General features: G+C 60.9%; 48 protein-coding genes and 1 pseudogene (2 of these 49 running past the window's edge). 17 read left to right on the top strand and 32 right to left on the bottom strand.

Annotated features, from left to right (window positions below; genetic code table 11):
• Window positions 1-59 carry the 3' end of a hypothetical protein gene (locus tag OH720_RS11475; RefSeq protein WP_272605695.1) on the top strand. 178 nt of this gene lie to the left of the window's left edge, so only the last 59 of its 237 coding nucleotides appear in the window; its start codon lies beyond the left edge, outside the window; it ends in the stop codon at window positions 57-59.
• 39 nt (window positions 60-98) lie between these two features.
• On the opposite strand, the gene OH720_RS11470 is transcribed toward OH720_RS11475, so the two are convergent.
• Genes OH720_RS11470 through OH720_RS11455 form a run of 4 tightly spaced genes read right to left on the bottom strand, consistent with a single transcriptional unit; the run spans window position 99 to window position 3,681 of the window.
• Window positions 99-950, bottom strand: a complete 852-nt coding sequence (locus OH720_RS11470; RefSeq protein WP_272605694.1) for a sugar phosphate isomerase/epimerase — start codon at window positions 948-950, stop codon at window positions 99-101.
• Window position 951: 1 nt separating this feature from the next.
• Window positions 952-2,193, bottom strand: a complete 1,242-nt coding sequence (locus OH720_RS11465; protein WP_272605693.1) for an NAD(P)/FAD-dependent oxidoreductase — start codon at window positions 2,191-2,193, stop codon at window positions 952-954.
• 18 nt (window positions 2,194-2,211) lie between these two features.
• Window positions 2,212-2,532, bottom strand: a complete 321-nt coding sequence (locus OH720_RS11460; protein ID WP_272605692.1) for a MocE family 2Fe-2S type ferredoxin — start codon at window positions 2,530-2,532, stop codon at window positions 2,212-2,214.
• Window positions 2,533-2,568: 36 nt separating this feature from the next.
• Window positions 2,569-3,681 (bottom strand): fatty acid desaturase family protein, encoded by a 1,113-nt coding sequence (locus OH720_RS11455; protein ID WP_272605691.1) that lies wholly within the window; start codon window positions 3,679-3,681, stop codon window positions 2,569-2,571.
• Window positions 3,682-3,863: 182 nt separating this feature from the next.
• On the opposite strand from OH720_RS11455, the gene OH720_RS11450 reads away from it, so the two are divergent.
• A complete protein-coding gene (locus tag OH720_RS11450) occupies window positions 3,864-4,913 on the top strand; it encodes a substrate-binding domain-containing protein (protein ID WP_272605690.1) in 1,050 nt (349 codons plus the stop codon).
• A gap of 605 nt (window positions 4,914-5,518) precedes the next feature.
• On the opposite strand, the gene OH720_RS11445 is transcribed toward OH720_RS11450, so the two are convergent.
• A complete protein-coding gene (locus OH720_RS11445; protein ID WP_272605689.1) occupies window positions 5,519-7,540 on the bottom strand; it encodes a sigma-54 interaction domain-containing protein in 2,022 nt (673 codons plus the stop codon).
• A gap of 194 nt (window positions 7,541-7,734) precedes the next feature.
• On the opposite strand from OH720_RS11445, the gene OH720_RS11440 reads away from it, so the two are divergent.
• From OH720_RS11440 to OH720_RS11425, 4 genes are all read left to right on the top strand, one after another.
• Complete coding sequence (locus OH720_RS11440; RefSeq protein WP_272605688.1) at window positions 7,735-8,757, top strand: Gfo/Idh/MocA family oxidoreductase; 1,023 nt, start codon at window positions 7,735-7,737, stop codon at window positions 8,755-8,757.
• On the top strand, window positions 8,754-9,542 hold the full coding sequence (locus OH720_RS11435; RefSeq protein WP_272605687.1) for a TIM barrel protein: 789 nt from the start codon (window positions 8,754-8,756) through the stop codon (window positions 9,540-9,542). Before OH720_RS11440 ends, OH720_RS11435 begins: the two co-directional genes overlap by 4 nt.
• 92 nt (window positions 9,543-9,634) lie before the next feature.
• A complete protein-coding gene (locus tag OH720_RS11430) occupies window positions 9,635-10,561 on the top strand; it encodes a sugar ABC transporter substrate-binding protein (protein ID WP_272605686.1) in 927 nt (308 codons plus the stop codon).
• 605 nt (window positions 10,562-11,166) lie between these two features.
• Window positions 11,167-11,316: a hypothetical protein gene (locus tag OH720_RS11425; RefSeq protein WP_272605685.1), complete on the top strand. Its 150-nt coding sequence runs from the start codon at window positions 11,167-11,169 to the stop codon at window positions 11,314-11,316.
• A gap of 79 nt (window positions 11,317-11,395) precedes the next feature.
• On the opposite strand, the gene OH720_RS11420 is transcribed toward OH720_RS11425, so the two are convergent.
• From OH720_RS11420 to OH720_RS11370, 11 genes are all read right to left on the bottom strand, one after another.
• Window positions 11,396-12,418 (bottom strand): ABC transporter permease, encoded by a 1,023-nt coding sequence (locus OH720_RS11420; RefSeq protein WP_008063531.1) that lies wholly within the window; start codon window positions 12,416-12,418, stop codon window positions 11,396-11,398.
• A gap of 56 nt (window positions 12,419-12,474) precedes the next feature.
• Window positions 12,475-14,040 carry a sugar ABC transporter ATP-binding protein gene (locus tag OH720_RS11415; RefSeq protein WP_272605684.1) on the bottom strand — a complete coding sequence of 522 codons (1,566 nt, stop codon included), beginning with the start codon at window positions 14,038-14,040 and terminating at the stop codon, window positions 12,475-12,477.
• A 69-nt stretch (window positions 14,041-14,109) separates the two neighbouring features.
• A complete protein-coding gene (locus OH720_RS11410) occupies window positions 14,110-15,036 on the bottom strand; it encodes a sugar ABC transporter substrate-binding protein (protein ID WP_272605683.1) in 927 nt (308 codons plus the stop codon).
• Window positions 15,037-15,195: 159 nt separating this feature from the next.
• Window positions 15,196-16,245 (bottom strand): Gfo/Idh/MocA family protein, encoded by a 1,050-nt coding sequence (locus tag OH720_RS11405; protein WP_272605682.1) that lies wholly within the window; start codon window positions 16,243-16,245, stop codon window positions 15,196-15,198.
• Between the two features lie 145 nt (window positions 16,246-16,390).
• On the bottom strand, window positions 16,391-17,416 hold the full coding sequence (locus tag OH720_RS11400) for a Gfo/Idh/MocA family protein (RefSeq protein WP_272605681.1): 1,026 nt from the start codon (window positions 17,414-17,416) through the stop codon (window positions 16,391-16,393).
• A gap of 42 nt (window positions 17,417-17,458) precedes the next feature.
• Window positions 17,459-19,390, bottom strand: a complete 1,932-nt coding sequence (gene iolD, locus OH720_RS11395; protein ID WP_272605680.1) for a 3D-(3,5/4)-trihydroxycyclohexane-1,2-dione acylhydrolase (decyclizing) — start codon at window positions 19,388-19,390, stop codon at window positions 17,459-17,461.
• 47 nt (window positions 19,391-19,437) lie between these two features.
• Window positions 19,438-20,259, bottom strand: a complete 822-nt coding sequence (locus OH720_RS11390) for a TIM barrel protein (RefSeq protein ID WP_272605679.1) — start codon at window positions 20,257-20,259, stop codon at window positions 19,438-19,440.
• A 26-nt stretch (window positions 20,260-20,285) separates the two neighbouring features.
• The gene (locus tag OH720_RS11385) at window positions 20,286-21,788 is read right to left on the bottom strand and encodes a CoA-acylating methylmalonate-semialdehyde dehydrogenase (protein ID WP_272605678.1); all 1,503 of its coding nucleotides are present in this window, start codon (window positions 21,786-21,788) and stop codon (window positions 20,286-20,288) included.
• 44 nt (window positions 21,789-21,832) lie between these two features.
• Complete coding sequence (iolB, locus tag OH720_RS11380) at window positions 21,833-22,642, bottom strand: 5-deoxy-glucuronate isomerase (RefSeq protein ID WP_272605677.1); 810 nt, start codon at window positions 22,640-22,642, stop codon at window positions 21,833-21,835.
• Window positions 22,639-23,532: a myo-inosose-2 dehydratase gene (iolE, locus tag OH720_RS11375; RefSeq protein ID WP_272605676.1), complete on the bottom strand. Its 894-nt coding sequence runs from the start codon at window positions 23,530-23,532 to the stop codon at window positions 22,639-22,641. The genes iolB and iolE overlap by 4 nt, the downstream gene beginning before the upstream one ends.
• A gap of 159 nt (window positions 23,533-23,691) precedes the next feature.
• Window positions 23,692-25,629 (bottom strand): bifunctional 5-dehydro-2-deoxygluconokinase/5-dehydro-2-deoxyphosphogluconate aldolase, encoded by a 1,938-nt coding sequence (locus OH720_RS11370; protein WP_272605675.1) that lies wholly within the window; start codon window positions 25,627-25,629, stop codon window positions 23,692-23,694.
• A 311-nt stretch (window positions 25,630-25,940) separates the two neighbouring features.
• Here OH720_RS11370 and OH720_RS11365 point away from each other — a divergent pair, with 311 nt between their 5' ends.
• Both OH720_RS11365 and OH720_RS11360 read left to right on the top strand, forming a co-directional pair.
• Window positions 25,941-26,861, top strand: a complete 921-nt coding sequence (locus OH720_RS11365) for a MurR/RpiR family transcriptional regulator (RefSeq protein ID WP_008065817.1) — start codon at window positions 25,941-25,943, stop codon at window positions 26,859-26,861.
• A gap of 90 nt (window positions 26,862-26,951) precedes the next feature.
• Entirely contained in the window at window positions 26,952-28,079 is a 1,128-nt protein-coding gene (locus OH720_RS11360) for a Gfo/Idh/MocA family protein (RefSeq protein WP_272605674.1), read from the top strand.
• Here OH720_RS11360 and OH720_RS11355 read toward each other — a convergent pair.
• Window positions 28,063-29,088 carry a LacI family DNA-binding transcriptional regulator gene (locus OH720_RS11355; RefSeq protein WP_272605673.1) on the bottom strand — a complete coding sequence of 342 codons (1,026 nt, stop codon included), beginning with the start codon at window positions 29,086-29,088 and terminating at the stop codon, window positions 28,063-28,065. The two genes, OH720_RS11360 and OH720_RS11355, sit on opposite strands and share 17 nt — an antisense overlap.
• Window positions 29,089-29,206: 118 nt before the next feature.
• Between OH720_RS11355 and OH720_RS11350 the strand changes: the two genes are divergently transcribed.
• The 3 genes from OH720_RS11350 to OH720_RS11340 are packed head-to-tail and all read left to right on the top strand — an operon-like array spanning window position 29,207 to window position 32,178.
• Window positions 29,207-30,055: an SDR family oxidoreductase gene (locus OH720_RS11350; protein ID WP_272605672.1), complete on the top strand. Its 849-nt coding sequence runs from the start codon at window positions 29,207-29,209 to the stop codon at window positions 30,053-30,055.
• Window positions 30,052-31,206, top strand: coding sequence for a phytanoyl-CoA dioxygenase family protein (locus OH720_RS11345; protein ID WP_272605671.1), 1,155 nt, complete (start codon window positions 30,052-30,054; stop codon window positions 31,204-31,206). The genes OH720_RS11350 and OH720_RS11345 overlap by 4 nt, the downstream gene beginning before the upstream one ends.
• Window positions 31,207-31,254: 48 nt before the next feature.
• On the top strand, window positions 31,255-32,178 hold the full coding sequence (locus OH720_RS11340; protein ID WP_272605670.1) for a sugar ABC transporter substrate-binding protein: 924 nt from the start codon (window positions 31,255-31,257) through the stop codon (window positions 32,176-32,178).
• Window positions 32,179-32,257: 79 nt separating this feature from the next.
• On the opposite strand, the gene pobA is transcribed toward OH720_RS11340, so the two are convergent.
• The gene (gene pobA, locus OH720_RS11335; protein ID WP_272605669.1) at window positions 32,258-33,445 is read right to left on the bottom strand and encodes a 4-hydroxybenzoate 3-monooxygenase; all 1,188 of its coding nucleotides are present in this window, start codon (window positions 33,443-33,445) and stop codon (window positions 32,258-32,260) included.
• 202 nt (window positions 33,446-33,647) lie between these two features.
• On the opposite strand from pobA, the gene OH720_RS11330 reads away from it, so the two are divergent.
• The gene (locus OH720_RS11330; protein ID WP_272605668.1) at window positions 33,648-34,532 is read left to right on the top strand and encodes a helix-turn-helix domain-containing protein; all 885 of its coding nucleotides are present in this window, start codon (window positions 33,648-33,650) and stop codon (window positions 34,530-34,532) included.
• A 487-nt stretch (window positions 34,533-35,019) separates the two neighbouring features.
• Here the strand turns inward: OH720_RS11330 and OH720_RS11320 are convergent, their stop codons facing one another.
• The 5 genes from OH720_RS11320 to OH720_RS11300 all read right to left on the bottom strand — a co-directional run bounded on the left by OH720_RS11320 (window position 35,020) and on the right by OH720_RS11300 (window position 39,601).
• Window positions 35,020-35,259, bottom strand: a complete 240-nt coding sequence (locus OH720_RS11320) for a hypothetical protein (RefSeq protein ID WP_272605667.1) — start codon at window positions 35,257-35,259, stop codon at window positions 35,020-35,022.
• 119 nt (window positions 35,260-35,378) lie between these two features.
• Window positions 35,379-36,188 carry a helix-turn-helix domain-containing protein gene (locus OH720_RS11315; RefSeq protein WP_272605666.1) on the bottom strand — a complete coding sequence of 270 codons (810 nt, stop codon included), beginning with the start codon at window positions 36,186-36,188 and terminating at the stop codon, window positions 35,379-35,381.
• Window positions 36,189-36,264: 76 nt separating this feature from the next.
• Window positions 36,265-37,614, bottom strand: coding sequence for an MFS transporter (locus OH720_RS11310; RefSeq protein WP_272605665.1), 1,350 nt, complete (start codon window positions 37,612-37,614; stop codon window positions 36,265-36,267).
• Window positions 37,615-37,701: 87 nt separating this feature from the next.
• Window positions 37,702-37,890, bottom strand: coding sequence for a DUF2783 domain-containing protein (locus OH720_RS11305; RefSeq protein ID WP_272605664.1), 189 nt, complete (start codon window positions 37,888-37,890; stop codon window positions 37,702-37,704).
• Window positions 37,891-37,900: 10 nt separating this feature from the next.
• On the bottom strand, window positions 37,901-39,601 hold the full coding sequence (locus OH720_RS11300; RefSeq protein WP_272605663.1) for an FAD-dependent monooxygenase: 1,701 nt from the start codon (window positions 39,599-39,601) through the stop codon (window positions 37,901-37,903).
• Window positions 39,602-39,856: 255 nt separating this feature from the next.
• On the opposite strand from OH720_RS11300, the gene hisN reads away from it, so the two are divergent.
• The gene (gene hisN / locus OH720_RS11295) at window positions 39,857-40,648 is read left to right on the top strand and encodes a histidinol-phosphatase (RefSeq protein WP_272605662.1); all 792 of its coding nucleotides are present in this window, start codon (window positions 39,857-39,859) and stop codon (window positions 40,646-40,648) included.
• Window positions 40,649-40,745: 97 nt separating this feature from the next.
• Here hisN and OH720_RS11290 read toward each other — a convergent pair whose 3' ends face one another.
• From OH720_RS11290 to OH720_RS11280, 3 genes are read right to left on the bottom strand one after another with little or no spacing between them, the layout of a single operon-like run.
• Window positions 40,746-42,140 carry an efflux transporter outer membrane subunit gene (locus tag OH720_RS11290; RefSeq protein WP_272605661.1) on the bottom strand — a complete coding sequence of 465 codons (1,395 nt, stop codon included), beginning with the start codon at window positions 42,138-42,140 and terminating at the stop codon, window positions 40,746-40,748.
• On the bottom strand, window positions 42,137-45,283 hold the full coding sequence (locus tag OH720_RS11285) for an efflux RND transporter permease subunit (protein WP_272605660.1): 3,147 nt from the start codon (window positions 45,281-45,283) through the stop codon (window positions 42,137-42,139). Before OH720_RS11285 ends, OH720_RS11290 begins: the two co-directional genes overlap by 4 nt.
• A 2-nt stretch (window positions 45,284-45,285) precedes the next feature.
• Entirely contained in the window at window positions 45,286-46,482 is a 1,197-nt protein-coding gene (locus tag OH720_RS11280; RefSeq protein WP_272605659.1) for an efflux RND transporter periplasmic adaptor subunit, read from the bottom strand.
• Window positions 46,483-46,595: 113 nt separating this feature from the next.
• On the opposite strand from OH720_RS11280, the gene baeS reads away from it, so the two are divergent.
• Window positions 46,596-48,014 carry a sensor histidine kinase efflux regulator BaeS gene (gene baeS / locus OH720_RS11275; protein WP_272605658.1) on the top strand — a complete coding sequence of 473 codons (1,419 nt, stop codon included), beginning with the start codon at window positions 46,596-46,598 and terminating at the stop codon, window positions 48,012-48,014.
• Window positions 48,015-48,017: 3 nt separating this feature from the next.
• Window positions 48,018-48,713 (top strand): response regulator, encoded by a 696-nt coding sequence (locus tag OH720_RS11270; protein WP_180205934.1) that lies wholly within the window; start codon window positions 48,018-48,020, stop codon window positions 48,711-48,713.
• On the opposite strand, the gene OH720_RS11265 is transcribed toward OH720_RS11270, so the two are convergent.
• From OH720_RS11265 to OH720_RS11255, 3 genes and pseudogenes are all read right to left on the bottom strand, one after another.
• Window positions 48,691-49,140 (bottom strand): hypothetical protein, encoded by a 450-nt coding sequence (locus OH720_RS11265; protein WP_272605657.1) that lies wholly within the window; start codon window positions 49,138-49,140, stop codon window positions 48,691-48,693. The genes OH720_RS11270 and OH720_RS11265 overlap by 23 nt on opposite strands.
• Before the next feature lie 91 nt (window positions 49,141-49,231).
• Window positions 49,232-50,521, bottom strand: a pseudogene (locus tag OH720_RS11260) (HAMP domain-containing sensor histidine kinase).
• Window positions 50,518-51,201 carry a response regulator transcription factor gene (locus OH720_RS11255; protein ID WP_272605656.1) on the bottom strand — a complete coding sequence of 228 codons (684 nt, stop codon included), beginning with the start codon at window positions 51,199-51,201 and terminating at the stop codon, window positions 50,518-50,520. Before OH720_RS11255 ends, OH720_RS11260 begins: the two are co-directional and overlap by 4 nt.
• Before the next feature lie 225 nt (window positions 51,202-51,426).
• Between OH720_RS11255 and bamA the strand changes: the two genes are divergently transcribed.
• Together bamA and OH720_RS11245 are read left to right on the top strand one after the other, a co-directional pair.
• Window positions 51,427-53,793, top strand: a complete 2,367-nt coding sequence (gene bamA / locus OH720_RS11250) for an outer membrane protein assembly factor BamA (protein WP_272605655.1) — start codon at window positions 51,427-51,429, stop codon at window positions 53,791-53,793.
• A 292-nt stretch (window positions 53,794-54,085) separates the two neighbouring features.
• Window positions 54,086-55,579 (top strand): aldehyde dehydrogenase family protein, encoded by a 1,494-nt coding sequence (locus OH720_RS11245; RefSeq protein ID WP_272605654.1) that lies wholly within the window; start codon window positions 54,086-54,088, stop codon window positions 55,577-55,579.
• Window positions 55,580-55,771: 192 nt separating this feature from the next.
• On the opposite strand, the gene OH720_RS11240 is transcribed toward OH720_RS11245, so the two are convergent.
• The 3 genes from OH720_RS11240 to gabT all read right to left on the bottom strand — a co-directional run.
• Window positions 55,772-56,260, bottom strand: a complete 489-nt coding sequence (locus OH720_RS11240; protein WP_008055821.1) for an Lrp/AsnC family transcriptional regulator — start codon at window positions 56,258-56,260, stop codon at window positions 55,772-55,774.
• Window positions 56,261-56,305: 45 nt separating this feature from the next.
• Entirely contained in the window at window positions 56,306-56,962 is a 657-nt protein-coding gene (locus OH720_RS11235; protein WP_272605653.1) for an HAD family hydrolase, read from the bottom strand.
• 95 nt (window positions 56,963-57,057) lie between these two features.
• Window positions 57,058-57,270, bottom strand: partial view of a 4-aminobutyrate--2-oxoglutarate transaminase gene (gene gabT / locus OH720_RS11230; protein WP_272605652.1) — the 3' portion only. Its footprint extends 1,080 nt past the window's final position; the window shows 213 of its 1,293 coding nt (coding positions 1,081-1,293); the start codon falls outside the window, past its right edge; it ends in the stop codon at window positions 57,058-57,060.

The following is a 57,270-nucleotide window of genomic DNA, read 5'->3' as shown; positions in this document are numbered from 1 at the left end:
CCCTCGCAGAGCTGATTGCCCGGTGTAAACCTGAAGAAGAGACTGACCCTGAAGACTGAAGTCCATGCTCGCGGCAATCATTGATCGGATCAGTGAAATCAGACTTTCAATGTAGCCGATCTCACTTGGCAATCGTTCCAGATCCCACGCATCAGCTCCTTCAACATCAATGCCTCCGCCCAGCGATCCGTGATGTCATGCCCATCTGCACCCGTGATCGCATAAGGCGGCGGGCCGAGCTCGCAGGTGAAAGACAGGCTGGCGGGCGTGTCTGGTCGGGCCAGCCAATCCTCGATTCCGTAGCGCCACCAGCCCAGGAACCGTTCCAGCCAGGGTCGATGCTGGGCGAAGCTCAAGGGCACCTGGACCTGCTCGCCGTTGGCGACCCGGCCGTGAAAACCCCAACTGTGGCGCAGGATGGCATGGATCTGTTCCTCGTCTTCAGCGGTAGCCGACTCAGGCAATTCCCGGCCCACGACATAGTGGGACAAGTCGGCCAACAGCTTGAGGTCGGGCATTTGCGCGAGAATGTCGAGGGTGAACAACAGGTCGCTGGTGAGGCGATATCGGTGAGTCTCCAGCAGGATTGGAAAGTCCACCTGCTCGGCCAGGCGCTGCCAGCCTTCGATCAGCTCGATGGCTTGCGCCAGCGTGCGCGGCCGGACGTCTGCCTGTAGCGTGAGGTGGTGGCAGCCGTAGCGGGAGACGACATCGAGCGCGGCCGCCAGATCATCCACGGTCCGGGGGAACAGTTGACCTTCGATTTGCAGGCCTTGCGCCTTGGCCGCGGCGCTCAGGCGTGCCGCCTGTGGTGCCACCCAGAAATGATCGGTGATCCCGTCGAAACCGGCGGCGGCGATTTTATCCAGTTGCGCTTCAAGGGAAAGGTCGCATTGGCCACGGTGATCTTGCATGGCCCACAAGGACTGAAACACCAGGAATTCGCGCATGTCAGTTCCTCAACAATTGCTTGAGCGATACATCGGCATCGGCTAAAGCGACCACCGAGAGCACGTTTTGGCTGGCGATCAGCCGTTCGCACAATTTGATGTCCTTGGCCACGCTATTGCCCTGGCCCCAGCCGCAAGCCCCTAGCAGGTGTTGTTCGGCATCGAGGTAGAACAACAGGAAACCACCGCCCGGGGATGCCCGGCTTACCGTTGGTTCAGTGTTGGCGATGGTGCCTACGGTTTGCAGCCCCCAGTCGTACTGATCGGACCAAAAGCCGGGAATGACCTCGAAGGGCAGCTCGCCCCCCAACAGGTTCAACGCGGCGTAACGGCCCTGGGTTTCGGCGTTGCGCCAGGTTTCCTGACGCTGGAAACCCCCTTGCGGGTGCAGAGGAAATTCACAGACATCACCTGCTGCAAAAATGTCCGGCGCACTGGTGCGCAGCTGCGCATCGACGCGAATGCCCTGACCCACTTGCAACCCGGCGGCCACGGCCAACCCGGTGTTGGGTTGCATGCCGATGCCCACCACGACCAGGTCGCAGGGCAACAACTGGCCGTCGGCCAGCTGCACCGCTTCAGCGCGGATTGCGCCCTGCACCGTTTCAATCGCCACGTTCAGCCGGACATCCACGCCCTGACGGCGATGCAGTTCCAGCAGGACATTGGACAATCGCTCCGGCAGGACGCGACCTGCCAGGCGCGGCCCGGCTTCGAGCAAGGTCACCGTGCAACCCAGGGCACGGGCCGTCGCGGCGACCTCGAGGCCGATAAAGCCACCGCCGATGACCACCAATCGGGCGCCAGGTTGCAGCGAATCGCGCAGTGCGACCGCCTCGTCATGGGTTCGCAGATAAAGTACGTTGGGCAGATGCCCGGGCACGGAGGGCAGCAGCCGCGCCCTGCCCCCGGTCGCGAGCAACAGGCGGGCGTAATGCAACCAACTGCCGTCGGCCAACTGCAATCGATGCTGCGGCGGGTCGAGGTTTTTCACCGGGTTGCCGGACAGGTGCTCGATGTCCAGTTCGGCGAGTTGGGCGCTATCGCACAAAGTGCAAGTCGCCAGTTCAACCGTGCCCTGCAACAACCCTTTGGACAGCGGCGGACGTTCATAGGGAGGGTGGGATTCGTCGCCGATCAGGATCAGGCGACCGCGATAACCTTCCGCCCGCAGGGTCAGCGCCGCGCGGCCACCCGCGTGCCCGGCGCCGACGATAACCAGTGGAGCATTGATGGAACTCATGGCACAGACTCCCTGCAATTAAACGGTGATTGCGAGCAGGACACGCCCCGCCTCGACCCGCACCGGATAGGTCTTGAGGTTGACGCACACCGGCGCGCCCAGGGCTTTGCCAGTGCGGTAGTCGAAGCGTCCGTTGTGCTTGGGGCACTCGATGACATGCTCCATCACCAGGCCGTCTGCGAGGTGGATGGACTCGTGGGTGCAAAGGCCTGCGGTGGCGAAAAACTCGTCGTCTGCAGAGCGGTAGACGGCATAGGTGTGCGGGCCATGGTCGAAACGAATGACGTCCTCTTCATTTATTTCGCCCACGGCACAGACATCGATCCATTGATCGGTCATGGCGTTTTCTCTTGTAGTGGTACAGCCAGGAAGGTGTCAGGCCGGCGTTGTTTCAGCGGGTGCCTGGACGGTTGCGGCAGGTTCTGCACGCGGTGGTAAAGGCCGGCGGATGTGATAGTTCGGGTCTTTTCGCTGCTTCAAGATCGTCGGGATGATCTCCCGGAAGGCCTCGTACAGGTTGGCGTAAGGTGGCGGGCAATCGTGGCGAATTTCTTCGTGAAGCTGCGCCAGTGCATGAAAAGGCACCATCGGATACATGTGGTGTTCCAGGTGATAGTTCATGTCGAGGTACATGAAACGCAGTACCGGGTTCATATAGATCGTTCGGCAGTTGCTGCGGTGATCGAGCACGTCTTCGGCCAGTCCGACATGCTGCGTAAGACCGAACAGGTAGGAGAGCCAGCCGCCATACAAGGTTGGAAGGCCGATGAACATCAGCGGCAACCAGCTCTGCAAGTACAGCGCCGCGCCCACGACAAGCCCATAGATCACCAGCCAGACGCGCGCGTCCCTTTGCACCTTGGGCCACTCGGACTCAGGGATGAAGGTCTGCTCTTCCCCAGCCATTCGCCCGGTCGCATGCCGGCACACCGACCACATCGTCTTGATTGCATAAGGCATCCTGAAGAGGCTCAGCACCATCATGACCAGGCTCGGCGGACGCGGCTCGACAATCTCGGGGTCGCGACCGACGATGATGGTGTCGGTGTGGTGACGAGCGTGGCTCCAGCGCCAGACCTGGGGTTCGAACATGAACATGAAGCTCGACAGCTGGTAGACCGCATCATTCATCCAGCGGGTTTTGAACGCCGTCCCGTGACCGGCTTCGTGCCAACGGGCATTGGACGCGGTGCCGTAGAGCAGGCCATAGACGAAGAAGAACGGAACACAGGCCCATGAACCCCAGAACCAATAACCGCCGAACCCGGTCGCGACCATCGCCAGCAACCAGATCGCGGTATCGCGCAAAGCCGGGCCGTCGCGGCGCTGCATTAACTCCTTCATGCGTTTACGGGGAATGGGGGATTGATACCAGTTGGCCGAGACCAGGCCTTTTTGCGCGGCTTTGGCCGCTTCGGGCCCCGTCAACCGATAATCCCGAGGCGCGGGTTTAGCGGATTTTCCAGATGCTGCGTGTTGTTCAGGCATTTTATTGTTCTCCGCAAGCTTGATGGTTTAAGGCACTTGCCTGGATGCGCTATCACATCGCTTGGGAAACGATAGAGAGCCCAAAGATTGCCCTCAAGCCCTTGAATACATTCCCTATCAAGCTATCATCCAGGCCCATTGAAGCTTGATAGTTTTCTATCAAGGCGCTTGCGGGGGCCGCCATGAACAACACTAAACGCCCAACCATCGCCACGGTCGCCGAGCGTGCCGGCTTGAGTGTCGCCACCGTAGACCGGGTGCTCAATGCCAGGGCTGCGGTGAACCCGGCTACCGCCGAGCAGGTGTTCCAGGCCGCCGAGGCGGTCGGCTATTTCGCGGCCAGGCTGATCGGCCAGCGGATCCGCGAACGGCGCCCCAGCTATCGTTTCGGCATCCTGTTGCTTGGCACCGCCCAGGCGTTCTATGCCAACGTTGCCGCTGCCATCACCGAAGAGGCGCAGCGCCAGGCCGGCGCCAACTTAAGCTGTCAATTCGAGTACGTTTTCGATCGCACACCCGGCGCCATCATTGCCCAGATCGAACAACTGGCGGTGCAGTGCGATGGCTTGGCGGTGGTCAGCTTCGCGCACCCGTTGATCAATGCCGCCATCGCGCAGATCAGGGCCGCGGGCGTGCCAGTGATCGCGCTGCTGTCCGACATCCACGAGGCGGCAAATGAGCCATACGTCGGTCAGGATAATCATGTCGTCGGACGCACCATGGGATGGCTGCTGGCTCATACTTGCGGTGGCCAGAAAGGCAGCGTCGGGGTCCTGCTGGGCGGCCACCGTTTTCTCGGCCATCAGGCTCGGGTGGAGGGACTGCACAGTTATCTGAAGGAGCACGCACCCGGGTTGAAGCCACTCGAAGCGGTGATCAACCTGGACAACTGTGACGTCACCGAAGAAGCCACGCTGGAACTGTTGGCGCGCCATGACGACTTGCGGGGTTTGTGCGTGGTCGGCGGGGGCGGCGATGGCATCATCAGTGCCCTGTCGCAGTTACCGAAGCGGCCGAACCTCTGTTGCATCCTGCAGGAATCCACCGAGTTGTCGCGCCAGGCTCTGGCCCAGGGCTTGATCAGCGTGGTGATCGACTCCCAGCCGCGATTGCTGGCGGCAGCGCTGGTCGACTTGCTGGTGGAACTGCAGACCACGCCGGACTTCGATCCGGTTCGGCATCGGGTCCATATTCCGTTGCAGATCATGACCTCGGAAAACGCTCGAGGCTGAAGGTGGAGCGGCTCTGTCGCGCCCTGAGCCTGTGACTATCACCATCGGCGCCTCTACCAGCGTTGATCCATGCCGCGTCAAAGCTGTGGGAGATTGTTGTCTGAGTACCTATCCATTGCTGCGGTAACGGCCACTTATGGTTCCGCTTTTACAGCGGGTGACTTTGAAAAGCGCAAAGTAACCAAACGCTCTTGCCCCACCACTCGGTGCCTCGCCTAGGCTCGGCATGCCCTCACTCCGGCATTGCTCCGTGGGTCGCCGCGATGGGCCATCCTTGGCCCAGCGCGGCTAAACCGGCGTCCTGCCGGTTTACCCACTGCGCAATGCCTACGTTCGGCCATCGTGGTTAACGGGGCGCCCAAGTCAAAAACCAAAGCAAGGCGGCCTGACAGCCGACCTGACTTTTGCAGATACCGCAAATCCCTTGTAGGAGCCAGCGGTGCGGCGATCCGACTTGCCGGCGAACCAGGCGCTGCGGTGTGCCTGTTGTACCGCGTTATCGTTCTTCGCCGGCAAGCCTGGCTCCTACAGGGGGTCGGGTACACCCGCAAAAGTCAGGTCGGCTGTCAGGCCCCCTCGCTTTGGCTTTTGATTTTCTTGCCCCGTCACAGGCTGGGGCCCGAACGAAAAACCTCGGCATTCAGGCCGAACCGATTCATCTTGTTGTACAAACCGCCACGGGACACATTCAGCTGCCTGGCGGCCAGCCGAATGTTGCCGTGGGTATCCTTCAGGGCCGCGATGATCGCATTCATTTCATGGGCACCAAGGTCCAGTGCGGCCCGGGGTTCGGGCAGACTTCCCGGCGCAGACGGCCGCGGCCTTTGCTTGATTTCAAGCGGTAAATCACCCGGCTGGATCAGTTCGGTCACGGCCAGGTTGGTCGCCCGTTCAAGGGTGTTTTCCAGCTCACGGACATTGCCTGGCCAGTGGTAGGCGCAAAGTATATCCAGCGCCTCTGGCGAGATGCCCTGCACCGATTTGCGCAGTGAGCGTGCGCAACGAGCAAGAAAATGTTGCGCCAGCAAGGGCACGTCCTCGCGGCGCATCCTCAGTGGTGGAACTGTCAGATTCAACACATTCAGCCGGTAATACAGATCCTCACGGAAAGCCCCCTCGGCCACCGCCTGACTCAAGTTGCGGTGAGTGGCGGCGATGATGCGCACGTTCACCTGCTGGGACTTTTTCGCGCCCACCCGCGTCACCTCGCCTTCCTGCAAGACGCGCAGCAAACTGACCTGGGCATCGAACGACATGTCACCGATTTCATCGAGGAAGATCGTACCGCCATCGGCCAATTCGAACTTGCCGGCCGAACCGCCACGGGCCGATCCGGTGAAGGCGCCCTCGACATGCCCGAACAATTCGCTCTGCACCAGATCTCGCGGAATGGCCCCGCAATTGACCGCCACGAACGGACCACCGCAGCGGTCACTGCCGTTATGAATCGCCTGGGCGAACAGCTCCTTGCCAGTGCCGCTTTCGCCCAGGATCAGTGTGGTCGAGTCACTGCGACTGGCGATCCTTCCCAAGTGCAACGCATCCTGAATGGCTCGCGAACTGCCCTGAATGGTTTCGAAGGTGTAGCTGGCCTGAGTGCCGATGATCCGCCGGGTAATTTCCCGGATGCGTCGGTTCTCGCGCAGCGAAACGATGCGCCCGCCCTGCTCCAGCGGGCACACGGAGACCAGGCAGGCCAGGAGGCTGCGATCATGCAGCTCGAAGGTGCAATCGAGGTCTCTTATCCCTTCATGCTGCTGCCCTTTGCCGCCGCGCAGCAGAATCTCGCTGGTCAGCTCGCTGCGACCCAGGCGCTGGAACGGACTGCCGAGCAACTCCAGGCCCACGTGAAACAATTGCCGCGCATAGCGATTGAGCGCCTTGATGCAGCCGCGCTCATCCAGCACCACCAGCCCCTCGTTCAGCACTTCAAGCACGGTTTGTTGTTCTTCCAGCAGGGCCTGCAGCGCCATCTGCCGCGACACCGCTTCGGCGGCGGCCTGGACGGTGCCCAGGGTATGGAAATGGAACCAGCCGGGCTCTGCGGTGAGGGTCAGCATGGCCAGTGTCCGGCCCTGGGCATCGCGGATCGGCGCGGCGGCACAATGCATGCGCCGCCGACGCAGGCCGACGCCGAAGTTCTCTTCGGCCAGCACATACATCAAGCGGTCTTCGGCAAGCGCCAGCCCTGTGCAGTTGGTGCCCTGTACCGACTCCAGCAGCCGGCTGCCCACCGGGGTGAGGTCCAGGCCGCAGAAATACAGCGTCGTCCCTTCGGCATCGGTCAGATTGATATGGCCCCGGGGGTTGTAGGCGAGCAACCCTCGCATGACCTCCGCCGCCGCAGTGATCAACACACGATTGGCCGCCAGCGTTGCGGCCAGTACGTCGGGGAAGACAAACCGGTATTGGCCATCATCGGGATCGAGGCCGGCACGGACGCTGCGCAACCAGGAATCCCAAATAATCTGTCTGACCCCGGCAGGTCTGTCGGTGCGACCCTCCAGACACGCCAGCCAGGCTTGCTCCAGCGCAGCGATGGGGCCTTCGCTTAACGACGCCGGACCGAGCGCCGTTATGTAATCGAGGTCTTGCTCGCTGAAGGCCATCGGCTGTGGGATCACCATTCGCTCCTATGTTCACGTTTTTGACATGTCAGTATAGACATGTCATCAGATTGAACATGTATTTCCAACGCACCTTATTAACTCCTTAAATATCAAACACTTAAATATTGGCACAACGCTTGCTCCCCGGCTTTGTACCAGCACGGACATTCCTGCTGTCGAGTCATTGCACAACAATAAAAGGGAGTCATTTCATGAGTACATCCAAGATCATCCGCCTGGGCCTCATCGGCGCCGGCCGCATGGGCAGCTTTCACGGCGTGACCGCCGCGCGGCACATTCCCGGTGCCTGCCTGGCCGCCATCGCCGACCCGACACCTGGCCAGGCCGCTCGCCTCGCCGCAGAGCTGGGTGTGGAGCGGGTCTACACCGACCCTCAGCAATTGCTCGATGACCCGCAGATCGACGGCGTATTGATCGCCGCCCCGGCCCGCAGCCATGCCGAACTGGTGATCAGTGCGGCCCGCGCCGGCAAAGGCGTGTTTTGCGAAAAACCCATGGCCATTACCCTGGACGAAGCCGACCGCGCCATCGCCGCCGCTGCCGATGCGCGAGTGACGCTGCAGGTCGGCTTCAACCGCCGCTTTGCCAAAAGCTTCCGCACCGCCCACCTCGATGTGGTCGCCGGCCGGATCGGTACGCCGCAGTTGCTGCGCTCGCTGACCCGCGATCCGGCCCTGAACAACCCCGCCGCCTCACCACAGTGGGTGATCTTCCTCGAAACCCTGATCCATGACTTCGATACCCTGCGCTACCTCAATCCTGGTGCCGAAGCGGTCGAAGTGTTTGTCATGGCCGATGCCCTGATCGCTCCAGACTTTAAGGACAAGGGTTTGCTCGACACCGCGGTGGTCACGATCCGTTTCGACAACGGCGCCATCGCCACCGCCGAGGCGAATTTCCAGGCGGTGTATGGCTACGACGTTCGGGGCGAAGTGTTCGGTAGCGCCGGCATGCTGAGCATGGGCAGCGTCAATGACTCTGACCTGGTTCGTTACCTGGCGACTGGCATCCAGGCCGACACCCTGCGCCTGGACACCGACCTGCTGCGTGATGCCTACGTGGCCGAGCTCAACCATTTCGTCGACTGCCTGCGCAGCGGCGAAAAACCACTCGCCAGCGGTGAAGATGCCCGCGCGGCACTGGCCATTGCCCGGGCGTGTATCGAGTCCTTCCAGCAAGGCAAGGCGGTGCGCGTACAAGGAGCCCACTCATGAGCTTCATTCCATTCAAACTGGCGATCAGTGCCGAAATGGTGTTCCTCGACCTTCCGTTCACCGAACGGGTCAAACGCATTCACGCGCTGGGCTTCAGCGCCGAAATCTGGGACTGGACGCACAAAGACATCCCGGCGCTTGTGGCCACCGGCGCTGATTTCACCTCCATGACGGGCTACATCTCGGGCAACCTGACCGATCCCGACGGCATCCAGCACCTGCTCGACAGCGCACGGGAATCGCTGGCCGTTGCCGCCCAACTGAATTGCCCGAGTCTCAACCTGCACGGAACAGGCCTGGGCGATCAAGGTTTGCCAGTCAAACCGGTGGCTCACACCACCGGGCACATGTGGTTGAGCGCCTGCAAGACCCTGGAAAAAATCGCTCGCCTGGGCGAAGACGCCGGCCGAGTGTTCCTGCTGGAAAACCTCAACACCGAGGTGGACCACCCCGGCACTCCGTTCGCCCGCGCCGACGATACCCTGGCGTTGATCGAGGCTGTGGGCAGCCCGCATTTGAAGATGAACCTGGATCTTTACCATGCGCAGATTGGCGAAGGGAACCTGATCGAACTGATCCAGCGCGCCGGCAGCGCCATCGGCGAAATCCAGGTCGCTGACGTGCCCGGGCGCATGGAACCGGGCACTGGCGAAATCCATTACCCGGCCATTGCCAAAGCCTTGTTCGGCATGGGATACACCGGTGTCGTCGGGCTGGAGGGCTGGGCCAGCGGCGACAGCGAAGCGGCACTCGAACGTTTCCGGCAAGCGTTCACGCTGGAGTGAGGAACCTGCGGCGCGCTCAGACGTTGATTCCGAGCGCGCCAGCAACTTGAACTTGATGAATGTCGACTGATAACAACAAAAGGAAAACCATCATGCGTCGCTGCTCACTTCTTTTTGCCACGCTGCTACTCGTCTTCAGCCAATGGGCCGCCGCCAGCTATCGCGTCGGCGTCAGCATCGCCAGGGTCGACGACAACTTCATGACCTATGTCCGCAGCGGCCTGGAGGAAGCTGCGAAAAAGGACAACATCCAGATTCAGTTCGAGGACGCCCAAGGCGATGTGGTTCGCCAGCTTAATCAGGTCCAGGGCTTTCTCAACCAGAAAGTCGATGCTGTCATCGTCCTACCCGTGGACACCGCCGCCACCGCCAACATGACCCGCGCCGCCGTCGAAGCGCAGACGCCTCTGGTCTACGTCAACCGCCACCCGGATGAACGCGTGCTGCCCAAGGGCGTTGTCACCGTGGCGTCGAACGACATTGAGGCCGGTCAACTGCAAATGCGCTACCTGGCTGAAAAACTGGGGGGCAAAGGCACCCTCGCGATCATCATGGGCGACCTCGCGCAAAACGCCACGCACGACCGCACCGAAGGCGTCAAACAGGTGCTCAAGGATTATCCCGGGATCAAGGTTGTCGAACAGCAAAGCGCCGAGTGGCAGCGCAACAAAGGCATGGACCTGACCAGTAACTGGCTGCTGGCCGGGACGAGTTTTGACGCCATCGTCGCCAACAATGACGAGATGGCGATCGGCGCCGCCATGGCTCTGCAGCAGGCCGGCAAAACCAGGGGCGAGATTGCGATTGTCGGCATCGACGGCCTGCCCGACGGCCTGGCGGCGATCAAGCGCGGGATGCTGGTTGCCTCGGTTTTTCAAGACCCAAAGGCCCAAGCGGCCACCGCACTGCAAGCGGCGATCAAGATGGTCAAGGGTGAGCCGGTCGAGACGGATGTCTGGGTGCCCTTTCAGTTGATCACGCCGGAGCAGGTTGCCTTGTACGAGCAACATTATAAATAGCGCTTCACTCTTACCATTGACGCCGCTGATCCCGTCAGGAATCAGCGGCGTTTTTCGTTGAGTGAATCGTGTTGTGCGGTATGCCGACTAAACGCACTGGATTGCGGGGGGGGGGGGGGGGGGGACGGATTACATATCCATTTCTGCGGTAACGGCCACTTATGGTTTCGCCCTTACGGCGAGTCCCTTTTTCAAACGCCAAAAAGGAACCAAAAGGCTTTGCCCCACCACTCGGTGCCTCGCTTAGGCTCGGCATGCCCTCTCTCCGGCATTGCTCCGTGGGTCGCCGCGATGGGCCATCCATGGCCCAGCGCGGCTAAACCGGCGTCCTGCCGGTTTCCCCACTGCGCAATGCCTGCGTTCGGCCATCGTGGTTAACGGGGCACCCAGATCAAAAACAAAAGCGAGGCGGCCTTAAAGCCGACCTGACTTTTACGGGTGTAGCTGATCCCCTGTAGGAGCCAGGCTTGCCGGCGAAGAACGATAACGCGGTACAACAGATACACCGCAGCGCCTGGTTCGCCGGCAAGCCTGGCTCCTACAGGTTTCCCAAGTGACTCGCCGTAAGGGCGAAACCCTAAGTGGCCGTTACCGCAGGAATGGATATGTACGCAGTCAACAAAATCCGCATTGGCTGTCAGGACGCCTTCGCCGGCAAGTCGGATCGCCGCACCGCTGGCTCCTACAGTAAGGGCGAAAACCTGGGTGGCCGCGACCGCTACCGGATGCACCGGTTGATTGCCTGGATTCGATAAGAAGCAGATTTTGCTTTGCAGGAGGGGGGGAATTGCGAAGCGAGGGCCAGAACAGGCCCTCGCTGTATTGCAGTCAAATTCAGCGCTTGAGTTTGCGCTTGTTGCGGTATTGGTCGATGACCACCGCAACCACGATGATCAAGCCTTTGATGATGTCCTGGATATAGGCATCGACCCCAACGAACGTGAACCCGCTGGCCATCACCCCAAGGATCAGCGCACCAATGACCGTGCCGGTGATGCGCCCTACCCCGCCCGCCAGGCTGGTGCCACCGATGACCGCGGCGGCAATCGCATCCAGCTCATAGGACATGCCCATCCCGGCCTGGCCGGTGGCGGCACGGGCCGAAGCGACCACGCCTGCCAATCCCGCCAGCAACCCGGCGATACTGTAGACGATGACCAGGTGGCGCTTGACGTTGATCCCGGAGGTACGCGCCGCCTGCATGTTGCCGCCGATGGCGTAGGTGTATTTACCGTACTTGGTGTAGCGCAACGCGATATGGAAGATCACCGCCACCACCAGGAAAATGATCACCGGCATCGCGCCGTGACCGATGGCCGTGTAGGAGTCCGAGAGCATGCTCACCGGCTGGCCTTCGGTGTAGTAACGCGCCAGGCCACGGGCCGAGACCATCATGCCCAGGGTGGCAATGAACGGTGGGATCCCGGTAATCGCAATGATGCTGCCGTTGATTGCTCCTGCCAGCAGCCCGACGCCGAGCCCGACTATGACGGGAATCCACACCGGCAAGTCAGTCAGCGACGGGAAGACCGCCCGGGCGAAGTCCGAGGTCTGCGCCAGGCTGGCGGCGATCATTGCCGACAACGCCAACACCGAGCCGGACGACAGGTCGATGCCGGTCGTAATGATCACCTGGGTCACGCCAATCGCCAGCAGGCCGATGATCGACACTTGCAGGATCATCAAGACCAGCCGCTGGGAGTTCATCAGGAAACTCTGGTCGCGCACAATCCAGCCGAACACCTCGAACACCAGGCCGATGCCGATCAGCACCAGGAAAATACTCAGTTCAGTCGGAAAGCGCCGACGACTCTTGACCGGTACCGTTGCTGGCTTGTTTTCCAGTATCGCATTCATAACCACTCACCCTTCTATCGCATCGTCGACGCTGGCCGCGCCAGCGCCGGCATCCATTAGTGAACCGCGGACATGCCCGAGGCCAGTTGCATCACTCGTTCCTGGGTCGCTTCGCTGCGGTCGAGGGTGCCCATCAGGTCGCCCTCGTGCATGACCATGACCCGATCGCTCATGCCGAGCACTTCCGGCAGCTCCGAGGAAATCATGATCACCGCCATGCCTTCGCTGGCGAGGTAGGAGATAAGCCGGTAGATCTCGGCCTTGGCACCGACATCGATGCCGCGGGTCGGCTCGTCGAGAATCAGGATTCGCGGATTGGTCATCAGCCAGCGCGCCAGCAAGGCCTTCTGCTGGTTACCGCCGGACAGCGTGTCGATGCATTGCTCGAGCGACGGGGTTTTCACCCGCAGCTTCTTGCACATGTCTTCGCACAGGGCGCGCAGGGCTTTTTGCTGGATGAAACCGTGGCCGGCGTAATGTGGCAGCACCGCCATCTCCATGTTCTCCAGCACCGACAGGCACGGGAACAGGCCGCTGAGTTTGCGATCCTCGGTCAACAGGGCGAAGCCCTTCTCGATGGCCATGTGCGGATCGGTAATGCGCACCACTTCTCCGTCGAGGCGAATCTCGCCGCTGTCGCTCGGGGTGATGCCAAAGATCGCCTCGGCGACGTTGGTCCGCCCCGAGCCCATCAACCCGGCAATGCCGAGGATCTCGCCGGCGTGCAGATCGAAGGACACGTCCTTGAAAATGCCGTCGAGCTTGAGATCGCGCACCGACAGCAACAGATCGCCGATCGGCGTCTCGCGCAGCGGGAACAACTGGTTCAGTTCACGCCCGACCATCATCGAAATCAGGCTGTCGCCGTCCATGCTGTCGGCGCGTTGCAGGCCGATGTAGGCGCCGTCGCGGAACACTGCCACTTCGTCGGCGATGCTGAACACTTCATTCATTTTGTGGGTGATGTAGATGATGCCTTTGCCCTGGCTCTTGAGGTCGGCAATGATCGAAAACAGGTGGGCGACCTCCTTGTCGGTGATGGCCGAAGTCGGTTCGTCCATGATAAGGATGTCGGAATCGTAGGACACTGCCTTGGCGATCTCGACCATCTGCCGTTCGGCGATGCTAAGGTTGCCGACCTGTTCCTCTGGATCAAGGTTGATGCGCAGGCGCTCCAACAACTTCGCCGTGCAGCGGTGCATTTCCCGGTGGTCGATCATGTGGAAACCGTTGAGCTGCTCACGACCAATCCAGATGTTCTCGGCGATGCTCATGTGCGGCATCAGGTTGAGTTCCTGGTGGATCATCGCAATCCCGGCCTGCAGCGCCGCCAGGGGCGTTTCGAAGACCACCGGCTTGCCCCGCAGGCGCAGTTCGCCAGCGTCGGGCTGGTAGATGCCGGCGATGATTTTCATCAAGGTGGATTTGCCCGCGCCATTCTCGCCCATCAGGGCCAACACGGAACCGGGGCGTACCCGCAGTTGTACGTCGGACAAGGCCACCACACCGGGGAAACCCTTGCTGACGTTGACGATCTCCAACAGGTACGGCTCATCGACAGGTGTTGCGGTTGGCTGCACACCCATCAACGGGGTGCTCGAAGCAGTCGCTGAAGCGAACATGATCAGGTACTCCATCAGCAAGGTCGCGGTGCCACCTTGCGTGTTTATTGTTGTTATTGAACGGACGGACTATTTGAACTGGTCAACGTTTTGCAGCGTGATCAAGCGATACGGCACCCAGACGGCCGGCTCTACCGCTTCGTTTTTGGCCATTTTCACTGCCGTTTCGATCGAACCGTCCGCCTGGCCCTTGGCGTCCTGGAACACCGACACCACCAGAGCCCCCTTCTTCACCGCGTTCAATCCGTCAGGCGTACCGTCGACACCGGCGATCAGGATGCTGCCCTTTTCCACGCCGGCCTGTTGCAGGGCCATTGCGGCACCAATGGCCATCTCGTCGTTGTTGGAGACGACCGCGTCGAACTTGCGGCCCTGGGTCAGCCAGTCATTGACCAGGGTCATGCCCTTGTCCCTCGACCAGATGCCGGTTTGCTCTTGCTCGATCTTGATGTTCGGGTACTTGGCCAGCACCTCCTTGACGCCCTTGGTGCGGTTGGTGGTGGAGTTGTTCGCCAGGTCGCCCAGCAGGATCACGATGTCGCCCTTGCCGCCCATTTTGTCGGCCAGGTATTGCATTTGCATCTGCCCGGCCTCCAGGTCGTTGGAGGCGACAGTGACCACGCCTTTGGGCAGGTTCAGGTCATCGGGACGACGGTTGACATAGACCAGCGGGATGCCCGCCTTCACGGCAGCTTCAGTGATTTTTTTGGTCGCGGCCGTATCCACCGGATTGACCACGATGGCATCGACTTTCTGGCTGATGAAGCTTTCGACCTGGCTCAGTTGCTTGACCACGTCGCTGCGGGCGTCTTCGAACTGCAGCTTGACGCCATCGGGATAGGACTTGGCTTTTGTGTCCATGGACTCACGCAGGTAGGTCAGCCAGGTGTCATCGAACTGCGACATGCTGACGCCGATCTTCATGTCAGCGAATGCAGCGCCGCTGGCGAACATCAGGGACAAGGCGAGTGAGGCGAAACGGATCTTGGTCTTCATGAAAGGTCTTTCTCCACATTTTTGTTGGTTTTATGGATAAGGCGTGACGATTTCAGTAAGCGGACAAGCGGGAAAAGAGTTGGGGCCGGGTGCGAGGCAGTTCGCTGGAAATGACTTTATTGGAAAATATTTTCCATATCAACAGATTTTAGAATTTTATTATGATTTTGTTCGATGACTTTCGAAGGGGCTTAGTTGCACCAGCTGATGGCGCTCGGAACTCAGCCGCGCAGCGTCTAGCACGCGGGTGGTCGCCAGTGCATCACGGGCGTCCACCGGCAGTGGGCCACCGCTCTGCAACGCGCTTTGTAGCTGTAAATAGAACTGATTCCAACAACCACGCTCGGAGGAAATTCTTTCGCGCACTTCGCCCTGTTCGAACCAGCCCCAGCGTCGGTGCTCTTCCACGCCCCAGCGCTCGCCTTCGGATTTCGGTGTGAGCCCGGCGAGAGCCGACGCCTCCTGCCCGTCCAGGCCGTCGACGCTGTAGCAGCCCTGGGTGCCGGTCACGCGAAAACGCGGGCCAGGTGTGTTTTGCAGGCAACTACCGCCCAAATGCGAGATCACGCCGTTGGCATGGGTCAGGGACATGAAGAAACCGTTGTCGAAAGCCTGGCCTTTTTCCAGGTACTCCAGTTCGGCATAAACCCGGGTGACGGGGCCGAACAGCAGCAGCGCCTGATCCACCAGATGACTGCCCAGGTCGCGCAGCCAACCACCGCCGCTGCCGTTGTTCACCGACTGTGGTGAATAGCGCTCGATCCGTGACTCGAAACGGCTAACCTGGCCCAGCGCACCGGACTCGATGAGTTTGCGCACGGTGAGAAAGTCCGAGTCCCAGCGCCGGTTCTGGTAGACGCTCAGTTGCACGCCCTGACGTTCAGCCATGGTGATCAGGGTTTGCGCCTGCTGCGCGTCGGCGGCGAACGGCTTGTCGCTGACCACCGCCACATTGTGTTCAATGGCGTCGAGCACCAGCGCCGGACGCCCTTTGAGCGGCGTGGACACCACCAGTACATCAACCCCGACTTCGACCAGTTGGCCGATGCTGTCGAAGGCCGGCACGCCAGGGTGTTCTGCCGCCAGCAACTGGCGCCGCTCCGTTGAACGGGTCACCACACCGACGAAGGTTGCACCCGGCAAGCTGCTGATCAGTGGAGCATGGAAAAATCGGCCGCCATGGCCGTATCCGACAAGTCCGATGCGCATGAATCAACTCCTTCTTATTGTTATGTGAACCCTTGACGGCCCTTGTGGGAGCGAGCCTGCTCGCGATGGCGGCTTTGCATCCAACATTCATGTGACGGTCTGATCGCATTCGCGAGCAGGCTCGCTCCCACAGGGGGGGTTGTGGTTAGCCGTAGAAGTGTGGGCGGTCTGGCAGGCCGACTTTTACGATCTGGCCGCTATTTTGTGCTTCGATACAGGCATCCGCCGCCACCGCCGCCGCAAAGCCATCCCACGCCGAAGGCCCGCCAACCTGCCCGGCCCGCACGCCATCGATGAACGCCTGCAACTCAACGTCATACGCGGCGATGAACCGATCCTTCCAGTCCATCAGAATCGCGTTGGACAGCTTCGCCCCGCTGCGCAATTGAACTTGGGACGGCTCCGGCAGTTTGGCGATGCCAGTCTCCCCGACCACTTCGCACTGGATGTCGTAGCCGTACTGGCAATTGACGAAGACTTCCACATCGATGCGCGTGCCCTTGGCGGTTTCCAGCAGCACGATCTGCGGGTCTTTCAAATGCGCGAGCGCCTTGCTGCTCTTGCGCGGGAACACCACCTGCACCGACACGTAGTCGTCGTCGAGCAACCAGCGCAACACGTCCAGCTCATGGATCAGGGTGTCGGTGATCGCCATGTCGGTCTTGTAGTTCTCGCCCACGGTCGGGTTACGGTGGGCGCAATGCAGCATCAACGGCTCACCGATCTGGCCACTGTCGATCACTGATTTGAGTGCCCGATAACCCTCGTCGTACGGACGCATGAAACCGACCTGTACCAGCCGCTTGCCGTGGGCCACTTCGGCTTCGACGATCTTGCGGCAACCTTGTGCAGTGACCGCCAGCGGTTTCTCGCAGAACACCGGCTTGCCGGCGGCAATCGCTGCCAGCACGAACTCCTCGTGACTCGGCCCCCAGGAGGTCACGAGGATCGCCTCGACTTCCGGTGCGTTGATCAGCGCATGGCCGTCGGGATAAACCTCGGCGGTCAGCTTCAAATCGGCAACGACCTTGGCCGCCTGTTGCAAGTTGATGTCGGTAACCGCCACGACCTGGCTATTGAGCAGGGTCTGGCTGCAACGACGGATATGGTCCTGGCCGATGGCCCCGGTGCCGATAACGCCAATCCGCAGTGAATTAGAGAGCAATGACATGAACATTCTCCTGTGAAGACTTGTTGTTGGTTTCAGGGGCAATCAGTACTGACGGGCCTTTGCCAGTCGTTCGTTCAGTGTCTTGGCCACCGCATCGGTGCGGGCGCTGGTGGAAACCTGCGCCACGCCGACCCGCCACCAGGACAGGTAGCCGTGAATCATGGTCTTGGGCAGAACCTTGATATCGATCAGCGTCGACACCGTCTGCAAGCGCGCATCCGCCAGTGCAGCCTGCAGCTCGTCAACGGTGGTCACTTTGTACGTCTTGCAGCCATAGGCCGCCGCGCTCATGGCGAAATCCACCGGTACAAAGCCGCCATCGAGCTTGCCGGTTTGCGGGTTGCGGAAGCGGAACTCGGTGCCGAAGCTGTCCATGCCGTTGCCCATCTGCAAGTTGTTGATGCAGCCGAAGGTCATGTTGTCGAGCAGCACCACGTTGATCTTGCGTCGCTCCTGAATCGAGGTCGCCAGCTCCGAGTGCAGCATCATGTAGGAGCCGTCGCCCACCAGCGCATAGACCTCACGATCCGGCTCGGCGAGTTTCACGCCCAACGCAGCGTTGACCTCGTAACCCATGCAGGAATAGCCGTACTCGACGTGATAGGTGTTCACGCCCTTGCTGCGCCAACTGCGCTGCAAGTCGCCAGGCAGGCTCCCGGCTGCAGCGACGATCACGGCGTCGTCGGCCAGGGTTTCGTTGAGCACGCCGAGTACACGGCTCTGGGTCAGGCAGGAACCGGTCAGCTCGATGAATTCACGCAGGACGGCCGGGTCCAGGTGGTCGTTGATTTCCGGGACGAAATCCTTGGCCTGGTATTGCAGCTGATAGAGGCGATCGACTTCCTCATCCAGTTGCGCCTTGGCCTGGCGGGGATGATCGCCCCAGCTCGAGCGATAATCCCCCAGTGCTTCGCCCAATGTCTGCAAACCGGCTCTGGCGTCCGCCAGCAATTGCACGCCGTCGAGTTTCAGCGCGTCGCAGGGGCTGATATTGAGGTTGAGAAATTGCACCCCGGGGTGTGCAAACAAGGACTTCGACGCGGTGGTGAAGTCGCTGTAGCGGGTGCCGATGCCGATGATCAGGTCAGCGTCCCTGGCCAGCAGGTTCGCCGCCAGGCAACCTGTTTCGCCGATGCCACCCACATTAAGCGGATGGCTGGAGACCACCGCGCTCTTGCCGGCCTGGGTTTCGGCGAACGGAATGTCGAAGCGCTCGGCAAAGGCCTGCAATGCGGCGTTGGCCCCGGAATACTTGACTCCGCCACCGCAGATGATCAGCGGCTTGCGCTTGCCCTTGAACAACGCCAGTGCATCGCCGAGCATGGCTTCGGTGGCTGGGCGACGCTCGATGCGGTGCACGCGTTTTTGCAGGAAATAATCGGGATAATCGTAAGCCTCGGCCTGCACGTCCTGCGGCAGGGCCAGGGTCACGGCGCCGGTTTCCGCAGGGTCGGTAAGCACACGCATGGCGTGGATCGCTGCCGTCATCAACTGCTCGGGACGGTTGATGCGGTCCCAGTATTTACTGACCGCCTTGAATGCATCGTTGGTGCTGATGCTCAGGTCATGGAACTGCTCGATCTGCTGCAACACCGGGTCGGGCTGGCGGCAGGCGTAGACATCGCCAGGCAGCAGCAGCAAGGGAATGCGGTTAGCTGTCGCGGTGGCGGCAGCGGTCAGCATGTTCGCCGCGCCCGGCCCCACGGATGAAGTGCAGGCGTAGATCTTGCGCCGCAGATGCTGCTTGGCGAACCCGATGGCGGCATGGGCCATGCCTTGCTCATTGCGGCCCTGATGGACGATCAGGTCGCCACTGTCCTGATCCAGGGCCTGGCCCAGACCCAGCACGTTGCCGTGGCCGAAGATGGTAAAGATCCCGGCGACGAATTTGCTCTGGACCCCATCGACCTCGATGTACTGGTTATCGAGGAATTTCACCAGGGCCTGGGCCATGGTCAGTCTTGTTGTGGTCATGCTTGCACCTTTTTGTGAATGCAATCCGGTCCCTGTGGGGATCTCCATCAGGCCAGGGATTTCTGCAGGTGATCCATGCTCGCGCCGATCGCCCGTTCGATATCCGCCAACCCATGCACGCTGTCGGCAAACGGTTCGAACGACAGGTAGCCGCTGTAGCCGCTACCGAGCAAGGTATCGATCTGCGCCGCATTGCCGAGGATGTCGCCCTCGCCCACCAGCACCCGATGGCCGTCACGAATGGTCGCCAGCGGCGCCTCGGCATCCTCGACCCCGGAGATGTGCACCAGCCCGGTCAGCTCAGGGAAAAACTCATGTTCGCTGGCCAGATGGTGGTGGAAGGTGTCATGCACCAGGCGGAACACATCCAGCCCGCCGATGGCCTTGATCGCATCCACTGCCGTGCGTTTGCGCCGCAGCGAGCACTCTTCGAAACCCAGCGGCTCGATGAAGCCAAGGATGCCGTGATCGCGCAGGATCGGCGCCAGTTCACTCAACGCCGTGCGCAGGCCGGACGCACGCTGCGCCTCGGTACGTGGATCAGTGCGCTCGTTCAGCGGGCACATGACCAAACCCTGCGCACCACAATCGCGGGCATAGGCGGCAAGTTTCAGGGCCTGTGCACGGCGCTCGTCATTCCACACATCGAACGGATACAGCGCGTTGATCGACAACACGGTGATGCCCTTGGCCGCGCACAATTGACGCACGTGTTCGGGTGCGGTGCCGTCTTCGATTTCAACGCCCTTGAGATCGTTGCGGATCTCGATGGCGTCGGCCTTGAGGGTCACCGCCAACTCGATGAACGCCGGCAGGGACAAACGGGGTGCGACCATACGGTTGAGGGCGAAACGCAGGGGTTTGCTCATTTTTTGTTGTTCTCCGTATAAGCGAATTATTTGGCGGTCGGCATGCTGAATTCAGGGCCCTTGGCGATGCTGTCGGGCCAGCGTTGCATCACGCTTTTGTAGCGGCTGTAGAAGCGAATGCCTTCTTCGCCGTAGGCATGGTGGTCGCCGAACAGCGAGCGCTTCCAGCCACCGAACGAGTGCCAGGCCATGGGCACAGGAATCGGCACGTTGATGCCGACCATGCCGACCTTGATGCTGCGGGCGAAGGCGCGGGCAATGCCGCCGTCGCTGGTGAAGCAGGACACGCCGTTGCCGAATTCATGGGCGTTGATCAGCGCCACGGCACTGGCGAAATCCGGTACCCGCACGATGCCCAGCACCGGGCCGAAAATCTCTTGCTGGTAGATGCTCATCTCGGTCGTGACCTTGTCGAACAGCGTCGCACCGACGAAGAAGCCATTCTCGGCCCCCGGCACCTTGAAGTGGCGACCGTCGACAATCAGCTGTGCGCCCTGGGCCACACCCTGGTCAATGAAACCTTCCACCTTGGCCTTGTGCTCGGCCGTCACCAAAGGCCCCATGTCGGTGTCGCCCTGCAGGCCGTTGCCGACCTTGAGCTGATCGATGCGCGGCAGCAGTTTGGCAATTAGCTGGTCGCCGACATCGCCGACCGCCACGGCAATCGAGATCGCCATGCAGCGCTCACCGGCCGAACCGTACGCCGCGCCGATCAGGGCATCCGCCGCTTGATCCAGATCCGCATCGGGCATGACGATCATGTGGTTCTTCGCCCCGCCCAGGGCCTGCACGCGTTTGCCCCGGGAGGTGGCCTGCTGGTGGATGTATTCGGCAATCGGCGTCGAACCGACAAAGGAAATCGCTTCGATGTCCGGGTGTTGCAGCAGCGCGTCGACCGCAGCCTTGTCGCCCTGGACCACGTTGAACACGCCATCCGGCAGACCGGCTTCAGTCAGCAACCGCGCCATCAGCAAACTGGCGGACGGGTCGCGTTCGGACGGCTTGAGAATGAAGCAGTTACCGGTCACCAGCGCCAGCGGGATCATCCACAGCGGCACCATCACCGGGAAGTTGAACGGCGTGACCCCGGCGCAGACGCCCAGGGGCTGGCGCAGGTTCCAGTTGTCGATGCCACCGCCGATGTTGTCGCTGAATTCGGTTTTCAACAGGTTCGGCGCACCGCAGGCGTATTCGACGATTTCGATGCCACGGGTAACTTCGCCCTTGGCATCGGAAAACACCTTGCCGTGTTCGCGGCTGATGATTTCTGCCAGTTCGTCGTGATGGCGGTCGAGCAACTCCTTGAACTTGAACATCACCCGCGAACGGCGCAGGGACGATTGCTCGGACCAGGCCGGGAATGCCTTGAGGGCCGATGCGACTGCCTCGTCCACGGTCTTCTCGCTGGCCAGCCCGACCCGGGCCTGCACGCTGCCGGTGGCCGGGTTGAAAACATTGCTGAACCGCTCACTGCCGGTGTCTTGCACTTGACCGTCGATGTAGTGGCCTACAACCTGGACGTCGCTCATCGTTATTGTTCTCCCTGCAGATAGTGGAATTCAGACGGTGGAATTCAGAGATCCAGCAGCCAGCTGTGCTGCGGATCGTTGTGGAACTGCCAGACGCGTTTCGGGCCGGCCATCACGTTCAGGTAATACGACTCGTAGCCGTACGGCACACTGACCGGGTGATAACCCTTGGGCACGACCACCAGGTCGCTGTTTTCCACGGCCATGGCCTGGTCGATGCTGCGATCGTCGGTGTACACCCGCTGGAACACGAAGCCCTGGGGCGGGTTGATCTGGTGGTAATAGGTTTCTTCGAGAAAGCTCTGGTGCGGCAGGTCGTCGGTGTCGTGCTTGTGCGGTGGATAGCTCGAGGAGTGTCCGGACGGCGTGCGCACTTCAACCACCAGCAGTGAATGGGCGGGCTCGGTGTCTGGCAGGATGTCGCAGACGTAACGGGTGTTGGCGCCCTTGCCGCGCACACTGCGTTTCATGGCTTCAGGTTTGATCAGGCGTGGGCCGATATCACCGGTGATCGAACCGGGCGCGGCGCAAACGGCAATTTGCACATCACTCAACGCCACCACCTGGGCCTGACTGCCAGGCGGCAAGTACGCAGCGAAGGGGGATTTGTCTTCGAAAACCGACTGGCGATCCCCAAGGTTGTCCCAGTCGAACGCACCGTGCACCGGCGCTTCACCCTTGATACTGGCCCGGCCGCTGAGCAGCACCAGGCACAGTTCCTTGTCACCGGCCGAGACCGGCAGGCTCTCGCCGAGGCTCAAGCGGTAGGCGGCGAAGCCGACGTATTGCAGCTCACCTTTGCCCAACTCGACCATGGTCCGGCCACGGGCATTGCTTTTGACCAGCAGGCTCATCGTGCAGTCCTCTCGTCGAGCAGCGCGCGCAAGGTGTCGTAGCCTTTTTTCGCGTAGACATAACTCGGCGCCACCGCCGGGTCCTGCTCGGCCTCGACCACCAGCCAGCCGTGGTAATCGGCCGCCAGCAGCACGTCCAGCAGTTCAGCGAAGTCGATGTCGCCATCCCCCGGCACGGTGAAGGTGCCGTTGATGATGCAGTCCGGGAAGCTCCACAGGTTGTTGCGCGCCATCTGCACCACCGGTTTGCGCACGTCCTTGAAATGCACGTGGCAGATGCGCTCGATGTGCTTGCGCAGCACCTGCAAGGGTTCGCCGCCGCCCATGTAGCAATGGCCCGAATCGAACAGCAGGCCGACCTCGCTGCCGGTCAAGGCCATCAGTTTGTCGATGTCGGCCGGGGATTCGACGTAAGCCCCCATGTGATGGTGATAGGCCAGGCGTACGCCCCGGGACAGGGTGAAACGCGCAAGCTCGGTGAGCTTGTCGGCGTATTCCTGCCAGGCCTGTTCAGTGTGGAAACGCGGACGCTCCACCAGTGGAATGCGTTGACCCTGGATCGAGTCGGCGACTTCTCCGTAGACCAGCACCTTGGCACCGTTGCTGGCGAGCAGCTCGACGTGGCTGCCGATGGCGTCGATTTCCTCGGCCACCGAGCGGCGGGCCAGGCGACTGGAGTACCAGCCCGATACCAACGCCAGATCATAGGGCCGCAACACGTCGCCGACGCCTTTGGCGTCCTTGGGGAATTTGCCGTTGAGTTCAAAACCTTCGTAACCGATTTCCTTGCCTTCGCTCAGGGCGGTGCTCAATGGCGTCTCGCCACCGAGGGACGGCAGGTCGTCGTTGCTCCAGGAAATCGGGTTAATGCCAATTCGAATAGCGGGCATGGCTGCACCTTTTATTGTTTTACATAAATCACTAAGAACGACACAAAACCCTGTAGGAGCGAGCCTGCTCGCGATAGCGGTGTATCAGGCGACGTTAATGTTGACTGTCAGTCCGCTATCGCGAGCAGGCTCGCTCCCACAGGATCGCGCGGTGTTTCCTCAAGCGCGGGCAGTACGCCAGGCATCGATCAATTCAACAAAAGTGCCCTGCACCTGCTGAATCAGCGCCTCATCGTCAATTTCCCCGGCCAACCACGCGCGACTCGGCTCCTGGAAAATCGTCCGCCCCACGGCAAATCCGCGGCAGGTCTGGCTCTGGCTGGCCTGTTGAAAGCCTTCGGCCAACGCCGATGCCGGGGCATTCAAGCCCAGCAGCACCACGCCTCGGCAATACGGGTCGCGCTCCTGGATCAGTTCGTCAAGTTGCTTCCACTCTTGGGCGCTTTGCGCTTCGATCTTCCACCACGCCGGGTAGATACCCAGGTTGTAGAGGCGCTTGAGGGCGCGATACAACACGTCCGGGTGCGTCGAGGGGTGATCCTTGGGCGGGATGATTTCCAGCAGCAGCTCATGACCGCTGACCTGGGATGCCTGGTACAAACCCTTGATCTGCGCTTCCTGCTCCAGGCGCAGCATGGGCTCGTCGTCCGGGTGGAATTGCACCAGGCACTTGATGATTTGTTCCTGTGGCCAGGCGATCAGGTTGCTGCCGATGGAGCGACCATGTTCGAAGGCCAATGGCCGCGAGCCCTGCACTTCTACCGGCCGCGCCACCCACCAGCCGCGACCCGTTGCGGCGTTGAGTGAGTCCTGGCCGAAACGTTGATCGGCCAGCAGCCCGACATCGGCCTCGATACCTTGCTTTTGCAAATCGGCTTCGACCCGTTCCACGGCCCGGATGAACAGTTGCTTGAGTTCGCTGATGGCGTTGAGGTCACGACCACCCGCCTGGGCCAGTTCCACCAGTTGCCAGCGATGGTCGAAAGCAAAGATGAACAGCTGCTTCCACTGCTTGCGCGGCACGCTGACCTGATGCAGGCGCTGCAACACCGCGTCCTGATCCGGCCGGGTAATCGGCACCGGGCTGTTGAACAGGTAATCGAGTTCGGCCCGGGTCGGCATCGCCGGGGCGCAGGCATGGCGCGAGACCACCAGACCGCCGCAGGCATTGGCCAACTGGCAGCAGCGCTCATCGCTGGCGTCTTCCAGCCAGCCACTGAGGAAGCCCGACATGAAGGCGTCGCCAGCCCCCAGCACGTTGAGCACTTCCACACGCACACCGGGATAAATCGCACCGTCTTCGAGACGGGCCGGGATCTCACCATGAATCACTGTGCAGCCTTGCGGGCCGAGCTTGACCACCAGGGTGGCGTCGCTCACTCGCCGGACATTGCGCAGCGCCGTGAGCAAGTCTTCGGAACCACCGGCAATCAGAAACTCTTCTTCGGTGCCGACAATGAGATCGAAACGCGGGAGGATTTCCTGCACATGCTGGCTGACGTTCTGGTCGGCGACGAAGCGGGTTTCACCGTCCGCCTTGCCGGCCAGGCCCCAGAGTACCGGGCGGTAGTCGATGTCCAGCACCCGTTTGACGTTGTGCTTGTGGGCATAGTCCAGGGCCTGGATGCTCGCCTTGTACACGCCATCGGTGGAAAAATGGGTACCGGTGATCAGCAGGGCTTTACTGGAAGCGATGAAGGCTTCGCTGATGTCTTCGGCCCGCAGCGCCATGTCGGCGCAGTTTTCGCGGTAGAACACCAAGGGAAAGGTTTCGCGGTCCTTGAGACCCAGCAGCACCATCGCCGTCAGGCGTTCCGGGTCGACCTTGATGCCACTGACGTCGCAGCCTTCACGGGTCAGGGATTCAACGAGGAAGCGCCCCATATGGTCGTCCCCCACCCGGCTCAGCATCGCCGACTTGAGCCCCAACCGCGCGGTGCCGAAGGCGATGTTGGCGGACGAGCCGCCGAGGTACTTGGCAAAGCTGCTTACATCCTCCAGCCGCGCCCCGACTTGCTGCGCATAGAGGTCGACGCCTAGGCGCCCCAGGCAAATCAGATCCAATTGACGCCCACTGGCAAAACGAGTCTGGCCCATGCTGGCTCCTGTTATTTTTATCAGCCTGCGCTCGAAGCGATGACCGCGCCGAACACTCTTGGTGGAGGCAGACTAAAACGACCGGGACCGAACAATCAATATTTATTCCAAATATTTTTTACGTGGAATATTTTTTCCAATAAGCTTTAGTACAAGCGTTCCAGATGCAGTGCATCGTTTCAGCAGGCTTCACACTGCTGCAAGCTCAAGATTTTATCCGGGCCGACCCTGTAGACTGCGCTCAGCCCACCTATTGTCGGGGGACGAGGTGAAAGATCGTCCCTATAAGAACAAGCCAGAAGGATTTCCCAATGTCCCGCACCGATCAGCCGGATACGACCGAGAGCACGCCCGAGAGCGACCTCGTCACCCCCCCGATCAATGCAGAGCGCCTGCTGCAGCTCATCACCAATGAATACGAAAGCCTGCCGCGCCAGCTCAAACGCATCGCCAGCTACATGAGCCAGCAAAGCGACCGGATCATGGTCGACCGCATCAGCGACATCGCCAGCGAGTGCGAAGTGCATCCGTCGGCCATCGTGCGGTTTTCCCAGCGTTTCGGCTTCAGCGGCTTCAGCGAAATGCAGGCCCTGTTCCGCGAGGCCTACACCCACAAGACCACGCCGGTGCAGAACTACCAGCAGCGCATTCGCAGCATGATCAGCAACAAGTCGCAGAAGGCCAGCGGCGGCGACCTGGCGCGCGAATGCATCAACGCCACCCTGTCGGGCATCGAAAGACTGGGGCTGGAACTCGATGACCAGGCCTTCGACAAGGCCGTGGACCTGGTGGTGAATGCCGACAACATCTACGTGGTCGGCGTGCGCCGTTCGTTCGCGGTGGCCGATTACCTGGTCTACAACCTGCAACACACCAACAAGCGCATCCATCTGGTCTCGGGGCTTGGCGGCAGCTACCGCGAGCAGATGCGCAGTGTGCGCGCCAATGACCTGGTGATCGCCATCAGCTTCACGCCGTACGGCAAGGAAACCCAGCACTGCCTGCGCATCGCCCAGCATCACCAAGCGAAAACCCTGATCATCACCGACAGCAATCTCTCGCCCCTGGCCAAGCGCGCCAACACCGTATTGCTGGTCAACGAAGGCAGTTCGTTTGCGTTCCGTTCGTTGAGCGCGACCCTGTGCCTGTGCCAGGCGCTGTTTATCGCCGTGGCCTATCGACTGGAGTTGAAGGTCGATGAGATTCACGAACAGGTCGGCTTCGAAGACTGATCACATGTAAATATTTATTCCATAATTGATGAAAAGGAATTTTTATTCTATAAACAGGCTTCCTGAAAACAAAAACCAAAGGATCCTGTCATGCGCGAACTCGGAATCGGACTCATCGGCACGGGCTTCATGGGCCGTGCCCATGCCCTGGCCTTTCGCAACGTCAGCGCGGCATTCGAGCTGCCCTTCACGCTTCGCCTCGCCGCCCTGGCCGACGCCGATCCCGTTCGTGCCCAAGCCTGCGCCACCGCCTGGGGCTTTGAGCAGGCCTATGGCGACTGGCAGCAATTGATCGACGACCCCAAGGTCAGCCTGATCGCCATCACCACCCCCAACCACCTGCACTACCCCATGGCCATGGCTGCCATTGCCGCTGGCAAGTCGGTGTACTGCGAAAAACCGCTGGCGGTGAGCCTTGAACAGGCCAACGCCATGCACCTGGCGGCCAAGGATGCCGGTGTGGTCACCCGTGTCGGCTACAACTACCAGCACAACCCGATCATCGGCCTGGCGCGGGAGTTGATTCACAGCGGCAAGCTCGGCGAAATCATCAGCTTCCAAGGCGAATTCAGCGAAGACTTCATGGCCGATCCAGCGTCCCCCTGGTCATGGCGCTGTGAGACCGAGCATGCCGGTGGCGCGCTGGCGGACCTGGGCAGTCACTTGCTGGGCATGGCGCGCTATCTGCTCGGCAATGTCGAAGCGGTATGCGCCGATACCCAGACCGTACACCGCCAGCGCCCGGCCACCGCCGGTAGCCTCGAACAACGCAGCATTGCCGTCGACGATCAGGCCCATGCGTTGCTGCGTTTCTCCAGCGGCGCGCGCGGCACCTTCAGCAGCAGCTGGCTCAAGCACGGCTACAAGAATCACCTGAGTTTCGAGATCAGTGGCACCCAAGGCACCCTGTCATTCGATCAGGAGCGTCTGAATGAGTTGCGCCTGTGCCGCGCCGACCAGGAGGGTTTCCAGCGTTTGCTGGCCGGGCCGAACCTGCCCGGGTATGCCGCGTTCAGTCCAGCGCCGGGGCATCAACTGGGCTACAACGAGTTGAAGACGCTGGAAGTGCATGAGTTGATCATGGCCCTGGCCGGCCAAGGACAAGCCGGCACCGATTTCGCGCAAGCCCTGGAAGTGGAGCGGCTGGCGACGGCGATTCGGGTGGCGGCTCGGGATCAGCGCTGGGTCACCGTCAGTGAGGTCAGTACGGCAGATTGAACGGTGTGACGATCTGCACCTGTGACGACGCAATCGGCCCGGCCTTCCACAGCCGATGAAATTGCAGGATATGCAGGAACACGTGGCGAGCATCGATCTGCAGGTTGTGGTCGATGATCGCTGCGATTTTTTCCTCAGCCAGCAATTGGCGATTTTCCTCGTCCAGGTCGTGGCCGATGAACACCTCAAGTGGCCGATCCATCGCGGCGAACGCATCGACAATCGCCAGGTTGCCCCCGCCCACGCTGTAGACCGCCTTGAGGTCGGGGTGCTGTTTCAGCGCCTCGATCACGCGTTCAAAGGTGCGTTCGTAAACGCCGTAGCCACCGCTGATGTCCAGCACTCGTAAATGCGCGGCGCGGTTGCGCAGCCACATGCGAAAGCCCATTTCCCGCTCTTCTTCACCGCGAAACAACTCGCTACCGATGACCACGGCAACGTCCTGTGGCTGTGGTGCCAGCCACCGCGACAGCAAATAGGCAGCGGTCTGCCCGGCCGTGCGATTGTCCATGCCGACATAGCCGATGCGCTCGCTGTGCGGCAGGTCAGTGACCAGCGTGACCACCGGAATTCCGGCTGCGGCCAACTGCTTGATTGCCAGGTTCACCGCCGGCTCGTCGGCGGCCTTGAGCACCACGCCCTGGCTGCCGGTGCTTGCGCAGCGCAGCAACTGGTCGTGCATCGCCTGTGGCTCGATTTCTTCAAACAAGTGAAACCTCGGCGCGATGCGAAACGGCGCCAGGCTGCTTAATTGCGCGGTCATGGCCGCCTGCACCGCCGCACTGAAGCGTTGTGGCGTGTGCATGATCACATCGACGTGAAAAGTTCGCCCGGCCGCCAAGCCATTTTTCTCCTGAGCCTCGAGTTCGCTCAGGGCCTGCTCAATGCGGCGCTGGGTCTGATAGTGCACGCTGCCGCGCTGGTGCAGCACGCGATCAACCGTCGCCTTGCTGACCCCCGCCTGGGTGGCGATCTGCTTCATGGAAAAGTGTTTGGCACGTTCGAGCATCGTATTAAGCCTGAGGTTTTCTTGAGGTCTTTTCGGGCATTACTGAGGTTTTGCCGATGCTAGTCTCTGTTTCGCCAGGCGTCGAGCCGGACAACAACAAGAATCCAGGAGAACCCCCATGCCTCAAACCGACCTCACTACCTCGTTCAGTGGCCAGTACTTTGTGGTCACCGGCAGCACCCAAGGCCTGGGTGCTGCAGTGGCCCACACCCTGGCGCGCCGGGGCGCCGCCGGCCTGATCATTTGCGGGCGCCGCGCCGATCAGGGCCAGGCCCAGGTGCGCCAGTTGGCGGAACTCGATTGCCAGGCATTTTTCGTCGAGGCCGACCTGGAGCGAGTCGAGGATTGCCGAGCGGTGATCGACGCCGCCCGCGCTCGCTTCGGTACCCTCCATGGCTTGGTCAACTGCGCCGGCATGTCTGATCGCGGCAGCATCCTCGACACCACCCCTGAACTGTTCGATCGCCTGTTCGCGGTCAATGTGCGAGCACCGTTCTTCCTTATGCAGCAAGCGCTGAAACTGATGATCAGCCAAGGCGTGGAAGGCGCCATCGTCAACATCCAGAGCATCGTCAGCCACGGTGGGCCGGCTTACCTGAGCGCTTACTCGGCGTCCAAGGGTGCCTTGTCGATCCTGACCAAAAACGTGGCCTTCAGCGCCCTGCACAACCGCATCCGGGTCAACGGTCTGAACATCGGCTGGATGGACACGCCCCATGAAGACGAAATCCAGCGCCGCTACCATGGTGCCGAGGATGGCTGGCTGACGACTGTCGAGCGCGCGCAGCCGTTTGGACGCCTGCTCAAACCCGAGGAAGTGGCGCAGAGCGTTGCGTTCCTGCTATCGCGCGAATCGGGCATGATGACCGGCACCGTCATCGACCTGGAACAAGGTGTGATCGGCTGCGGCGACGACACCGCCCCGCGCCCCGCCAGCCCACTGAGCCTGACGGGTGAAGCGTTATGAACCCGCCGCTCACCGTGTTTGTGCGTGCCGATTCAGTGCAGTTGCAGGACTTCGCCAGACTCTGCGGGCAACACGCCAATCCCCGGGACTACCCCCACTGCAGTGAAGTGCAAGGCAACGTGCCGATCTATCAGGCGCAGGCTTTACGCGAAGGCGATCGCGGGCAGGTGCTGGATGAATTGCATCGGCTGTTTCGCGACGGTCCAGGGGTCATGGTTGTACGCCAGGGTTATGCCGACCTGAATGTGGTGGATCGCCACAGCCAGGTGTTCGACGCCATCTTCGCCAAGGAAGCCGCCCAGGGTCTCAGCGCCGATCACTTCGCCACGGCCGGCAGCAACGGGCGCATCTGGAATTCGTTGCAAAAGGCGGCGTTGCAATCGCCGTCGTCTTTTGTCGAGTACTACGCCAACCCGCTACTGGGGCTGATTGCCGAAGCCTGGCTGGGCCCCGGTTTTCAGGTGACGGCCCAGGTCAACGTGGTACACCCGGGAGGGCAGGCCCAACAGCCCCATCGTGACTACCACCTGGGCTTCCAGACCGAGGACATCGTCGAGCGCTTCCCGTTGCCCCTGCATGCGCTGTCGCAGCACCTGACATTGCAAGGAGCCGTGGCCCACTCCGATATGCCGCTGGAAACCGGCCCGACCCTGCTGCTGCCATTTTCCCAACAATACGCTCAGGGTTACCTGGCCTGGCGCCGCCCGGAATTCATCGACTACTTCCAACAGCACGCAGTACAGCTGCCGTTGAACAAGGGCGACCTGCTGTTTTTCAACCCGGCACTGTTTCACGCCGCCGGCACCAATCAAACGCCGGACCGCCAGCGCATGGCCAACCTGCTGCAAATTTCCTCGGCATTCGGCAAGCCGATGGAAAGCGTGGACCGCGAACGCATGATGCTGGCGCTCTATCCCTGCCTGCTGCAGCGCTTGGCGGATCAGGTACTGGACACGCAAGAGCTGGACGCGGTGATTGCCTGCACCGCCGACGGCTACTCCTTTCCCACCAACCTGGACACCGACCCGCCCCTGCATGGCCTGGCCCCACAGACCGGTCAGCAACTGATGCGGCAGGCGCTGAGGGAACGCTGGACCTACGCGACCTTTGCCGATCGCGTAGCGCAGATGAGCGCCAAACGCCAGGCATGACTCCATTTCGAAACTGTTCAAGAACAACAACAAAACCGGACTGAAACCATGAAAAAAAGACTCCTGACCTACTTCTTTGCCGCCCTCTTTACCCCCTTGGCACTAGCCGACACCCGCATCGGTGTCAGCATCGCCCAGGTGGACGATGTGTTCCTGGCGCAGATGCGCGACTACATGGCCGCCCACGCCAAAGAGCTGCCGGGAGTGACGTTGCAATTCGAAGATGCCCAGGGCGATGTGGTGCGCCAACTCAACCAGGTGCAGAACTTCACCGCCCAGGGCATGGACGCGATCATCGTCAACCCGGTCGATACCGCTGCGACGCAAAGGATGACCAATGAGGCGCAGAAGGCCAGCGTTCCCCTGGTCTATGTCAACCGCCGCCCCGACCAGGCCGAACTGCCGCCCGGTGTCGGCTACGTGGGTTCGGATGAGATAAAGGCCGGTGAGATGCAGATGCGCTACCTGGCGGAAAAAATGGGCGGCAAGGGCAATCTGGCGATCATGCTCGGCCTGCTCTCCAACAACGCCACCCACAATCGCACCCAAGGCGTGAAGGAAGTGCTCAAGAGCTATCCGGACATCCATGTGGTTGAAGAACAAAGCGCCGAGTGGCAACGCAGCAAGGCCATGGACCTGATGAACAACTGGATTCTCTCAGGCAAAAAAATTGATGCGGTGGTCGCCAACGCTGATGAAATGGCCATTGGCGCAGCCATGGCCATCACCCAGGCCGGAATGCGCCCAGGCCATGACATCCTGGTCGGCGGCAGCGACGGCGGCCCCGCCGGCCTGGACGCGATCAAGAAGGAGCAATTGCTGGTGACTGTCTATCAGGACAACAAGGGCCAGGCTGTCGGGTCCATTGACCTGGCACTGAAGATGATCAGGAAAGAACCCATTGCAGCAGAGTTGACCATTCCTTATCAGCTGATTACCAAGGCCAACTATCAGGATTTTGTGAATCCTTGATCAGGCGAAATCACCGGGTTTGGTGAACTGCGTATCGAGTTCGCAGTTCACACCCTGTAAAGACACTGCATCCCCTCGACTACTCGATCGCTTCGTAGGGCAGCCCCACGTAGTTTTCGGCAATGTTGACCAGGCCTGCGTGGGAGTTGAAGAAATATTCGCGGTCGGCTTGCTGCATCTTCTGGTCCCACGCGTCCTTGTGCTCGCCGAAGTCGTGCAGCAGATTGGTCATGAACCAGCTGAAACGCTCACCTTTCCAGACGCGGCGCAGTGCCAATTCGGAGTATTTCTCCAACAGGTCGGTACGCCCCTCCTGGTAAACCTTGACCAGGATGCGATACAGGTAGCACACGTCCGAGGCGGCCAGGTTCAAGCCCTTGGCGCCGGTTGGCGGCACGATGTGGGCGGCGTCGCCGAGCAGGAACAACTTGCCGTACTGCATCGGCTCGACCACGTAGCTGCGCAGCGGCGCGATGCTCTTTTCCAGCGACGGGCCGGTCACCAGCTTGTCCGCCACGTCCTGTGGCAGGCGTGCCTTGAGTTCACCCCAGAAACGCTCGTCGGACCACGCCTCGACCTTGTCGGTCAGCGGCACTTGCAGGTAGTAACGGCTACGGGTCAGCGAGCGCTGGCTGCACAACACGAAACCACGGTCGTGGTGGGCATAGATCAATTCGTGGTTGACCGGTGGCGTGTCGGACAGCAAGCCCAGCCAGCCGAAGGGATACACGCGCTCGTAGTGGGTGAGCACCTCGTCGGGAATACTCTTGCGGGCGACCCCGTGGAAGCCGTCGCACCCGGCGATGTAATCGCAGTCGATGCGGTGGGTCTGGCCATCTTTCTCGTAGGTGACGTAGGGGTTGGCACCCTTCATGTCGTGGGGCTGCACGTTTTCCACCGAATAGATGATCGGCACACCCTGGGCGCTGCGGGCCTCCATCAGATCGCGCGTGACTTCGGTCTGCCCGTAGACCATGACGGTCTTGCCACCGGTCAATGCCTTGAGGTCGACATGAATGCGCTTGCCGGCCACCTGCAACTCGACGCCCTCGTGGACCAGGCCTTCGGCATCCATGCGTTCGGATACACCGGCTTCGCGCAGCAGGTCGACGGTGCCTTGCTCCAGCACCCCGGCACGAATGCGGCTGAGGACGTAATCCGGTGTCTGGCGTTCGAGGATGACGTTGTCGATGCCGGCGTTATGCAGCAGTTGGCCGAGCAGGAGTCCGGAAGGGCCGGCGCCGATGATAGCAACCTGAGTTTTCATTATTTTAATCTCTGATGTGCGCTCCAACCGCTGGCAAGCCGCGACCGGATTTAGTTGTTATATTTCTCTCCTGCATTTTTACTGAGGAAACCTGGAATAAAAGGTGCTTTTTCAGAGGAAAATTGCACTTTTACAAATTTTGTTCGATTATCGAACGACTCGACACACGATGCATTTTCCATTTTCGAGGTCGCCGAGCACGATGAAACCCAGCGTCAATAACATCCCGGTGTTCAAGCTGTATGGTGAAAACAAGGCGTGGTCCACCCCGGACTTGCTGCACTGTGAATCCATCCCCAAACGCAGCAGCCTGCACCATTGGGAGATCAAGCCTCACCGTCACGCCGACCTGTTCCAGCTGCTCTATGTGCAACGTGGCCAGGCGGTGGTCGAGATCGAGGGCAAGCGCAGTGACGTGCTGGAAGCAGCCATCCAGGTCGTTCCCCCGCTGACCGTGCATGGCTTTCAGTTCTCGGAAAAAATAGAGGGTTATGTGCTCACCCTCGGCGCGCCGCTGGTGGCCAGGCTGGAGGCGCAACTGGGCGCACCGCTGACCGTCCTGGCGTCTTGCGGGTGCTACCCGGTCGGGCGCGATCGTCGTTATATCAACACCCTGTTTGCCGCCCTGCTTCAGGAATACGAAAGCAGCGCACCGGCGCGCGACGTGCTGATGCACTCGCTGGTCAGTGTGCTGATGGTGTGGATCAGTCGCCACCGTCAACTCAGCACGCCGCCGAGCAACCGTGGCGAACGCGACCAGCATTTGCTCAGCCACTTCATCAAGTTGGTCGAGCAGCACTACCGCGAGCACCTGTCGGTGGAAGTGTTCGCCCAGCGCATCGGTGTTTCCAGCGTGCACCTGAACGCCCTGTGCCGCGAACTGGCCGGGCAAACCGCGCTGCAGGTCATTCACCAACGCCTGCTGCTGGAAGCCAAGCGCAATCTGACGTACACCAACATGAGCATCAGCCAGTTGTCCGACAGCCTGGGCTTCAGTGACCCGACTTATTTTTCACGCTTCTTTCGCCGCCTCGCTGGCCAGACACCGAATGCCTTTCGCCATAGCGTCGGGCAAAGCGACGCGTGAGTCTTCAGCTTCACCAGCGAGACCCTTGCCGCTGTGCCGTTTCCCGCTGACTCGAAGCGACCGGGCAACCACCGACTGACTTTGTACATGGCTGGCAACGCATGCTGGCTGGGCAACGAATCATCGAGGCAGCGATGGCGGCACTTTAAACCTGGATCAGAACGCTCGCCTGCTGCGAGTCAATAGTCGGAATCAGCCCCGAGCCCTGTTGATGTGCGAGCCATTCCCGAGTCAACTTCACGTTGAATCGCCAGCCATGGGTTTCCATCCACACAAGCGCTGTATGAGTAATTCGATAGTGTCCGCACTTGGCGCAGGCTCTTTCCTGGTAATCATCACCCACATCGACGTTCGAAGCAGGCTCATCGCAAATTAGGCACTCCATATCTACCTCCATTGGCTCAACACCTAACTGTAGACGATTCCCCCCCTCCACCGCCGAGGCTTGACCCCGTCTTTCGCCAAACCGCCGCAGCAGCATGAAGTTCTAAACGTCGATCAAGCGAGCCACCTGGTGCGAATCGATGGTTGGAATCATTCCAGAACCTTGTTGATCAGCGAGCCACTTGCGAGTCAGTGCTACGTCGAAGCGCCAGCCATGGGCTTTGATTAAAACAAGTGCTGCAGCGGTGATCCGATAGTGTCCGCACTTTTGGCACACCCTTTCCAGATAATCAGCATCGACATCAATTGCCACTGCGGGGTCGTTGCAAATCAGGCAAGTCATGAACTTCCCCCTTTCTGGCTGATTGCTCAACTGTAGCTGATACCAACGGTCCCTTCACTGAACAGGAAAGTGGTCAGCGTACCCACGAACCGCAAAAAACGTGGCCCGTGTCAGCGGGTTCAGGCCCACTCCGCCCGAGTGGCCAGCCCGAACAATTCACGCAGGCCATTGATGCCCAGCTTGCGGTACAGGCGCTTGGCATAGGTCGCGGCGCTGACGGGACGAACGCCCAGTTGTTCGGCGATGTCTTCCACAGCGAGACCGCTCAACATCAGGCGCAACAACTCCTGCTCACGAACGGTCAGCTCCACGTGCTGTTGCCTGATCACCCGCTCGGCCAACAACAGGGGCATCTCGTTGGCCTGCAGGTAAGCGTGGTAATGCAGGCGCACGGATTGAATCAGTAGCGGTGCGACGGTTTCCAGGTAGTTCATTTCCCGTTCGGAAAAACGTCCATGCTCACGCCCACGGTAGAAATTCACCGACAGCCAGCGGTTACTTTCGCAGTGCGTCAGCAAGGCCACCCGCTCGGAAATCTGCGGCTGCTCGTAACAGATGCGCCGGTACTCGCCAGGGGCGATGTCTTCGATGGACTGGCGCTGCACGATGGTGTTGTGCCCGCCGCTGCTCTGGCTCATGGCCAGCTGGTTGCCATCCTGGCCAAAGAAGCGCTGGACATACTTGTTGGAAATCACCGGCAGCGACACTTCCCGCGCCCGATCCGCAAACGAGAACACCTGGGGGTTACGGCGCTTGGGATACGCGAAGATGGTGCACTGGGCCAACGGTACAGCGGGGCCGATGACCTGCAGCAGATCCGCCGCCAGGAACTTGCTGCGGTTCAGGCCAATCCTGGCGAGCAGATTGGCGGTGTGGCCAATATTGAGGCTGTGTTCACTGCTGCCGGGGCGTAAGGGCCAGTACTGCATGACGAGTTCTCTCTGAGTGTCGGGCACAGGTTTTGTCGTGATTGCCAAAAGCTCGTGCCCGGTACTTTATCACCCTTCAGCGTTCAGGCCCTGGCGCCTCTGGCGTTGCTATGGGCAGGCGCAAGGCCAGCAGCGCCCCGAGGATCATCAGGATGGCCGCATAGGCAAAGCCTGAGCCGAAGCTCTGGGTCAGGTCTTTCAACCAGCCCACCACCAGCGGATTGACCGCCGAGCCAATATTGCCCACGGCATTGATGACCGCGATGCCCACGGCACGGGCACGGAAACTCAACGCCTGGTCGGGCGTGGTCCAGAATATCGACATGGCGCTGTAGGAGCCACTGGCAGCCATGCACACCCCCAGCAGTTGCAAGGGCGCTGCGCTCGACAGTGCCGTGAGTATCCAACCTGCCCCGGCCAGCAGCATGGGCAGCACCAGATGCCAGCGTCGCTCACGGGTACGGTCCGAATGCAGGCCCCAGACGATCATCAGGATGATGGTGCAGACTTGCGGGATCGCCGCCAGAAAGCCAATCAGCTCGTTGCTGTTGGCGGTGTTGAAGCTTTTTACGATCAACGGCGTCCATACCGCAATCATTGCCAGGGTGTTGACCAGGCAAAAATAGACCAGGCAGAACAGCAGGATTGGCGGTGAGACCAGTTCGGCCCACACACTGCGAGCATCTCCCGAGACGGCGGCCGGTGCAGCGTTACGATCCGCCTCCAGTGCGTTGTGCAGCAGTTGCCGTTCTTCGCTGTCGAGCCACTTCGCCTGTTGCGGACGGTCATCCAGGTAACTGAACACCACGCATCCCATAAGCATCGAGGGCAGGCCTTCGAGCAGAAACAGCCATTGCCAGCCCTTCAACCCCCACGTGCCATCCAAGCCCAGGATCAGCCCCGACAATGCCGCGCTGAAACCCGCGGTAAACGGCATCGCGATCATGAACAGCGCATTGGCGCGGGCCCGATAGGCGGCGGGAAACCAGAAGGTCAGGTACAGCAACACGCCAGGCAGGAAACCCGCTTCGGTCACCCCGACCAGAATGCGCAGCAGGTAGAGCGAGGTGGCGTCCGTGGCGAACAAGGTGCATGTGGACGCCAGCCCCCAGGCAATCATCAGACTGCCGATCCAGCGGCGCGCACCGATGCGCGCCAGGGCGATGTTGCTGGGGATGCCACAGGCAATGTAAGCGATGTAGAAGAAGGTGGAGGCCAGGCCGAATTGCGTGCCACTCAGGCCCAGGTCGCCCATCATGGTCAGGCCGGCGAAACCGATGTTTATGCGATCCAGAAACGACAGCACGAAGCAGACGAACAAAAAGCCGATCAGTCTTTTCGAGACCTTTTTACAGACCTGCTGGTAGCGGTCTTGAGCACTCGCCACCGCCGAGGGGGTCGCGCTGACACTATGACTGCGAGTCATTGGGGGACTTCCCGATTTTTGTTATAGGAAGGCTCGCCGGCTTGAACAGACAAGCCGGCGGCAATTGCACGGATGCAGGGGTGCTGACTACAGGTCCTGCAACGCCGTGCGAGTCAACGCCAGGAATTGCTCGGCATCCCCGAGTGCGTGGGCACTCAGCAGCGCCAGTTTCACCAGGAACATTTCACGCTTGCCCTCAGCGGCTTGATCAAGGGCATCGGCGAGCTGGTCGTAGATGTTTTCAATGTCGGTAATGCTCAGTTGCTTGTGTTCCATGCTCTTGTCCTCACTCATTGCCCAAGGCCGTTTCGATGGCCTCGCGCAGGGCCTGGCCGTTGAGTTGATGCCAGCGCGCGCAAACGTGTTGATCCGGACGCACCAGATACGCACTGCCCGTCATCGCGCCATACTTGTTGCGCAGGTGCGCGCTGTGATCGTCGATCAGCCCGTCCGCCCCGCGGATCCCGGTTTGCCGATTGCCGGCAACGGCCAGTATTTGCAGCGGCACACCTTGCTCGCGCAGCGATTGCGCCTGGGCCTGGATATCGCTCGGTATCTCAGTGGCATCGGTGAAGTACAACAGGTAGAACGACGCGCCCAGCTGATCGAACAAGAACTGGTCATCACCGAGCCGAATGTTCAACAGCGGTGCGCCCTGGTGTGGACCGCTTGTGTAGCGACCGTTATCGTCGACCTTGCAGTTGAGCGCCGAATCAACGTAGTCATGGGGCCGCGAGGTACGCCAGTGGTACAGCGGGCGGACGAATTCCTGCGTCAGCGACAGTGACAATACCGCGTCCCGGACGAGGCAATGGCCCGGGGTTGGCGGGGTCATGAAACGCGTGCTTTTCCCTGCTTCGGCGATGATCTCCCGCGCGGCCCCTACCCGCTCCGCGCTATAGGAAGCGAGCAGGCCTGGGCCAGCCACGCCCTTGATGGTCAGTGCCAGTTTCCAGCCCAGGTCGTGGCAGTCCTGGAAACCGGTGTTGGCACCGCGAACACCAAAGATCGGCAGCAGGTGCGCGGCATCGCCGGTAAAGATCACGCGATCATGGATGTACTCGGGCAGGGTCAGGGCCCGCGCCGAATACACTGAGCACCAGTCCATTTCCCATTGCGGGTCCTGCACCCCGACGATGCCCAGTTGTGCATTGATGCGCTCACGCAGGGAGTCGGCGGACAAGGCCTGCTCCGGCGTTTCGTCGCGCGGCAACTGATAGTCGATGCGCCAGATATTGCCCGGCTCGCGGTGCATGAGCACGGTGTTGCCGGGGTTCCAGTGCGGGTCGAAATAGGCCAGGCGCTCGGTGGGCAGGTCGAGGTCGATCTTGATATCGGCAATCACGAAGCGCCCTTCATAGGACGCCCCTTCGAGTTGCAGGCCGAGCAGACTGCGAATGGCCGAGCGCGCGCCATCGGCGGCAATCACCCAGTTGGCTTCCAGTACGTATTCACCGGCCGGCGTATCGATGTCCAGGGTCGCGTAGCCCTCGGCCTGAAGCAGCGCATTGACCTTGTTGCCCCAGCGCAATTCGATCAGCGGGTTGGCTTGACAGGCGTCGACCAGAAACTGCTCCAGGCAAGGCTGTTGCAGGTTGGTCATCGGTGGGAAGCGGTCGTCCGGATCCTGTGGGGCCTCCATGCGAAACACCCGCTGGTTGCGGTAGAACGAGTTTCCGAAGCGCCAGCCCAATCCCGCTGCCGTGACACGATCGGCGACACCGACCTGCTGCAGGATTTCCAGGGAACGGCGAGTGAACACAATGGCGCGGCTGCCTTCGCTGACCTGACGCTCAGACTCCAGCACGATCGACGGGATGCCGTATCGCGCCAGGTCCAGGGCCGTGGTCAGGCCGATGGGCCCGGCACCGACAATGACCACGGGGCGGCGTTCGACCCCGTCGGCATTTACGCTGGCGGTGTGGGCAGGGAAAACCTGGTAATCGAAATATATTGAGCGGCGAGGCTCGGCGAGTGGTGTGTGCATCGCAATGCATCTCCGGGTTTTTATGTTTATTGGCGTGAGCCGGTTCGCAATTGCAGAGGACTTTAAGGGGTGTGGCGCCAAAGACATGTCCCCTTGAGGAGACAACTTTTCGCCAGGGCCCATCGTGGCCAACACTTCGCGCCCCCGTGGTTGAATCGAGCAGTGAAATCTGCCGCCCATGCGTCACTCGAGTGATCGAGCGCGCTGCGCATCGGATATGATCCCGACCATTCCCACCAATGGAGGTGACATTCGATGCCCCTGACCGTAGATCAACTCGCTGAGTATCAAGCCTTTGCCGAACAACTGGCCGATGCCGCCGCGTCGGCCATTGCCCCCTATTTCCGCGCAACGCTGGAAGTCGAGGACAAGGGAGGTCGGCGGTTCGACCCGGTGACTGTCGCCGACAAGGCCGCCGAGCGGGCCATGCGCGAGTTGATCCGCAGCCATTACCCCACCCACGGCATTCTCGGCGAAGAAGAAGCGGCCACCCTTGGCAGCAGCGAACTGACCTGGGTGCTGGACCCCATCGACGGCACTCGCGCCTTCATCACCGGCTTGCCGCTGTGGGGAACCCTGATTGCCCTCAACGATGGCCAACGCCCGGTGCTGGGGGTGATGAACCAGCCCTTCACGGGGGAGCGCTACATCGGCACGCCGGAGGGCGCATGGCGCAATGGCACACCGCTCAAGACCCGACCTTGCTCCGGGCTCTCCTCGGCCAGGTTGATGTGCACCACGCCCGACATGTTCGATATACCTGAGCAGCGCAAGGCTTTCGAGGCCGTGGCGTCTCAGGCGCAATTGCTGCGTTACGGCGGCGATTGCTATGCCTACTGCATGCTGGCCTCGGGGTTCGTGGATGTAATCGTCGAAGCCAGCTTGCAACCTTACGACGTACAGGCTCTGATCCCGATCATCGAAGGTGCGGGTGGCGTGATGACCTCCTGGGACGGCGGGCCCGCCCACAATGGCGGTGCCGTGGTGGCCTGCGGCGATCGCGCCCTGCATGCGCAATTGATCGAATTGTTGCGCCACGCTGCGTAACGAAGCGATGCCCCTCGCGTCACCTGTTAAGGGTACGGCGAGGGGCTAAAAGGCATGTACAACTGATCCGCGGGTTTTGTTGGCGCGGTCGATGCCGTCAATTCCAACCGCCACCCAACACCTTGTACAAGTTCACCCGATTGCTTTGCTCGGCCAGACGCAGGGTGATCAGGTCCTGCTGCGCGCTGTAGAGCGAACGCTGGGCATCCAGGGCTTCGAGGTAACTTTGCGAGCCGCCGCGGTAAAGTGCGTCGGCCAGTTCGAAGCTTTTGCGGCTGGCGTCGGTCAGCGCTTGCTGGGCCGCCAGGCGTTGATCCAGGGTGCTGCGCACCGCCAAGGCATCCGCCACCTCCTTGAACGCCGTCTGCAGGGTTTGCTGGTAGGTTTGCACCTGAATCTCGCGTTCGACCTTGGCCGCGTCCAGTGTCGCGCGGTTACTGCCGGCATCGAAGATCGGCAGGCTGACGCTCGGGGCAAACGTCCACGCGCCGCTGCCGGACTTGAACAGACCGGACAAGGCCGAACTCGCGGAACCGGCATTCGCCGTCAGGCTGATGCTGGGAAAGAATGCCGCGCGGGCCGCACCGATGTCGATATTGGCCGACTTGAGCGTGTGCTCGGCCGCCAGGACATCCGGGCGGCGTTGCAACAGGCTGGATGGCAGCTCAGCCGGTACCTCAACCAACAGCGCGGCTGATTGCAGGCGAGTGCCGGGTAGCAGGTCTTCGGGAATGGCGCTGCCGACCAGCAGGCGCAAGGCATTGCGGTCCTGGAGAATCTGGCTTGCATAGACCGCCACGTCGCCCCGTGCCGACTCCACGGTGGTTTGCGCCTGCGCCAGGGCCAGGCCGGAAGAGCCGCCCAACGCGTGGCTGCGCTGGGTCAATTCGTAGGTCGCCTGCTGACTGCGCAACGTCTCCTCGGCCAGCTGCAACAGTTCGTTGTCCGCCGCCAGGGTCAGCCACGCCGTGGCCACTTCGGCCACCAGGCTGATCTGAGTGCTGCGCCGGGTTTCGGTCAGCGCCAGATAGGCTTCCAGCGCTTCGTCCTGAAGGTTCTGTACCCGCCCGAACACATCCACTTCATAACTGCTCAGCCCCAGTTGCGCGCTGTAGTCATGGCTGCTGGCCGCCGTGCCGCTGCTGGACAAGGACCCCGGTGTACGGCTGTGAGTGCCGCTGACGCCCGCATCGATAGAGGGCCAGGCTGCGGCTCGCTGGATGCGGTACTGCGCCTGGGCCTTTTCGATGTTCAGGCTGGCCAGGCGCAAGTCGCGATTGTTGGCCAGCGCCAGGGACTGCAAGCGCGCCAGACGGCTGTCGGTGAAAAACTGCTGCCACTGGATGTCGGCGGCCACCTGCCCCTTGGGGGTGCTGGCAGCCGGCAGCCAGTGCTCGGCGACAGGCGCTTCAGGGCGCTCATACCGAGGCGCCAGATTGACACAGCCGCCGAGCGCGAGAACGGCCAGCAGTGGCCAGTGAAACTTGATCATGCGTCACCTGCCTGGGCGGATTGGACGGAGGTCGAAGCCGTGGAAACGCGGCCGAAACGGCGGCGGATCAACACGAAGAACAGCGGTACGAAGAAGATCCCCAGTACCGTGGCGCTGAACATGCCGCCCAGCACGCCGGTGCCGATGGCTTGGCGTCCGGCGGAACCGGCGCCGGAACTCAATGCCAGTGGCAGCACGCCGAACATGAAGGCCAGGGATGTCATGAGAATGGGCCGTAGTCGTTGGCGCACGGCAGTCAACGTCGCCTCCCGTAGACTGTTGCCCTGCTCTTGCAGATGCTTGGCGAACTCGACGATCAGAATCGCGTTCTTGGCCGCCAGCCCCACGGTGGTCAACAGTCCCACCTGGAAGTACACGTCATTGCTCAAGCCCGTGAAACGGGTCGCCAACACCGCGCCGACCACACCCAAGGGCACCACCAGCATCACCGAGAACGGCACCGACCAACTCTCGTAAAGGGCAGCCAGGCACAGAAACACGAACAGCACCGAAATCCCGTACAGCAGCGGTGCCTGGGAACCGGACAGGCGCAGTTGATACGACTGCCCGGTCCACTCGTAACCGATGCCTTCAGGCAATTGCCTGATGATCGCTTCCACCGCGTCCATCGCCGCGCCGGAACTCACGCCCGGCGCCGGATCGCCAACGACCTCCAAAGAAGCGCTGCCGTTGTAGCGCTCCAGCAACGGCGAGCCATAACTCCACGAGCTGCTGGCGAAGGAGGAAAACGGCACCATCTCATCGTTGCTGTTGCGCACGAACCAATGATCCAGGTCCGCGGCCTGCATGCGCGCTGACGCCTGGCCCTGGACATAAACCTTCTTGACCCGCCCCTGATTGAGGAAGTCGTTGACGTAGCTGCCGCCCAGGGCGGTCGACAAGGTGGCGTTGATATCACTGGTGCTCAGGCTCAGGGCACCGGCCTTGCGATCATCGATATGGACCTTGAGCTGAGGGGTGTCGTCCAGACCGTTACTGCGCACACCCTGCAGTCGCGGGTCTTTTTTCGCCAACTCGATGAACTGCTCGCGAGCCGCTACCAGGGCGTCGTGCCCCAGGCCACCGAGATCCTTGAGTTGCAGGTCGAAACCGGAACTCTGCCCCAGGCCGCGCACGGCCGGTGGCTGCATGACAAACACGTTGGCATCGCCGATGCCCGCCAGCGCCTGGGTGGCGCGCCGGGCGATGGACGCCGAATCCTGCCCGGCCCCCGACCGCTCGCTCCAGTCCTTGAGCCGAACAAAGGCACGTGCGGTGTTCTGGCTGTTGCCGCCCATGCCCAGGCCGGTGATGCTGATCAGCGCCTCGACTTCAGGTTGTTCGAGCATGTAGCGCTCGAACTGCTGCATCACCGCTTGAGTGCGACTGTCGGTGGCGCCTACCGGCAGTTGCACCTGAGCCATGAGAATGCCCTGGTCTTCGTCCGGCACGAACGAGGTCGGCAGGCTGGCGTACCCCGCCGCCATGGCCAGTACCACCAGCCCATACACCAGCAGGCTGCGGTGCCCGCGCTGCAAAATACCGCCCACCAGACCTCGATAGGCCTCAGCGCTGCGTTCGAAAGTGCGATTGAACCAGGCGAAAAACCCGCCTTGGGCACCATGGCCCTGGGCATCGGACGGCTTGAGCAAGGTCGCGCACAAGGCCGGCGTCAGCGTCATCGCCACCAACACCGAGAGCACCATGGCGGAAACGATGGTCACCGAGAACTGCCGGTAGATAATCCCCGTGGAACCACCAAAAAACGCCATGGGAATGAACACGGCACTCAGCACCAGGGCGATGCCGATCAGGGCACTGGTGATTTCATCCATCGATTGGCGCGTGGCGGCCAGGGCGCCAAGCCCCTGCTCGCCCATGACCCGCTCGACGTTCTCCACCACCACGATCGCGTCGTCCACCAACAGGCCGATGGCCAGGACCATGGCGAACATGGTCAGCGTGTTGATCGAATAACCCAACAGCGCCAACACGCCGAACGTGCCCAACAGCACCACCGGCACCGTGATCGCGGGGATCAGGGTGGCGCGCAGGTTCTGCAGGAACAGGAACATGATCAACACCACCAGGACAATGGCTTCGCCCAGGGATTTGACCACCTCCTCGATGGACAGGCTGACAAAGGGCGTCGTGTCATAGGCAATGACGTTTTTCAGCTGCATTTGCGTCGGGTAGAACGGTTCCAATTCCTTGAGCTTGGCCTTCACCGCCTCACCGACGCTCAGGGCATTGGCGCCCGCGGCCAACTGTACGCCCATGGCGGCAGCGGGCTTGCCATTGAGCGCGGAATTCACGTCATAGCTTTCACTGCCAAGCTCGACCTGCGCGACATCCCCCAGCAACACCACGGCACCGTCACTTGAGGACTTGACCACGACGTTGCGAAACTCTTCGGCGGTTTGCAGCTTGCTGCGAGCACTGATCGTGGCATTCAACTGCTGCCCCTTCACCGCTGGCAAGGCGCCGAGCTGACCGGCGGACACTTCAGTGTTTTGCGCCTCGAGGGCGGCGCTGATATCGGAGGGCATCAGTGCGTACTTTTCCAGCAGGGACGGGTCCAGCCATATGCGCATGGCATATCCCGAACCCAGCGTCTGTACATCGCCAACACCGTCGATGCGGCTGATGGAGTCGAGCAAGGTGCTGGAGATGTAATCGCCGATCTGGGTGCCGGTCACGGCTTCGTTATCGGAGGCCAGCGCGGCAATCATCAGGAAATCCGAACCCCCCTTGGTGACCGTCAAGCCTTCACTTTGCACAGACTGCGGCAGTCTCGACTCGACTTGCTGCAGCTTGTTCTGCACCTGCATCTGCGCGACGTCGGGGTCGGTGCCGGCATCGAACGTCAGGTTGATTTCGGCACTGCCTGCCGAGCTGCTGGAGGCCGACATGTAGGTCAGGTTGTCTAGCCCCGTCATCTGCTGCTCGATCACCTGGGTCACCGAGTCTTCCACGGTCTTGGCCGACGCACCGGTGTAAGTCGCGGAAATCCGCACCGTCGGTGGCGCGATATCCGGGTATTGCTCCAGCGGTAAGCGGCTGATGGACAACGCCCCGGCGAGCATGATGACGATGGCGATGACCCAGGCAAAAATCGGTCGATCAATGAAGAAGCGCGCCATGTTCAACCCTCCTGCGCTATGGCCGTCGGGGCGGCTTGCAGTGTCCGCCCACGGGTGCCGGTGTTCTGCGCCAACACCTCGGCGCCTACCCGGACTTTCTGCCCTCCTTCGACGATCACCTGCTCACCTGCCTTGAGGCCGGCGGTGACCCACCATTGATTGCCGACGGCGCGATCGATGGTCAGCACACGCTGCTCCACCTTGCCGTTGACCACCAGCAACACCGAGGTCACACCGCTGGCGTCGCGGCTCACGGCCTGCTGCGGAATCAGGATCGCCTGGTCATTCCAGGCCTGCTCCAGTACCGCCCGCACATACATCCCCGGCAGCAACAGATGCTCCGGATTGTCGAACTCGGCACGCAGGATCACGGTGCCGGTGCCCTGATTGACGCTGACCCCGCTGAATTTCAAGCGGCCTTCGTGGTTGTAGGTGCTGCCATCGTCAAGCTTCAGGCTGATCCGCGCTTCGCCCTCAGCGCTGCCTTGCAACGCACCGCTGGCCAGATCGCGCTTGAGACGCAACAGTTCGCTGGTCGATTGCGTGACGTCCACGTAGATCGGGTCCAACTGCTGCACGGTGGTCAGTGCGCTGTCCTGATTGGCCACGACAAGTGCGCCAGGGGTGACGGTCGACGTTTCGATGCGCCCGCCCACGGGCGAGCTGATGCGGGTGTACGCCAGGTTGATGCGCGCGGTATCCGCTCCGGCCTGTGCCACTTGCAGTTCCGCCTGGGCGGTCAGCAGGCTGGCCTGGGCATCCTCGTTGTCTTGCTGACTGATGGCATCGATCTTCGCCAGTTGGGCATTGCGCCTGGCGGTGGCCTGGGCGGATTTCAGCGTGGCGCGCGCTTTTGCCACGGTCGCCTGGGCTTCAGCCAATGCGGCTTTGTACGGCGCCGCATCCAATTGATACAGCGCCTGCCCGGCCTTGACGTCGGCGCCTTCGACAAACAAGCGCTGCTGGACGATACCGCCGACCTGGGGACGGATCTCGGCGACCGTGAACGCTTGGGTGCGCCCAGCCAGCTCAGTCGTCAGCGCCTGGCTCTGAGGTTGCACGACCATCACCGACACCTTGGGCACGGCGGCAACCGGCGTGGCGTCGCCGGCCGAGCAACCGCTCAGCACGAACAAAATGATCAGGGAAAGGACAACCGCGGCGGTTACCAGGGATTTGGCGAAAAGTTTGGTCGACATATCTGCCTCTGCAAGACGGGGTGGCTTGAGCCATGCGCCATACTGCGAGGCAAATGTGCAGGAAAATTGAAGATTGCCCGCCGAGCTTGAATCTTCGTCGCGTCAGGGCCTAAATGACCGGGCCATCCACCGACCTGCCCGAGCCCATGAAACTGAGCATCTCCACCAAGCTGTTCGTAGCCGTACTGGCCAGCGTGCTGTTCGTCATCCTGAGCATGGGCCTGGCCACAAGCTGGAGCTTTGGCCGGGGTTTTCTCGGCTACCTCAATGAACAGGCCCTGGAGCGCATGGCCCCGGTCCTGCCGCGCCTGGCCAGCGCCTACGAGCGCGAGGGCAGCTGGGAATTCCTGCGGCACCAGCCCGATCGCTGGTTCGACATCATGCGGCCGGAGCCGAAGGACGAAGAGGTGTTCCACGAATTGAGGATTCCTTCATCCTCCGATCTGACAGGTGCATTGTTCCGCATTGCCCTGCTCGATCAGCAAAAAAAACGCGTGACCGGCTACCCCGCGATCGGTGATGACGCCCTGCTGCGCCCGATCGAAGTGGCCGGCAAAACCGTCGGCTGGCTGGCCGTTACCCCCTTCCAGAGCGTAACGGAAGCAGGCGGCGAACGGTTTCAGCAGTATCAACTGCGGGCCAGCCTGGGGATGGGTGTACTCTCGTTAATGTTGGCGATGCTGATCGCCTGGTGGATCGCCCGCACCCTGCTTGATCCGGTCAAACGGGTGGCCGCGGCCACTCATCGACTGGCCGCCGGGGAATACAGCAACCGAGTGACCGTGTCGTCCAGCGACGAAGTGGGCCAACTGGCGCGCGACTTCAACCAGCTTGCCTACACGCTGGAGCGCAACGAACAGATGCGCCGGGAATTCATGGCCGATGTCTCCCACGAACTGCGCACCCCGCTGTCCGTGTTGCGTGGTGAACTGGAGGCCATCGAGGACGGCGTACGCACCCTCGATCAAGCCTCCATGAAGTCGCTGCAGGGTGAAGTCGGTATGCTCAGTAAACTGGTGGACGACCTGTACGAGCTGTCGTTGGCGGACGTCGGCGCCCTGAACTATCGCAAGAGCGAATGCGTGCTCAACGACTTGCTGGAAAACAGCGCGGCCATGTTTCAGGAACGCTGCAACGCCGCGCAGCTGCGCCTGGAGCTGGACCTGCCGGCGCAACCGCTGCGGTTGGAGGCCGATCCCAAGCGCCTGCAACAACTGTTTGGCAACCTGCTGGAGAACGCTGTGCGGTATACCGACCCGGGCGGCGTATTGCGCATCAGCGCCGCAATCGAGGGCGACGACGTGCGCATCGAGTTCCTCGATTCCGGCCCCGGGGTTGAAGCGCAACAATTGCCCCGGCTGTTTGAGCGCTTCTACCGCGGCGAAGCCTCGCGCAATCGTGCCAGCGGCGGCGCCGGCCTTGGCTTGGCAATCTGTCATAGCATCGCCCTGGCCCACGGCGGCAGCTTGACGGCCGATCACTCGCCCCTGGGTGGCCTCTGGCTGACCCTGCGCCTGCCACGGAATGCCTGAACCATGGTCAACGACACGCCGATTCTCATCGTTGAAGATGAACCCAAACTGGCCGCGCTGATGCGCGACTACCTGAGCGCTGCCGGTTACCCGACCCAGTGTCTGGACAACGGGTTGGACGTGGTGCCGGTGGTGCGTGCCCGTGAGCCCCGACTGATTTTGCTCGACCTGATGCTGCCCGGACGTGATGGCCTGCAAGTGTGCAAGGAACTGCGCAGCTTCAGTGCGGTGCCCATCATCATGATCACCGCCCGGGTCGAGGAAGTGGATCGCCTGCTCGGACTGGACCTGGGTGCCGACGACTACATCTGTAAACCTTTCAGCCCGCGTGAAGTCGTCGCCCGGGTCAAGGCCATCCTGCGACGCAGCCCGCACCTTCTGGCGTCTGCGCCATCGCGCCTGCAGATTGATGAAGAGCAGTACAAGGCCGTCCTCGACGGTATCGCACTGGACCTGACGCCTCTGGAACTGCGATTGCTCAGCACCCTCGCCCGCTCGCCAGGGCGCGTGTTTTCCCGGGATCAGTTGCTCGACAAGATCTACTCCGATCATCGAGTGGTGACCGATCGCACGGTCGACAGCCATATTCGAAATCTGCGGCGCAAGCTCGAACAGGCCTGCCCGGGGGAGAATCCCATCGAGTCGTTGTATGGCGTGGGCTACCGGTTTCAGCTCGTTACTGATCCGCCGCATAGATGATGGTTTGCGCGCTGTCTGACGCAGTAGGCGGGCGGGTGAAGTAGGTGTCGCCTTCGTCCGTCTGGATCTCGTAATGCGCCTTGTTGGCGACGCGATCCGACACACCGAGATGCTTGATGATTTTCAGCACCCGCTGGAACTTCACGCCCTGGGTGCCGTTCTGGGCTGGCCCGGTGAGCACATTGACCTTTTGAAACCAGCCGGCATTCTTTTTGTTCGACACCAGCGTGCCGGTCAACGCCTCGAAACGCTCCAGGCGGGTAAAGCCCCAGAGCGTCTGTTCCTCCACCGCGTTGCCCGGCGTGGCAGAGCCGGTAAACACGAACAGGTTGATGGCCGGGTTGTCTTCGCAAAAAAAATCATAGGGCACCAGCCCGTCGACCATTTTCTTGCCGGACACGAATCCCTTTTTATGGACCAGAAACATCACCACCTCCGCTCAATGACTTCACCAGGACATCAGCAAACGCTGAGTAAGTTTGAGCGGGAAGTCTACTGAGGTGATGCGTTCAGGGCCGTCAAGCCAATGTAATTTCGTGTAAAGACCAGACCAGGCCCGGCAGGTTGATTTCCACGGTCAGCCCCCCGGATGGCTCGTTACGTGCGCTGATCGTGCCGCCATGCATTTCCACGGCTCTTGCGGCGATCGCCAGGCCCAGTCCGAAACCGGCACACGCTTCGCTCACACCGCGCTCGAACGGATGAAAAATGCTCTGCAGCCGTTCGCTTACAACACCCGGCCCCTGATCGGTGATCCAGACCCTCAGGCAGTGTGTGCCGGGATTGACCTCGGCCGACACGACAACCGTCGTGCCCGGCCGGGTATATCGCACGGCGTTTCGGATGACGTTCTCGAAACACCGGTACAACAGCTCGCCACTGACGCGACTGACAAAGGCTGGACACGCTTGCAGGCTGACCCGGCAGCCTTTCATGGCGGCCTCGAATTGAGCGTCCTAGACAATCCCCACCAGCAGTTCAATGATATCGAGTGGCTCGCGCTCGATACTGTCGGGGCGGCCCTGCACGCGTGCCAGGGTCAGCAATGCCTCGATCAACGTGTCCATGCGCACCGACTCACGCTCGATGCGCTCCACCATTTCCTGGCGTGCCGGGTCTTGCTGTAACAGCCCGATGGCCGCTTGCATGCGCGTCAAGGGAGAACGCAGTTCGTGAGAGATGTCGTGCAACAGGTGTTGCTGGGCCTGCACCAGCAGTTTCAGCTGATTGGCCATGCGGTCGCAGTCCTCGGCCAGATCGACGATTTCATCGCGGCGCCCGCCCATCATCGGCTTGACCCGGGTTTCGAAACGCCCCTGTGCCACGTCGCTCATCGCCCGTCTCAGATAGGCCAGCGGCCAGGCCAGGTAGTACGCCAGGTACCCGCTGAACAGCGCACTCATCACCGTGCCGATGATCAACGGGATCGAGCGCCCGGGCCCTCTGTCACCGGCATTGCCGGGAGACTGTGAGGATCTGAGCGACAGCGCGACACCTTCCTTGCTGATGACCGATCGTTCATAGGCCGGATGCGGAACCGGCGATCCCGCCAGCAGCTGACCTGCCAGGTCGTACACGCCAATCGCCTGGTCGTCCGGGTGCTCCCACACCGTCAGCAACTGTCGGCCGGACTCGATGCCAAATTGTTCAAGCAGCTGTTTTTCGCTGGCCAGGATCGCCTCCAGATGAGGATCCCCGGGGCCGAAATTTCCCAGCACCAGAATGCCCAGCCCGACCAGGAACGTCAGGCTGGTAGCCAGCCAGAACGCCAGGAACAGTTTCCAGAACAGGCGACCCGGCTTCATCATTCGGCAATCAACAGGTAGCCGAGGCCACGTACGCTCTGGATCCAGGCCTTGGTGTCGGGGCGCGGGCCCAGCTTCTGGCGGATGCTGCTGATGTGCACGTCTATGCGCCGGTCGTAGCGGGTCAAGGGACAGCCCAACGCATTGAGCGACAGATCCTGTTTGCTCACGACCTGCCCGGCGTTTCGCGCCAGTTCTTCAAGCAAGCTGAATTCGGTGCTGGTCACGCCCAGCTCGCTCCCCTGCCAATGGGCCTGGCGCTTGCCGGGCCACAACACCAGCGGGCCGGTCCTGATCACTTCCGTGGCGGGCTGGTCCGCCGGCTGTACCCTGCGCATGATCGCCCGCAACCGCGCCACCAGTTCACCCGGCGAGCTGGGCTTGGGCACATAGTCATCGGCGCCCAGTTCCAGGCCGGTGATCCTGTCGATGTTGTCGCCACGGGCCGTCAGCAGCACCACCGGCACCTGGCTGACGGCCCGAATGCGCCTGAGCACCTCGATGCCCGACAGGCGGGGTAGCATCACGTCCAGCACCACGATGCTGTAGCGCCCGGAAAGCGCATGAATTTCACCCTCCTCGCCCGAGTGCACCGCCGTCGCCTCGAAGCCTTCGCGCTCCAGGTACTGGCTGAGCATTCCAGTCAGTTCCTGGTCGTCGTCAACTAGCAATACGCAAATCATGGAGAGCTCTTGAGTGGGTATCAGCCCATTATCGCCCGCGCACCGCGCAGCGTCATGGCCTTACACAAACCTTTACCTAACTTGACACTTGGTTAACCGCACCAAACGCACCGAGCTTTTATGCTTGCACTCCACCAGCCTGCCCGCCCAGCGGTACCTCGTCTTGTCTTGAGATATCCGCGCCCGCCTACGCTGCTTGTCGATGTGTCCTGGAAAAAGATCTTGATGAATTTTTCGCGTCTGCTCTGCACGGTTGCCCTCTTGCTAAATGTCACACTTGCGCACGCCCAAGGCTTCAAAATCTCCGATATTCGCATCAACGGCCTACAACGGGTCTCTGCTGGCAGCGTGTTCGGCGCATTGCCGTTGAACGTCGGTGATGACGCAGACAATCAGCGTTTGGTGGAGTCCACCCGGGCACTGTTCAAAACCGGTTTCTTCCAGGATATCCAGCTGGGCCGTGACGGTGATGTCCTGATCATCACCGTGGTCGAACGCCCGTCAGTTGCCAGTATCGAGATCGAGGGCAACAAGGCGATCTCCACCGAGGACCTGATGAAGGGCCTCAAGCAATCCGGCCTGGCCGAAGGCGAGATCTTCCAGCGCGCCACCCTCGAAGGTGTGCGTAACGAACTGCAGCGCCAATACGTCGCCCAGGGCCGCTACTCGGCTACCGTCGACACCGAAGTGGTGCCACAACCGCGCAACCGTGTGGGCCTGAAAATCAACATAGATGAAGGCTCTGTCGCGACCATCCAGCACATCAACGTGGTGGGCAATACTGTCTTCAGCGACGAGCAATTGACCGATCAGTTCACCCTCAAGACCAGCAACTGGCTGTCGTTCTTCAAGAACGACGACAAGTACGCCCGCGAAAAACTCTCCGGCGACCTGGAGCGCCTGCGCTCCTATTACCTGGACCGCGGCTACATCAACATGGACATCACCTCGACCCAGGTGTCGATCACACCGGACAAGAAACACATCTACATCACCGTCAACATCAACGAAGGCCATAAGTACAGGGTTGGCGACATCAAGCTCAGCGGCGACCTGAAAGTCCCCGAAGAGCAGGTCAGGTCCCTGCTGCTGGTGCAGAAAGGCCAGGTGTTCTCGCGCAAGCTGATGACCACCACGTCCGACCTGATCACCCGTCGCCTGGGTAACGAGGGTTACACCTTCGCCAACGTCAACGGCGTGCCTCAGCCCCACGATGGCGACCAAACGGTTGATATCACCTTCGCCGTCGATCCGGGCAAGCGTGCCTACGTCAACCGCATCAACTTCCGTGGCAACACCAAGACCGACGACAAGGTATTGCGCCGTGAAATGCGCCAGATGGAAGGTGGCTGGGCATCGACCTACCTGATCGACCAGTCCAAGACCCGCCTGGAGCGGCTGGGTTTCTTCAAGGACGTCAACGTCGAAACCCCGGCGGTGGCGGGTGTCGATGACCAGGTGGACGTGAACTACGGCGTTGAAGAGCAGGCGTCCGGTTCGATTACCGCCAGCGTCGGTTTCGCCCAGAGCGCGGGCCTGATCCTCGGGGGTTCGATCACCCAGAGCAATTTCCTGGGGACCGGCAACTATGCCAGCGTCGGCCTTACCCGTTCGCAATACCAAAGCAAGTACAACTTCGGTTTTACCAACCCCTACTTCACCCCCGACGGGGTGAGCCTGGGTTACAACCTGTTCTACAGCGCGACCGATTACAGCGACTACTACGATAACGGCGTTTCGTACTACGCCATCAACAGCTATGGTGCCGGTACCACGTTCGGCTACCCCATCAATGAAACGTCACGGATGAGTTTCGGCCTGAGCGCGCAACATGACAGTCTCGAGCCAGGGACCTACAGCGCCGATGAGATCTACGACTTTATCGAACGTGAGGGCAAGCAATTCACCAACTTCAAGGCCAGCCTCGGCTGGTCGGAGTCGACCCTGAACCGCGGCATATTGGCCACCCGCGGACATTCGCAGAACCTGAACCTCATGGTGACGCTGCCCGGCAGTGACCTGAGCTTCTACAAGATCGATTACACCGGGCAGGCTTTCCTGCCAGTCAGCGAAGCCACCTCGCTGCGTTTCCATACCAAGCTCGGCTATGGCAACAGCTACGGCTCAACCGACGGCCTGCCCTTCTATGAAAACTACACCGCCGGTGGCGAGGGTTCGGTTCGCGGCTTTAAAAGCGGCACCCTCGGCCCGCGTAACACCCCGGCCACCGGTACCTATGCCAGTGCCGGGCAAGCGTATTACTCAGACCGGGACACCGACGCCCTGGGCGGCAACATCCTCATCACCGGCGGAGTGGAATACCTGTTCCCGATGCCCTTCATCAAAGACAACAAATCCCTGCGCACCTCGGTGTTCTGGGACGTCGGCAGCGTCTATTCCAACAAGTGCTACCTGAGCACCACCCAGGGGTGCGACGGTGTCGACCTCGACCAGATGGCCAGCTCCGTAGGTATTGGCGTTACCTGGTACAGTCCGTTGGGTCCCTTGAGCGCCAACCTGGCGTTCCCGATTCGAACGCCCGAGGATGCCGACACGCAAGTGTTCCAGTTCTCCATGGGGCAAACCTTTTGACTCCAATAACACCGCCCCTGCGCCACTGAAGTAGCCAAGGGCCTGCAGGTTACTCTGATACTGATCGGACCAAAGCCAGGGGATTTGCGCGTAGATACAAAGTTAGCCCGTGAGATACAGCAGATTCTCCCTTGCCGACTTCAACAACGGCATATTTTGCCTGGGGTGTTTTGTTAGCTTATTCAGGTAACAGGGCCCTGGGAATATATGGATCGTCACAGCGCTGCTCTGAGTCGCAACCTCCCGGCTCTGCTGTTTGCAGCGCCTATCACCGCTCCAAGGAGCTAGCTGGATGACAACACAATCTTCGAATAGCTACCGCGTTGATCCGCAAAGGTCACAGCAGTTTTATATCAACGGTCGTTGGTCTGCTCCAGCAAGTCCTGCCAGTTTGCCGGTGATCAATCCGGCGAGTGAAACCGTTGTTGCAGAGGTAGCAAGCGGGACTGCCGCGGACGTTGATCGGGCAGTAGCTGCGGCGCGTGCAGCGCTTCCTGGCTGGTCTTCTTCCTCCGCTGCGTCACGTGCGCTAGTGCTTGGAAAGATCTACGAGCTCATCCTTGAACGAAAAGAAGCTCTTGCGCAGGCCCTCTCTCTGGAAATGGGCGCTGCCATCGGCTTCGCACGGGCTATGCAAGTGCCTCTGGCGGCCGAACACGTTCGGGTCGCAAGGGATCTTCTGTCCACCTATCGTTTCCAAACGGTTGAAGGCGGCACCGCGATTGAACGCGAACCCATAGGCGTCTGCGGTCTCATCACACCGTGGAACTGGCCGCTTTATCAAATCACCGCAAAAGTCGCACCGGCTATTGCTGCCGGATGCACAGTGGTCCTCAAGCCAAGTGAATTGTCACCTCTGAGCGCCCTGCTTTTTGCACAGATAGTGCATGACGCAGGTCTCCCACAAGGGGTTTTCAACCTGGTGAATGGTAGTGGTCCCGAGGTCGGCGGAGCCATGGCTGCGCATGCCGATATCGATATGATTTCGATAACTGGCTCAAACCGGGCTGGCGCGCTGGTCGCACAAGCGGCCGCCCCTACGGTAAAACGCGTCACTCAAGAACTGGGAGGCAAGTCGCCGAACCTGCTGCTTCCCGACGCCGACTTCGCCAAAGCCGTGCCACTGGGCGTGATGTCTGCGTTTCGCAACGTAGGACAGTCGTGCAGCGCCCCGACAAGAATGATTGTTCCCAGGGGAAGGCTGGCGGAAGTCGAAGCGTTAGCGGCTGCCACCGCCAATGCGATCATCGTCGGTGATCCGCAATCTGAAGAGACTGTACTCGGTCCGATTGCCAACGAGCCCCAGTTCAAGCGCGTACAAACAATGATCGAGGCTGGCCTGAATGAAGGCGCAAAGCTCGTTTGCGGCGGACCAGGACGCGTGCCGGGTTATGAAACGGGCTTCTACACCCAACCGACTGTTTTCTCCGAGGTCGATTCAGCGATGCGGATCGCTCAGGAAGAAATCTTTGGGCCGGTACTGTGCATCATTGCGTATGAAACAATCGATGAGGCCGTCGCTATCGCAAACGATACGGTCTATGGGCTGGGTGCCCACGTTCAGTCTCAGAACCTGGAACTCGCACGCGCCGTAGCCTCTCGTATCCGCGCGGGACAAGTGCATCTGAATTACCCCGCCTGGAATCCAATGGCGCCTTTCGGTGGCTACAAGCGATCTGGCAATGGTCGTGAATACGGGGTCTACGGCTTTGAAGAGTATCTGGAAACCAAAGCAATCATTGGATTCGGTGAATCTCCAGACTCTTCTATTAATTCGGGTGAATAAAGCACTGGGCCCTTTCGACACCGAAACGGTCGCACTCCAGGGGGGCAGTTAACTGCCCCCTTATGCGCCTTGCACCACGATGAAGCGTGACATGAGACTGCAACGGCTCAACGCCCTGACATGGTGCAATACGCACTGCAAAACAACTCACTCCCACAGGAAGTTGATTCGGGAATTGGAGTGCCACCCAGGTCAGTGCCGCAGCAACTTACGCAACGGCACACCGTCCTTGAGCACGGGGGATTTGATGACGATGTAACTGAAGTACTTCGAGATGCCGATGTTCTTGTCCAGCAGGCTTTCAATGACCTCCTGATAGTGCTGAATACTGCGGGTCATGAAGCGCACCAGGTAGTCGTAGCCACCGCTGATCAAATGGCATTCGAGCACTTCGTCCACCAGGCGAATATTCGACTCGAATTTGGCGAAGTCTTCGCGCTTGTGGTCACTCAAGGTGATCTCGGTGAAGACCGTGACCGAATCAGTGATCTTCGCCAGGTTCAAGTGTGCCTTGTAGCTGGAGATGTACCCGGCCGACTCCAGCCGTTTGACCCGTTGCAGGCAGGGGCTGGCCGACAATCCAACGGCATCGGCCAGGCTGACATTGGTCATGCGCCCGTCCTTTTGCAGCTCGACCAAAATGCTGATGTCGATGCGGTCCAGTTTGACTAAACCTTCCATTGAGTACCTCTTGACTGCCATTTGTAGGACAATCTTCTAGCAAAATCAGCGCCGTAAAGACAGTTGATGTTGAGTCACCAGGTCCGCCATGCTGTTGATGCAGTAATCCGCAGCACAAGGCGTCGGCGGTTTGACCCGACCGCGGCAGATCAGACAGACATCGATACTTGCCTGTCGACTGGCTGAAGGCCGGGTCACTTGCAGGATCTGCGCGGGCTCAAGCGCGTTCGCCTTCAGCCATTGCGGATCCTGGAATGGGTCGCTGGCCAACGAAATCAAGTCGTCGGCCATGATCCCCAAACGCTCACAGAGCAATCCGCGATCCTCGGCATCCCGGTCGCCTTTCACCAGCAGGCGATAGAACTTGCGCAGGTACAACATTGCCCCCGGTGCGTCCTCGAACAACGACCAGCTGGCCACCGAACGGGCGAAACTCATGCCCTCCTCCCAACTGGCCTTCAGCCCCCAGCGCTCGGCCAACTGGCGGTGGGCGAAACACAACAGTCCACTAAAACCCAGCTCGCCAAAGCGTGGATACAGTGCCCGCACCACCTCGCTGTATTCAGCCAGCACCTGTTCCTTGTCCGGGTGCCCACCCCGGCTGTCGAGCAGCGGTTGCAACGCCGTCCAGACCCCCGAGTCGCGATCGACCAGGACCTCATCGCAATCGATGACCAGCGCTCGATAATCAGTCAGCCCCATGGTGTACACAGCCTCCGATGATACATTCGATCAATCCATGCCCCACAAATGCTCACGAGCGATGCCTTGCGGCACCGCCCCGAGCCGGCAGGACGTCAGTTCAATACCCGCGCCAATGCCGCGTCCAGAATTTGCACCGCTTCGTCGACCTGTGCTTCGGTCGCCACCAACGGCGCGAGGAAGCGCAGTACGTTGCGGCACACGCCGCACTTAATCACCAGCAAGCCACCCTTACGCGCTTCATCGATCAGCCGCTGGTTCAGATCGGCGTCCGGTGTACGGGCTTCGTCATTCTTGATCAACTCAAT

Source organism: Pseudomonas sp. WJP1, assembly GCF_028471945.1.
Taxonomy (GTDB): Bacteria; Pseudomonadota; Gammaproteobacteria; order Pseudomonadales; family Pseudomonadaceae; genus Aquipseudomonas.
The sequence above is the reverse complement of the archived record's forward strand: the minus strand, read 5'-3'. Positions and strand labels throughout refer to the sequence as shown.

Excerpts from the sequence above, each read along its gene's own strand:
- OH720_RS11470 (WP_272605694.1), bottom strand. The coding sequence starts at position 950 with ATGCGCGAATTCCTGGTGTTTCAGTCCTTGTGGGCCATGCAAGATCAC.
- OH720_RS11440 (WP_272605688.1), top strand. The coding sequence starts at position 7,735 with ATGAGTACATCCAAGATCATCCGCCTGGGCCTCATCGGCGCCGGCCGC.
- OH720_RS11365 (WP_008065817.1), top strand. The coding sequence starts at position 25,941 with ATGTCCCGCACCGATCAGCCGGATACGACCGAGAGCACGCCCGAGAGC.
- baeS (WP_272605658.1), top strand. The coding sequence starts at position 46,596 with ATGACCGGGCCATCCACCGACCTGCCCGAGCCCATGAAACTGAGCATC.
- OH720_RS11320 (WP_272605667.1), bottom strand. The coding sequence starts at position 35,259 with ATGACTTGCCTGATTTGCAACGACCCCGCAGTGGCAATTGATGTCGAT.
- pobA (WP_272605669.1), bottom strand. The coding sequence starts at position 33,445 with ATGAAAACTCAGGTTGCTATCATCGGCGCCGGCCCTTCCGGACTCCTG.
- OH720_RS11445 (WP_272605689.1), bottom strand. The coding sequence starts at position 7,540 with ATGGTGATCCCACAGCCGATGGCCTTCAGCGAGCAAGACCTCGATTAC.
- OH720_RS11245 (WP_272605654.1), top strand. The coding sequence starts at position 54,086 with ATGACAACACAATCTTCGAATAGCTACCGCGTTGATCCGCAAAGGTCA.
- OH720_RS11285 (WP_272605660.1), bottom strand. The coding sequence starts at position 45,283 with ATGGCGCGCTTCTTCATTGATCGACCGATTTTTGCCTGGGTCATCGCC.
- OH720_RS11340 (WP_272605670.1), top strand. The coding sequence starts at position 31,255 with ATGAAAAAAAGACTCCTGACCTACTTCTTTGCCGCCCTCTTTACCCCC.
- OH720_RS11400 (WP_272605681.1), bottom strand. The coding sequence starts at position 17,416 with ATGTCATTGCTCTCTAATTCACTGCGGATTGGCGTTATCGGCACCGGG.
- OH720_RS11435 (WP_272605687.1), top strand. The coding sequence starts at position 8,754 with ATGAGCTTCATTCCATTCAAACTGGCGATCAGTGCCGAAATGGTGTTC.
- OH720_RS11240 (WP_008055821.1), bottom strand. The coding sequence starts at position 56,260 with ATGGAAGGTTTAGTCAAACTGGACCGCATCGACATCAGCATTTTGGTC.
- OH720_RS11310 (WP_272605665.1), bottom strand. The coding sequence starts at position 37,614 with ATGACTCGCAGTCATAGTGTCAGCGCGACCCCCTCGGCGGTGGCGAGT.
- OH720_RS11430 (WP_272605686.1), top strand. The coding sequence starts at position 9,635 with ATGCGTCGCTGCTCACTTCTTTTTGCCACGCTGCTACTCGTCTTCAGC.
- iolD (WP_272605680.1), bottom strand. The coding sequence starts at position 19,390 with ATGACCACAACAAGACTGACCATGGCCCAGGCCCTGGTGAAATTCCTC.
- OH720_RS11305 (WP_272605664.1), bottom strand. The coding sequence starts at position 37,890 with ATGGAACACAAGCAACTGAGCATTACCGACATTGAAAACATCTACGAC.
- OH720_RS11330 (WP_272605668.1), top strand. The coding sequence starts at position 33,648 with ATGAAACCCAGCGTCAATAACATCCCGGTGTTCAAGCTGTATGGTGAA.
- OH720_RS11360 (WP_272605674.1), top strand. The coding sequence starts at position 26,952 with ATGCGCGAACTCGGAATCGGACTCATCGGCACGGGCTTCATGGGCCGT.
- OH720_RS11405 (WP_272605682.1), bottom strand. The coding sequence starts at position 16,245 with ATGCGCATCGGACTTGTCGGATACGGCCATGGCGGCCGATTTTTCCAT.
- OH720_RS11235 (WP_272605653.1), bottom strand. The coding sequence starts at position 56,962 with ATGGGGCTGACTGATTATCGAGCGCTGGTCATCGATTGCGATGAGGTC.
- OH720_RS11455 (WP_272605691.1), bottom strand. The coding sequence starts at position 3,681 with ATGCCTGAACAACACGCAGCATCTGGAAAATCCGCTAAACCCGCGCCT.
- OH720_RS11370 (WP_272605675.1), bottom strand. The coding sequence starts at position 25,629 with ATGGGCCAGACTCGTTTTGCCAGTGGGCGTCAATTGGATCTGATTTGC.
- hisN (WP_272605662.1), top strand. The coding sequence starts at position 39,857 with ATGCCCCTGACCGTAGATCAACTCGCTGAGTATCAAGCCTTTGCCGAA.
- OH720_RS11315 (WP_272605666.1), bottom strand. The coding sequence starts at position 36,188 with ATGCAGTACTGGCCCTTACGCCCCGGCAGCAGTGAACACAGCCTCAAT.
- OH720_RS11425 (WP_272605685.1), top strand. The coding sequence starts at position 11,167 with ATGTACGCAGTCAACAAAATCCGCATTGGCTGTCAGGACGCCTTCGCC.
- OH720_RS11460 (WP_272605692.1), bottom strand. The coding sequence starts at position 2,532 with ATGACCGATCAATGGATCGATGTCTGTGCCGTGGGCGAAATAAATGAA.
- OH720_RS11300 (WP_272605663.1), bottom strand. The coding sequence starts at position 39,601 with ATGCACACACCACTCGCCGAGCCTCGCCGCTCAATATATTTCGATTAC.
- OH720_RS11255 (WP_272605656.1), bottom strand. The coding sequence starts at position 51,201 with ATGATTTGCGTATTGCTAGTTGACGACGACCAGGAACTGACTGGAATG.
- OH720_RS11290 (WP_272605661.1), bottom strand. The coding sequence starts at position 42,140 with ATGATCAAGTTTCACTGGCCACTGCTGGCCGTTCTCGCGCTCGGCGGC.
- iolB (WP_272605677.1), bottom strand. The coding sequence starts at position 22,642 with ATGAGCCTGCTGGTCAAAAGCAATGCCCGTGGCCGGACCATGGTCGAG.
- OH720_RS11355 (WP_272605673.1), bottom strand. The coding sequence starts at position 29,088 with ATGCTCGAACGTGCCAAACACTTTTCCATGAAGCAGATCGCCACCCAG.
- OH720_RS11280 (WP_272605659.1), bottom strand. The coding sequence starts at position 46,482 with ATGTCGACCAAACTTTTCGCCAAATCCCTGGTAACCGCCGCGGTTGTC.
- OH720_RS11450 (WP_272605690.1), top strand. The coding sequence starts at position 3,864 with ATGAACAACACTAAACGCCCAACCATCGCCACGGTCGCCGAGCGTGCC.
- OH720_RS11465 (WP_272605693.1), bottom strand. The coding sequence starts at position 2,193 with ATGAGTTCCATCAATGCTCCACTGGTTATCGTCGGCGCCGGGCACGCG.
- iolE (WP_272605676.1), bottom strand. The coding sequence starts at position 23,532 with ATGCCCGCTATTCGAATTGGCATTAACCCGATTTCCTGGAGCAACGAC.
- OH720_RS11420 (WP_008063531.1), bottom strand. The coding sequence starts at position 12,418 with ATGAATGCGATACTGGAAAACAAGCCAGCAACGGTACCGGTCAAGAGT.
- OH720_RS11390 (WP_272605679.1), bottom strand. The coding sequence starts at position 20,259 with ATGAGCAAACCCCTGCGTTTCGCCCTCAACCGTATGGTCGCACCCCGT.
- OH720_RS11345 (WP_272605671.1), top strand. The coding sequence starts at position 30,052 with ATGAACCCGCCGCTCACCGTGTTTGTGCGTGCCGATTCAGTGCAGTTG.
- OH720_RS11385 (WP_272605678.1), bottom strand. The coding sequence starts at position 21,788 with ATGAGCGACGTCCAGGTTGTAGGCCACTACATCGACGGTCAAGTGCAA.
- OH720_RS11410 (WP_272605683.1), bottom strand. The coding sequence starts at position 15,036 with ATGAAGACCAAGATCCGTTTCGCCTCACTCGCCTTGTCCCTGATGTTC.
- bamA (WP_272605655.1), top strand. The coding sequence starts at position 51,427 with ATGAATTTTTCGCGTCTGCTCTGCACGGTTGCCCTCTTGCTAAATGTC.
- OH720_RS11415 (WP_272605684.1), bottom strand. The coding sequence starts at position 14,040 with ATGTTCGCTTCAGCGACTGCTTCGAGCACCCCGTTGATGGGTGTGCAG.
- OH720_RS11265 (WP_272605657.1), bottom strand. The coding sequence starts at position 49,140 with ATGTTTCTGGTCCATAAAAAGGGATTCGTGTCCGGCAAGAAAATGGTC.
- OH720_RS11350 (WP_272605672.1), top strand. The coding sequence starts at position 29,207 with ATGCCTCAAACCGACCTCACTACCTCGTTCAGTGGCCAGTACTTTGTG.
- OH720_RS11270 (WP_180205934.1), top strand. The coding sequence starts at position 48,018 with ATGGTCAACGACACGCCGATTCTCATCGTTGAAGATGAACCCAAACTG.